Origin of the sequence: Chamaesiphon sp. OTE_75_metabat_556, assembly GCF_031378165.1 — a bacterium.
In the GTDB taxonomy this organism is placed as follows: Bacteria; Cyanobacteriota; Cyanobacteriia; order Cyanobacteriales; family Chamaesiphonaceae; genus Chamaesiphon.
The window spans coordinates 1-46,920 of sequence record NZ_JANNDR010000028.1 but is presented as its reverse complement, the minus strand read 5'-3'; the positions used below and the strand labels follow the sequence as shown (position 1 = coordinate 46,920).

Sequence of the window (46,920 nt, the reverse complement as noted above, 5' to 3'; positions counted from 1 at the left end):
CCGCAGTCTAGCAAATTCCGAATGTTTTGTCGATCGAGGCAAGATGATTGGGGCGTTGTGGGTGGGTAGCGAAGATCTACCCACCCCGCCCTGTGGGCACCCCTCCAGGGAGGGGATTTTCATGCGACATTGGTGGGATGGGATATTTGCGATATCATGATGACGGATTCGATCTCTATACAAAACAAAAATGCTGTGCATAACTTTTTTGTTGTGCTAATCTACTTGTGTAGATAGGCGAATTAACCAATGATTCCACCTTTTAACGATCTCGGCTATCTCCCAGGGGGAATTCACGAGGTAACGTGGGCTGAATTCTGGGAGCGATTTGCCGCGAATGCTTATCGCAAGCAATTATTAACCGGATTGCGACTGGCTTTGGGCGAACTCAAGCAAGCCGGTTGCTGCCGAGTCTACATCGGCGGTAGCTTTGTAACCGACAAGGAAAAACCCAACGACTACGATGGTTGTTTTGAATTATTCGGTATCGACGAAGATAAGATCGATCCGATCTTCCTGATTCCCGACTCACAAGCCCAGAAAGATCGATTCTATGGTGAATTGTTGCCTAATTCGGTAATGGTAGGTTTTTTTCAAAACGATATCGACGGACATTCTAAAGGTGTAATCGCATTAGATCCCCATACCATTCCATAAATATTCGCAGCATAATTGGAGCATTCGATCGTGATTCAAAATCAAAGTCAATACAGAAACACCAAGCTCAAACTCAAAGAATTCGAGCAATCGTTGGTAGATTCAGATAAAAATCCAGATAAACTTTCACCTCGTCTGCTAGCCGCTCAAAAGGCTGGTTTGCAAGTCTGGCTCGATCGATTGAAATCCCAAATCGCTGAATATGAGACATTGCAGCAAGGTTTATCTTCTCTAGAAGTTGTCTCCCTTCAAGAGCTACCGATCGCTTTAATTAAAGCCAGAATTTCCTTGGGCATGAGCCAAAAAGATCTCGCCGAAAAAATTGGCACTCAAGAACAACAAATCCAACGTTATGAAGCCAATCATTACGCGGCAATTAGTTTCGATCGAATGATGAAAATTGCCGAAGCACTAGGCATCGCCCTCAAACATCCCATCCAAATTGAGATCGCCGTTGGCGTAGCCTCTCGGAACGAGAATCGACTGGAGCCGCTTGTTGGCACAGTGCGGGGTCATTGAGAAAATTGTCTAGAGATGGCACTGGTCCACTAACGGGTGATGAATAGCCTGGAACTGTTATGCAACAACATTTTAGAGCGTTTTCTGCCCGAATCTCTGAAAGTCTCTTGTGATCAAGGTCTGAAGGTTCTATCACTCTCTAAGTGACCAGTGCCAAGATCTCTGCTTTTACTAGTCGTTATGTATTGGTGCAAGATGTGAGCATAGAAATACTAAGCTTAAACTCCAAGAATTAGATCGATCGTTAGTAAATTTAAATAACAACCCAGATCAACTTTTACCCCACCTGTTTAGTAGCTCAAAAAGCTGGATTGCAAATCTGGATCGATCGCTTGAATTTCCAAATCTCTGAATATGAGACATTGCAGCAAGGGTTTGTCTACACCGAATTTCGATGCTGTGCTGGAGATTGAAAGGCCAACAATCATCGGAGATTTTCGATCCAGATTTAGCCTAAAATACTCACAGTAAAAAAGAAATAACATGCGGGTATCAATATTGCCACTAGCAGCGGGACTAGTGTGTACGATCGCGTCTAGTAGTGTCGCGCTCTCTCCCAGTCAAGTCGCCGAAGTCGCCAAAGCAGTCACTGTCTCGATCCAAACCGAGCAATCGATCGGTTCTGGAGTAACGATCGCCAAAAATGCCAGCAGCTATACCGTCCTCACGGCTGCCCATGTGGTGCGCGATGCCAATGTCAAATATCAAGTCATTACCCCCGATGGGCGACGGTATGCATTGAATCGTCAAACGGTACAAATTTTGCCAGGAGCAGATTTGGCAATTTTGCAGTTTGTTAGCTCCCAAACTTATCGGATTGCCAAAATTCGGACAGCCGTAGCGATCGCGGAAGGGTCGAATGTCTATGTGGGCGGCTTTCCCCGCTCGACGGTGGCGATCGATCGGACGTTATTTAATTTTACCGAAGGTCGCGTCACGGCTAGCAGTCGTCAGCCATTGCAGGGCGGTTATGGGCTGGTATATACCAATCTGACGCTGCCAGGGATGAGCGGTGGGAGCGTCCTAAACGATCGCGGTGAATTAATTGCCATTCACGGTCGCGGTGATGTCGAAAAAGGCACGGAAGCTTCGAGTATCAACCCAGAGGTGCGCGTCAAAACTGGTTTCAATCTGGGGATTTTAGCCAATGTCTTTTTACCTGCGATCGAGCGTACGGGCTTGAAATTGGCAGCCGTAACTAGTCCAGTCGATCGCGATCGTAGCAGTAATAATCATAGCGATGCCTTGGTAAGTGTCGTCGCCAAAATTCAAAGTGGCAATTATCAAGGGGCATTAAGCGAACTGAACCAACACATCGCTACCAATCCCCGTCAAGCCAGTGCCTATTATCTACGTGCCAGCCTGAGTCAAATGATGGGTAATAGCAGCCAGATTCTCCCCGATCTCAACCGCTCGATCGAGTTAGATCCCCAGAATCCGCAAGCTTATTATTTGCGCGGGAATATCTTGTATGTCAACCAAGATCTGACTGGGGCACTGGCCGATTTTACTCAAGTCATCAAGCTCGATCCCAAATACACGATGGCTTATACTCTGCGGGCGATCGTCTTCATGAAACAAGGCGATTTACCTGGGGAATTAGACACCTACAATAAATTAATTGCCGCAAATCCCAAATCTTTTGATGGCTATACCGCACGAGCGGGGGTGCAGATTCGACTCAATAATTTCCCCGCCACGATCGCCGATTTGTCCCAGGCGATTGCCTTAAATCCGCGTAGTATCGATACTTATAGCCTGCGGGCAAACTTTCGATCGATCGATGATGTCCCTGGCGCGATCGCCGATTACACTAAAGTGATTGAATTGAGTCCCAACAATATCCGCAGCTATAGTGCCCGCGCCGAACTCTACCAGCGTCAACAGAATTTCCCCAAAGCTTTGGCTGACTATGCCGCCATTCTCAAAATCAATCCCAACGAACGAGAAGCACTTGATAAACAATTAGATATTTACGACAAACTCAAAAATTATCCAGGGGTCGTCAAAGCCTTAACGGGCTTGCTGCGGATTTATCCTCGCGAAGCCAATTACTTCGAGCGGCGTGCGAGTGCCAAGATCGAGCTGCGAGATCGAGCTGGTGCGATCCAAGATTATCGTCAGGCACTCGACATCTATCGCCAAAAAGGCGACAGTAGGGGTATGGAGAATATCACCAACCAACTCAACGAACTCAAGGCTAAAGGTAGCTAACTTGCTGGAGATTCCCGCTCGGATCGATCCTGTCGATCGCGGATTTTCGAGCGGGTTTGAGCGTGTTAAGATTCCCGATCGAACCGATCTCAGCCGGAAATTTGGTTTAATTTAAAGATATTGAAGAATATTTTTAAATCTTATTTGATGATGACTGGTGATTTATCCAATCCAAAACTAAACCACAATCCCGATCGCCAGCGCATCCTGCCCAAAGTCAAATTGCCCACGATGATCCGGCTGGGATTATTTCAGATGGGTTTGGGGATGATGTCCGTGATGGTCTTCGGTGTCCTCAACCGCGTGCTGATTAAGGAATTAGCGGTACCGAGTACGATCGCCACAGTAATTCTCGCCCTGACCCTTTTTGTCGCGCCCGCGCGGATTATCTTCGGACAGCTCTCCGATACGCGACCGTTATTTGGCTACTATCGGACGGGCTATATTTGGCTGGGAGCGGCGGGATTAGTCACCAATGCTTGGATTGCAGTGCAGGTGATGTGGCAACTGGGCGCGAGTCTCAAGACTGTCGGTTGGGCGGTACCAACTTATGGCTGGGCTGGGTTGTTGGGCTTTGTTTTTGCCCTGTATGGTTTGTCAGTGAGTATGTGCTCGACCCCATTTGCGACGTTATTGGTGGATATCACTGATGAAGACGATCGATCGCGGTTAGTTGCAGTAGATTGGTCGATGTTAATTGGTGGGACGATCGTTGGCGCAATTACGATCGGGATCTTGCTCAAATCGTTAGAGATCGACGCGACGATCGCCCAAGTGCAAACTCAGATTGATCGACTATTTATCATTATTCCAGCGATCGTGATTTTATTCACTTTTGTAGCGACTTGGGGCGTTGAAAAGCAATATTCACGGTTTGCTAGTCGGGTAGCAACGCCGCTAGCAGGCTCTCATTTATCCTTGGGGCGGGCATTCTCTATTCTCACGGCTAGTCGTCAAACTCAGGTATTTTTTACCTTCTTAGTCGTGATGACAATGGGGTTATTCATTCAAGATCCGATCCTGGAAACTTATGGTGGCGAAGTCTTCAATCTCCCCGTCGGTAAAACAGCGGCATTGAACGCTTTTTGGGGCAGCGGGACATTAGTAGGCTTGAGCCTAGCGGGGTTCTGGTTTATTCCCAAGCTGGGCAAGCAGCAGACGGCCAGATTAGGTTGTATGTTAGTCGCAGCATCGATGTTGTGGGTAATTATCTCTGGATTTACACACAATCCCCTGTTTCTCCAATTGGCACTACTATTATTTGGGATCTGCTCGGGATTGGTGACTACGGGGGCAATTACACTGATGCTCGATCTAACTGTCCCCGAAACTGCTGGGACATTTATCGGTGCATGGGGTTTGTCGCAAGCTCTAGCCAAAGGTTTTGCCACAGTTTTTGGTGGTGTAGCTTTAGATCTGGGCAAGTCGTTTGCGCCGAATCTGACGCTGGCTTACGGCTTTGTCTTTTGTCTGCAAGCACTAGCGATGATCGTAGCGGTGAAATTGCTCGACAGGGTGAATGTCCGCGAGTTCCAGACGACGGCCAAGGATGCTGTCAAGTCAGTAATTGCGGCAGATTTGGATTAGAGATTGAGAATATATTAGATAGAGATCGCGATGATACTCATTACTTCGTTCTAATTATTTTCCTATCGCTTTGAATAGCAGAATGTAGGGTAATGCTTGTATTCATGAGAATCTCAACTAATATCGAAGATCGGCTGAATTAAGGTCATATCATAAGGCGATCGACATTTCGCCCACTTTCTGTTATGTTTAAACAATTGTTTGAATTTTATCCTTAAATTCAAACAACTGGTTAAAATTATATTGGTATAGTGTCGATGCTCAATTATGACTAGCGGCTTTACAAGACAGGAAACGATTGCTCTGACAGGGATTGGCTCTGGCAGGCTCAGTTACTTCGATCGGACAAAGTTAATAGTGCCGCTGAAGTTTGGGAATCCCAAGCATCCAAAAGTCGTCTATGGCTGGCAGCAAGTAATTGAGATCAAGACCATTGAACGGCTGAGAGAGGAATTATCACTTCAGGAGATCCGCAAAGTACTTAAATTTTTGAAAGCGCGGGATTATGAACCTGCTTTCTTCGTACATAAGCTGGTCTTTGTCAACAACCAGCTCTATCTGATTGAAGATCTGCGGGATTTTGGGTTAACCGTGCTGGAGGCTTCAGGCAATGGCAAAGGACAAGTTGTGATTCATGAAGTTGGGACTATTGGTGACATTATTACCGAACTGACGCAAGAAGCAGAAAAACATCATGTGCTTGATTTCGAGAAACGGATCGGGATTACTTTAGTAGGATAGGTGGTAAGAGGGATCGAAGTGTTTAGCTCATCATTATTGGAAGCGGCTGTACAAACTGTTCAAAGTATTTGGCAAATAGAGCCAGTGCGGGGAATTCGGATGCCAGAACCCAATGCCCAGCAAACAGTCGATCTCGATCTGCTCTGGACTGACGGTGGTTTGCGTCCGAGAGCGAACAATCTAGCTTTCTTAATTCAGCAGATTAATCAAAGAGATTTAGAGCTATGGAAGCAACGATTAAAAGCATGGACGATTCGTGGCGGTTTGCTAGTTTCTTCAGATGAACTCTATCTTGTACAACCAAGATCTGATGCTTCCGGCGAGTTAGAGCAAACAATATTAGATTTAGATACTTTACGTGAAACGTTAGTATCACCCAAACCTCATCTGTTCACGCCGAAGGCACTGGCAAAACTTCGGCAAGGGCAATTATCGCTTGCAGATTTAGAAGAAGAAGTTTCTGAGCGGAGTTTTTCATTTTTAGATCGCCAACAACAACGACTTGGTGATTCATTTCAAGAAGGGATTGATGCGGCATTAAAATTAGTAGATTCTACTAGTTCTAGTTCTTCACGTTCTGAAATCAAGGGGCATACGATCCGCTTTGCAATTGCATACTTGGGAGCAAGGATTTTACAAGACAAAAATTTCTTTGGTTCTAGTAATATTATCAAAGCTGAAGATCCACTTGGTTTACTCGATCGAATGGTAGAAGTTACTAATGGCTTCTTTCGCCGTGCTAGAACTTCTGCTGACTATGTACCCGATCGAGTTCGTCAAGAATTAGCTCTATACATGGGGAATCGAGTTAGTTTTGTACTAACCGATCATCGTGATGTTGGAAGGTTATATGAAGAAGCAATCAAGAAATTGCCTAGAGAATTGGGTAGTGATGATTGGGGCGATCTCAACCGTCACTATACACCTGTAAAACTGGCAGAGCGAATGCTAGAAGCTTTGCCAATAGAGCGGTTGCGTCCAGAAGAAAGATATATTTTCGATCCAGCGGCTGGTTCGGGCAGTTTGATATTGGCTGCTACCTCCAGACTGGCTGGAATGAGAGATATTCCAACAGGTGAAGATCGCAAAGAATATTTAAGAAGTCATGTATTAGCAAATGATTTAGATCGTTACGCAAATTTAGTAGCACAGCTTCGTTACTTTCTTGCCAGCGAATCGCTCGGCATTGCCAGCGAAACATCTAAAATCGCAGATATTTTGCCTTTCCCATCTTCGTTTACAATCGAAGACTATCAAAGATTTTCAAAAGAAAACTTTGTTATACGCCCACGTATCATTGTTGCAAATTCACCATTTGCGATCGAGGGCAATATCCAAAAATCTGCTGCTTTCGTCGAACAGGCTACCAATTGGCTTCAAGATGGCGATCAATTTGCCTTTGTCTTGCCAAGTTCCTTTTTAACTGGCGGTAATAAATTTGATGTTGCGACTGTGAGAGAAAGTTTATCATCAAAATGTCAACTATTTGAGATTTGGCAATGTCCAGTTGGTACTGTCGGAGTGAATGCTAGACAGGATGTTTGTATTGTTTCTGGTGTTATAGAAAAGTCCAAACATTATAATGCTATTGCCAAAAAAGTTATTTCCGAAGCAGAAGCTCCTTCAATGCGAGAAAATGGATATTTAGGTTCTTCATGGCTGATAAAAGACAATCTTGGTAGTGATTGGTCTAGTGGTGTAGCTCCGCAAATTAGTCTATCTGTTTCTACTATCTCACTTGGTAATCTCTTTTTCATATTTAATGGTGTAAAACATCGAACAGGACATCCTCCCGTTGCACAATGCCCTGAGAACAGATTATGTAAACCAACATGGCGAATGAGTTGGGGTGGCAATAATGCTCTTTGGGCAGACCCCGCCAAAGTAGATCGCCAACAGCAATGGGTGATATATGATGATATTTCTTTAGAAAGCCCTAGATACAGTGTTGCCCATCTATTTGATAAAAATAAAATTCTTGTTGGTCGTATAGCTAATACTGCATCGACAAGACCTATTACAGCACATTTAGATACTGAGGGTTTTTACCCTAATAATAGTATCTGGTGCATACTTCCTATTGAGGAAGCTCAGAAAAATAATCCAAATTATGGTTCAAATGAACAACCAGAAAATTGGGGAAATTTCAGTTTACAAGACAAGCGGCTATGGCTTCTAGGAATACTAGCCTCAGATTTGGCAGCGGAGTTATCCATGCCGGGACGAGACAAGATTAACTTGACTAAGCCTATTCTTTTGCAATTGCCGTTGCCTGCATTTGTAGATAAACGTCTGATCGAGAAAACTGCTCAGATAATTCATCTAGAACAAAATCACGGATCTTTGCAAGATCTGGAGTTGCTACGCCAAGAACTAAATATATTGGTGGAAGAATCCTATGGAAATCCTATTTGGAAAAAGCCTCAACGAACAGGTAAATCAGCAGAACTAAAAGCTTGGAAAGTAGAACAAAATATTCAAACTAAAACTACAATCGGTCAAGTATTAGAAATTTCAGAGGATTGCAGTCAAATCTACATGTATATCAGTAGACTCATGGACGATGATGATACTGATGGCGTATGGATTCCTTTGCCTCAAGAAGTACCTGGATGGGCATTAGATGGAACTCCTTTTGAAGCAGAATTAAGCCATGATGTAAAAACATTTGAGCAACTTATCGAGCGTCCTTGGGCTTTAAGACGGTTTCGGCATACACCTCGCCCTTATCTCTCCGATAATGAGTTAGACGATTTCTTAAAACTTCCAGAATTAGAGGTTGCATCGTGACTTGCCAACTTACCTTTTTACCTGTTGGCAATGCAGATAGTATTGTGATTCAAACCGACAACTCGTTAGTGGTTGTCGATCTTGGGAATCTGAATGTTTTAGAGGAATGGCTAGAAAAGCATGAAATATCTAAGATAGACAGAATTTATATCACTCATGCTCATGGAGATCATTTCCCATCATTAATTAGGCTAGCAAATTTCATTTCTACTTGGAATAGTAAGATATCCATCGGCAAGATTCATTTACCCTACAAGGTAATAGAGATTGCGCGTAAAAAGATTTTAGCTAACACAGCTAATTCTAAAAATGGATCGCTTAATTTGGCATTGCAACGTATTAAAGAATGGAGTGATAGCCGTGCCGTAAAGCTTTCTCCAATCGTCAGAGATGGTGAAGAATATTCCGAAGGATTAATAAAGATTGAGGCTTTGCATCCCAGCCAATTCTATGTTGAGAATCACCTTGCAATCAGTGGTAGTAAACTCAATGAAATCTCTATAGTCTTACAAATTAGCTACGGTGATTTTTCTGCGTTGCTGCTCGCTGATATTGAGGGAGCAGGACTGACAGATTTACTGAGATTCCTACAAAATAGCTCAGACAGTACAATATTTAAAACCAATATTGTAAAAATACCTCATCATGGAGCCTATCCTCCAAACGGTAACGAACTGAAAGATTTACTAGCTTTGGTTGATGCTGAAATTGCCATCTTGTCTGTAGGCAGCAAAAATCCTTATGGTCATGTTGAGCCAGCACTATTCAATGCTTTAATAGAATTGCAAAATAATAATACCCAACGACTCAATAAATTTATCTGTACCGAGGTTACACGGACTTGTATCCATTCAAAACTAGAGCGATCGAGCATGGGTAAATCGGGACTCTCTACTCCCCAAAAATGTGCGGGAGAGATCGTTATTATTACTAATAATTTAGGTGAATGGCAGTTGAAAACTGAGATGACGAATCACTCAGCGAAAATCGCCAGTTTGTCTCATGCTGCTTGTGATGGACGTGTGGACATAAGCTGATTTATCTATCGATCGAACTACCAATGATAACTGTAGGTCAGCAACAAGTGAGGAAAATTTCTTGAATTATTGGTTAATGAAGTCCGAACCGGATGTCTTTGGGATTGACGATCTCGAACGAGATCGATTTACTATTTGGGATGGCGTCCGCAATTATCAGGCGCGCAATTTTCTCAAATCCATGGCAGTTGGCGATTTAGCCTTTTTTTATCACTCAAATACCAATCCGCCTGGGATTGTCGGCTTGATGCAGATCGTCGCCGCGCAAGTAGTCGATCCGAGTCAATTCGATCCCGATGGTGACTACTACGATCCCAAATCCACCAAAGCTGCTCCCCGCTGGCATACTGTCAAAGTTGAATTCGTTCGCAGTTTTGATGCGCAGATTACCCTGGCGACATTAAGAGAGCACTTTACACCCGATCGATTATTAGTTGTCAAACAGGGCAATCGGTTATCGGTGATGCCCATTCTCGATCGCGTTGCTGAGGAGATTTTAGAGCTAGCCTAGAGTAGTGATGGATGTTAGTTGAGATCGGTTGGCGGGGAACTATAGCAGATAGTATCTCATCCCCTCGTCCCGAAGCCGCAATCGCTATGACTCCACTACCTACCTCGTCCTTCGAGCCAACTGTTGAAGTTAATGCTCAGGCAATTACCACCGCACTCAATCGCAAATTCAAATCTCAAGCGATCTTTGCTACTGTCAAATTCGACTCCGAACTAGAAATCTCGCTCGCTGGCTTATCCATTCCGAACCCCCAACAGATGACGAAGATCGTCGCGCAGGTATTGGGCGAACTCCAATTGCCCGCACAGACAGTCAAAGTATTTGGCCAGCAAACCGAGGCGACAGAGCCGAATTGGGAACGCGATGTCGAGATCGAACCGATTGCTAGATTCGGGGCTAATCAAGATAGGGATGCGGAACTAGCTGTCGATGCTCCTGCGGAGCGGCTTCGCCAGCAGGAAGAACCCGCACCAGCAGTATGTCCAGACAACAACATGACGCTGGCAATTTTGGCGACCGTTTTAGGGGTATTACCGTTAGGTTTAGTGGCAATTTCCTATGCCAGTCAGGTGGGATCTAAACACAATAATGGTGATAATCTAGCAGCAACTAAATATGCTAATAATGCTAAACGATTGAGTGTTGTCAGTCTGAGTATTTCTGGGGCAATGACTGCTTTAATTGTTCTGGCTGTAATCTTACCGTTATTTATCGGTGGTGGCTATCGTAGTAAAATCAAGCAAGAAAAAGCCGCTCAAAAATACGCCCAAACAGTCATGAAAGCTAAATTGGATGAATTAGCAGTGGCGAATATGAATGATAATAAGGCTGGTGTTTCGACCGAACTGCGTACTAGTCCGCCGCCCGATAGTGGCTATACATTTACGGGTGAAACTCTCACCGATAATGTCGCCCATCGCAATCATTTCAAGATTGTCGCGACTCCCAGTAGTACTAATCTCCATAGTTTTGTGGGGTTTGTCTACACAGTCGAGCAAGGTGATAAATGGTTTGTCAAAGCTGATGCCTGTGTGAGCAAATCCACCAGTTTGTTCCCACCAGCAGTAACGATCTCTAATGGTGCCGTTGCTTGCGATGCCAACTCAAAACTAGCTTCCGAATCAGAAAATTAATCTTCACAACTAATTCTCAAGACTTATAAGGAGGGAAATAAGGGGAGTAAGCGGATGACTCGTCAGCAGGTGTTCATTCGGGTGAAGGCACGGGCAGATGAATTGGATGTCAAGCCACCGTCACACATGACGGTGTATCGGATACTGCAACCAATTATCGTTGGCGTAGCCTCTCCATCAGGAGAATCGACAAGAGAAAGCAAAAAGTATTCGTAGCCCAGGCTGGCGGGGCGATCGATTATCTGTTAAAATCCGTGATGGCAAGGATTTGACGATCAAGCACAGCAATCAAGTTTGGCAGTGCGACCACACACCAGCCGATGTGTTATTGGTCGATGCAGAAGGGAAATTATTGGGTCGTCCGTGATTAACTACGGTGATTGATAGTTATTCGCGGTGCATTGTGGGTATTAATCTGGGCTACGATGCGCCGAGTTCTCAAGTAGGATCATTAGCACTGCGTCATGCGATTCTGCCCAAGCAATATGGTGTGGAATATTGACTCTCGACGGCAATACTCTTAGAACATCACTGATTTGTGACGACTGCTACAATACCGAGCGGCACGGAGTGGTGAGATCGATTTTTAATACAACTCCTCATCAGGTAGCAGTCATGCGAAAAGACGGCAATGTATACAGTTCGTGCCTTCGGTACGCGATTGGACTCCTGACCTCACTTTCCATCTGCCAAGTTTCAACCACGTTTGCTCAGGAAACTAAAAAGCCGCCAATATTATTTGGGACGAATGTAGCGACACTATCGCTGAACAACCTCATTATCGGCGGGCGATGGCACTACACCCGTGCATATCGTTTTCGAGCCAGGAAGTCTGGCTCGCTCTCGGCGATCCGCGTATATTGGATCTACAAATTTTCAAAGGCTGGGTACCACTCGGGAACTGGAGGTGTCATCCGAGTTAGCGTTCGACCAGATGATGGCAGCGCAGCGCACTTGCCATCTAGTAAAGTACTTAGTGCCAGTGATGTCAGGATGAATCTTTGTACCCCTAAAGAGGTAGCAGCAACTGGAAAACGGATCGATGGTGCTTGTGGCAGTGAGGGTCTGTTCAACCGCGATGGGGTCAGGATGACGTTCGAGCCGATCGAATTCAAGCCTGGAACCTATCTTAAAAAGGGATCTGTATACCACGTAGTTTTTGAGAATATCGATCGCGATCCGACGACAAACTGGGTTAGTGTTGACGGATTATTCCACCCCGACGGGATCGGTAGGCTGCTAAATCATCTTTCACCGCCGGACGGACTCACGGTGCTATCTCGCGCTGGAACTGCAAAGTGGGATGAGTCGAGTAAGACGCTGCCGATCGTCTCTATCATGCTCGACGGTGGCAAGCAACATCCAGCAACCGGAGGAAGTGAGTTCGGATTAGGCTATGTCGGGGGATGGGGTTCCTGGAATTCGATTCCCGCTGTAACTAATATCGTGGCTGCACGACAGACGTTCGCCACAGATCGCCGTCGCAGCATCACCGAAGTCAACGTTTATCTCGGACATATCGCGGGTGTCGGAAATGTTTCGATCGAACTTCGAGACGCTCGGGGGCAGATCCTACGCTCCGCCAATGTTTCGAGCGATCGGTTTCCCAGTCTTGATGCCTGTCCGTGGCGTAGCTACTTCGGCTCGACACCCGATCCAGACGCATCTTGCGGGATCTGGGTGCGACGCGTCCTCAGCCCCCCGCTCATTATCGATGCCGGAACACACTACTCCCTGGTCGTTCGGGGAAATGGATCGGCTAGATTTGCAATGCACCTTGTTGAAAAAGGACTTAGTTACGGTTTTGGCAAAGCGACAGTATTTAGCAACGGATCTTCGGATATGTCCTCAGACGGCGGGGTAACATGGCAGCCGTGGGTGATTTGGGGAAATAATCGAGATGATGCCGACCTTCAATTTTATCTTCGATAAGAATAGCTTAGCTCTTAGCTTATGTGGCGGATGGCTGCAAGTACTATGTAGCGTGTTATACACAGACACCATAGTGAGCTTCAAAAAATCTGTATATAGTGCTACAGATTATGGAGGTGGTCAGAATACCCCCAGTTCGATCGAGAAACTGCTAACTTGGGTAGCTAAAAAGGATTGTTTAGTGCTCGGTTGCCACCAATTTTTGAGTGGGGATGAAGTTTCTGCGCGCTCGATGTATCATTATTGTGTAGTAAGTGCCGCGATCTAATTACAAGTGACGATCGAGATCCAGACTTGGCAACTTTTGCTAAAGCTAATCGCAATCTATCTGACGAGCAACTCGATCGCTCCGAGCAATCCTTACTGCGGTTAGTAGCTCGATCGCACTGAAATAAGCCAAGGAAGATAGTTATTGTTGATGACATCGCAATCGGTCGAGCGAGCGAGCGCAACCGCACTTAGTTTTGATAAAGTGTACTCGATCGCCGCTGAGATCTTGTCTGGGATAGAATTTAGTGCTAACGTATCCAAGCGATTGAGATTTCAGCGATTATTTAGTTTTATTACTAAAGTCACAATGCTGTCTTAGTATAGCAAATTTATTAATTTTGCATAAACAATAAGTTGCAATCTTGTTATTTTGGTGATATTGGCGGTAAAATACAAGCTTTAATTACCGTTTTAGCTAATATACTTATCGAGTATTTTTACTAATATTGATAATTGACAGAGAGCGAATTTATCTAGTACGATACAAATATTTAAATTTTGTAACTTTCGCTTCAGACAATTTAGCTCTAATGGTGAACAAATTAAATTTCTAGCTAGCGATCGGATTTAATTTCAAATCTTCAAATTGATAATCACTCAGATTTATTATTGCCTAAGTATTTAAGTTTTGTCATTAATTTAATTCATAGATATTTGCTAAATTTATTAATATCAAGATCGAGACATTGCCGATAGTCATCCGTAATATCTCAGCCGATGGATAATTATAATAATAATCAAATCCGATCGGTACTTGAAAACGATCTGATTAAATCTAGATAATTTATCTTTTTCTAAATAAATGTTTTAGTTTGAGAGATTGTAATTCAGTAAGAAACACATTTCGATTCAAAGATCGGCTCGATTGGATGGCGGAAGTAATATTCCGTGACTTATGTGATACTTGATTTGAAGACAATTAATATTGAATTCAATAATTTTTTTCAGATTTTAAAATAAAACAAGTAAATAGGTGTAAATCTTGCAGCTCTTTAATTGGCTCAAACCTGGATGATGAGCAGCTTATGTAGTGAGATATTCTAGATTAGATCGTGGTTATTTATTTATACCGTGGAATTTATAAATTGATATTTTCCCTGTACACACTCGAATTAAATCCTGATTAAAGGACGAAACAAATATCAGGCAATGTTTTTAGCGACTAAATTATTAGAATCGATAGGAGTATTTTTTGAGTATGGTACTTGCAGTTAGTAATAGCACTGAGAAAACCGTATCAAATAAAGATAAAGAAGAAATAATCTCGAAAATTGCCGATCGATCGGCGATCGTCGGGGTAGTAGGATTGGGCTATGTTGGCTTACCATTTGCCGTTGAGAAAACTAAAGTTGGATTTCAGGTGATCGGCATAGAGCTAAATCCAAAGCGCGCAGCAGCAGTAAATGCTGCCAAAAATTACATTGGTGATGTTGATGATGCGGAGTTAACGCAGGCAGTTGAAAATGGTCAATTAATTGCTGTCTCCAGTTTTGACTGTATTCCAGATTTAGATGCGATCGTGATTTGCGTACCTACGCCATTGACGAAGAATCTCACGCCCGATCTGAGTTATATCAAAAGTGTTACCGAACAAATTGCGCCATTCTTGAGACGAGGACAATTAATTACTTTAGAATCTACTACCTATCCAGGTACGACTGATGAGTTGATGCGGCCGATTCTCGAAACGGGCAGTGGGTTAACGCAGGGAATCGATTTTTTCTTGGCATACTCACCGGAACGGGTAGATCCAGGAAATCAGCGGTACACAACTAAAAATACCAATAAAGTTGTCGGCGCATCAGATCCAGATTCTTTAGAGGTAGTAACTTATTTTTATCAACAAACAATCGATCGCGTCGTCCCTGTTAGTAGTGCTAAAGCGGCAGAATTAGTCAAAGTATTTGAAAATATCTTTAGATCCGTAAATATCGCGCTAGTCAATGAACTAGCGATGCTATGCGATCGGATGGATCTCAATGTATGGGAAATATTGGATGCGGCTAATACCAAACCATTTGGGATTATGTCATTCTATCCTGGCCCTGGAGTAGGCGGACATTGCATTCCACTCGATCCCCATTATTTAGAATGGAAAGCCAAGGAATACAACTTCAACACTCGATTTATTCGGCTGGCGGGGGAAATCAATCGTTCCATGCCCGAATATGTAGTTCACAAAGCAACCAAGCTGCTCAATTATCAAGGGCTAGCGACATCCAAGGCGCAGATCTTGTTTTTGGGAGTAGCTTACAAAAAAGATATCGACGATTGGCGCGAATCGCCAGCCGTGCAAGTGATGCAATTGCTCCAGCGAGAAGGGGCAAAGATCGGCTATTACGATCCGTTTGTACCTTTTTTGACCGTGGATGAACACCCGTTAATGTCTGCTAAGGATATGGATACAGCTATTGCCCAAGCCGATCTAGTCATCATCACTACAGATCATAGTCAGGTGGATTACGGCGCGGCGATCGGTCTTGCCAAAGCAATTCTAGACACTCGGGGAATTACTCGGAAGTTAGCAGATCCCGATCGCAAAGTCGTGTTGTTGTAGTCATAGTCATCCACTGGATATGGTGGTCTCAGTCCATTTGGATGAGACCACAACAGTGAAAGTTGCAAGTGCGTTGACTCAAGGAGAAGAGAAAAATATGCGATCGATAATTGTGGTTGGTGCCGGAAATTGGGGTAAGAATCTGATCGCCAATTTCCATGCTTTAGATGCGCTGGCGGGAGTTGTGGAAGTCGATGCAACATTGCGCCAACAAGTGGAGAGTTGTTATCCGGCGGTCGTTGTCTATGCTGATTTTCAGCAAGCACTCCTGGAGACTAGTGCCATGGGAGTGGTAATTGCTACTCCCGCACCCACACATTACGATCTCGCGATGCGTGCGTTGGCTGCGGGAAAAGATGTGTTTGTCGAAAAGCCAATTGCACTCACCCAGGCAGCAGCTCGATCGCTCGCAGAGTTTGCCGACAGTAGCAATCTCGTGTTGATGGTAGGGCATTTGCTCTTATATCAACCCGCAATCGCCTGGATGCGCGATTATATTGCTGCTGGCAAATTGGGTAATGTCCGCCGAGTTGTCGCTCAACGCGCAAAATTGGGCAAGGTGAGATCGACCGAAAATGTGTGGTGGTCGTTCTCGCCCCATGATGTTTCGGTAGTCTTAGAACTATTGGACAGACCCAAGTTGAAGCGTGTCACAGCCACCGGAGAATCCCTGTGCCAACCAGGAATTGCCGATGATGTTCATGTGGAGTTAGGTTTTGAGAATGGGAGGACCGCTCATATTCATGCGTCATGGTGTTGGCCGACTAATCAACGGCAAACGATCGTCATCGGCGATCGCCAAATGTTGGTCTATGACGAAGTTGCCCAAACGGTCACCATTCACGACCAGAATATCGATGCAAACTTAAACCATCACGATCGTGGCACCCAGATCGTCCCTGTTGCCGCAACAGATCCGCTGAAGTTAGAGTGTCAGCACTTTCTTGATTGTCTCGTTTCTCGTCAACGTCCCAAAACCGATGGCTGGAATGGCGTAGCCGTGGTTGAGGTGTTGGAAAAGGCACAGCAAGCGATGGATCGCGCTAGTTTGGCTAAGCCGGACTTCGCAACCCTGCTTAACCAAGAGGATTTAGGGGGAGGTATGACAACTCAAATTGATTATTTCGCCCATCCATCAGCGGCGATCGATCCGGGTGCAGAGATTGGAACGGACACCAAAATCTGGCATTTTTGCCATGTATTTGGTACGGCTAAGATCGGCAAGAAGACGATCGTCGGTCAAAATGTGTCGATCGCCGATCGAGTGGTAGTCGGTGATTTCTGCAAGATTCAAAATAACGTGTCCCTCTACGAAGGCGTAATCCTCGAAGACTACGTATTTTGTGGGCCGAGCATGACATTTACCAATGTCAAAACACCAAGATGTGAATACCCGCGCAATACTAGTACCAATTATCATCGAACGTTGGTGAAACGGGGTGCGAGTATTGGCGCAAATGCCACGATTGTCTGTGGGGTGACATTACACGAATATGCTTTTGTTGCTGCTGGTGCGGTGGTAACTAAGGATGTTCCAGCCTATGCGATGGTGGCAGGGGTACCAGCAAAGATTATTGGTTGGATGAGTGCCTATGGCGATGTCTTGGAATTTGACGATCGTGGGATCGCGGTTGATACCCAGAGTGTTAGGTATCAACAACAATCGGCTTCAGAAGTTCGACGACTAGACTAAATATCGACAAAGTATCTGCTAGCTAAATAGAGGTAATCGAGCAGTGAACATCACATCATTAGGACATGCAGGATTCTTAGTAGAAACGCCATGTTGTTTATTTTTAATGGATCCTTGGTTAACCTCAACCGGAGCATATGATGCGGCTTGGTTTCAGTATCCTTGCAACCACCATCTCGAACAACCTCTTTTGGATCGGTTAAAAAATAGCAATAAGTCTTTGTACGTTTACCTTTCCCACGAACATCAAGATCATTACGATCTCGAATTTATCAGCAAAATATCGGATTTTAACCCAAATTTTATCTTACCGCAGTTTTATACCAAGGCTTTTGAGTCGATCGCTCAATTCTATCCAGCGGATAACATTACCTACTTAGCCGATCGCCAAACTCTAGCAAGAGCAGACTTCTCGGCAACTATTTTCATAGAGGAATCAGGACTCAATCGGGATTCCGCCATTTTATTGCAAGCTCAAGGATGCTCTTTTTTAAATCTCAATGATTGCAAGATATTCGATCGGCTTAACGATCTCAAAAATATCAAAGTTGATGTGTTCACCGCTCAATTTTCAGGAGCTACTTGGCATCCTATTTGTTATAAGTATAACGTCGATGAGTATCGGTCTATTTCTGCAAGCAAACGCTTGAGAAAATTCAAGAATGTCGCTAGGGCGATTGATGTTTTACAACCAGCGATATTTATCCCATCTGCTGGCCCCTGCTGCTTCTTAGATAACGATCTCTTCTATTTGAACTTTGACGATCGTGGCATATTTCCGACTTCAGAAGAGTTTTTAGATTGGCTAAATGAAAACACAAAGCTGTCCGATACTCACAATGTTCATCTTTTGCCTGGAGATCGGTTAACACTACCTGATGGTAACATCGAAATTACCGAACAGCCTTTTGGCTATCGCCATCGATCGAAGCAAGAGTATCTATTAGCCTACGAAAGAAAAATTATCAGTTCTAGGCAGTCTTTATTCACTCGATTCACTGCAACTAATCCAATAATTATTTTTCAGCAGCTTCGACATGAATTGCAACTAAAATGCCAAGAGATTGGCATAATCACAGTCGAGGATCGTTATCTTTATTTTGGATTAAACGAGCTACCCAATCTGTTTTGGAAAGTCAATTTACAACAGCAAACTGTTTCAGAAACTCAGGAAATTGGCGAACTAGACTTTTATTCGATTGTTGCTCCAGCTTGGCAGGTAGAAAAAGTCCTAAATCGTGAAATGCATTGGGAGGACTTTTGCTTGAGTTTTCGATCGCAGTTACAGCGAGTTCCAGATACTTATTCCATAATTTGGAACCTATTTCTCTTTCGTAACCCAGATGAACTAGCATGGGCTGTAGCATCACTTAAAACACTCGATCGCAAGAATAATACTTGTATTTCTGTGGTCTGTTCTACCACAGCTAAGGAATGGAAAATCAATCGATATTGCCCTCATCAAGGTGCCGATTTAGTAAATGCCCAGATCGAAGATAGTCGGTATCTGATCTGTCCTCGTCATGGTTGGAAATTCGATCTGGAAAATGGAGGAAGATTAACTCCCAATGGAAATTTTTCAGTCAATGTAAAACAATTACTGGCAGTGGATAGAACTCGATCGTAAACATGATTATCTAGATTAAATAATTTAATAGAAAATAAACCAATGATTGCTACTCACAAACATATTCCGATCCTAGACCTAAAATCTCAATATCATAGTATCAAAACTGAAATTCATGCAGCGATCGATCGCGTGTTAGAATCCGGTGCTTTTATTATGGGACCGGATGTGAAGTTATTCGAGCAAGAAGTTGCCGAATATCTCGGCGTTAAACACGCGATCGGGGTAAACTCTGGTACAGATGCGTTAGTAATTGGCTTGCGGGCATTGGGAATTGGGGATGGGGATGAAGTAATTACTACGCCTTTTTCCTTTTTTGCTACGGCTGAATCGATTAGTAATGTGGGTGCGAAGCCAATATTTGTCGATGTTGATGCTAATACTTTTAATATCGACGTCAGCAAAATCGAGTCCCAGATTACCCCACGTACTAAGGCGATTATGCCAGTACATCTTTATGGTCGTCCGGCAAATATGGGTGAGATTAGGGCGATCGCGACTAAATATCAGCTCAAGATCGTTGAGGATTGTGCCCAATCTTTTGGGGCAACATATCAGGGAAAACAGACAGGATCGATCGGCGATGTGGGCGCGTTTTCCTTCTTCCCTTCCAAAAATTTGGGAGCATATGGGGATGGGGGATTAATAGCGACAAATGACGATCGAGTTGCCGAATTAGCCCGGATGCTCCGCGCTCATGGTGCTCGGAAAAAATATCACAACGAAATTATTGGCTACAATTCTCGCCTCGATACTTTACAAGCAGCGATTTTGCGGGTGAAGTTGCCGCATATCGACAGGTGGAATCAGGGGCGACGACGAGTAGCCACAGCTTATCAAGAATTACTAACAAATCTACCAGGGATAATCGCGCCAGCAGTGACTGATGGTCATGTGTTCCATCAATATACAATTCGCGTAACCGATCGCCAACGCGATCGAGTGCAAGCAGATCTTGCTGCCCAAGGAATTGGCTCAATGGTTTACTACCCCATTCCCCAGGATCGATTGCCTGTCTATCACGGGTTATACGAGCGGAATCAGATGAGCGATCGTTTGTCTGGAGAGGTACTAAGTTTGCCGATTTGGGCAGAGATGGATATTAGTACAGTCGAAAAAATTTGCCTCGAACTTCGCAGATGTCTAGCATGAAAATTAATTATCGAGCAATCTATCTCTCGATCGAAAGTATATTACTTTATTTAGCTAAGAGTGGTTTTCTGAAAAATGCTGCAAAATTAGTAGGAGCTACAGCATTATCTCAGATTGTATTAATCCTAGCATCGCTAGTTTTAACTAGAATTTATACGCCTAAAGATTTTGGCGTTTTAGCGATTTTCACCTCCCTCACGATCCAAATGCTTGTATGTGCGAGTCTTCGGTATGAATGGGCAATTCCTTTACCTCAAGAGGAGGAAGTCGCCACCGATCTATTAGTTTTGTGCCTGATACTTAATTGTGCGATCGCGCCATTGGTGGCGATCTTTGTGATACTGGGCGGGCACCAAATTGCTGTTGCGGTAAATTCACCAGCTCTGGAACCTTTCCTCTGGTTGTTACCCATTGTGATATTACTTGGCGGCTGGTATCAGTCACTTAGTTATTGGACTTTGCGGAAAAAAGAGTTTGGCTTACTGGCTCGTACCAAACTTGCTCAAAGTGTTTGGACAACTGGAAGTCAAATTGCCATCGGCTTTACAACTCAAGGCCCATTAGGCTTGCTGGTGGGATCGGTACTCAACAATGTGGTTGGAACTATATCACAAGCTTTATTCTTCTGGCATCATTCCCGAACCGAACTCCAAAATTTATCAGTTAGTAGATTAGTTTTAATTAGCCGTAGATACTTTAAATTTGCGATGCTAACGCTAGTTTCATCGGTTATCCAAGCTTCCGGTTCGACTGCGCCTAGCTTATTACTTGCTTTTTTTTACGATCCTAAAGCCGCTGGGTTCTTTGCGTTAGCACAACGAGTAAATAGTATTCCGACGATGTTAGTCGGAACCTCTATTTCGCAAGTTTTCCAAGCTCATGCTGCCGAGTCAATCCGTAAAGATCCACGAGAACTCAAGCGTTTATTCACTCGTACCAGCCTATTATTATTTGTCAGCAGCTTATTTTTAAGTTTAGGACTATTATCGAGTCCCTATTTTTTCCCCATCATCTTCGGTGATGCCTGGAAAGAATCTGGCATTATGGTGCAATATATGTCACCAATGTTCGTAGGATCGATGACGATCGGACCACTGACTTTACTCGAATGGGTGGAAAAACAAGACTGGATGATTCTATGGAATACTATTCGCTTAATTTTGCTGGGACTAGGATTTTGGTTAGCTCATTTTAATAACTTGTCATCAATAATGGCGATCGCTATCTTGAGCATAATTACTACTATCATGTATGTTGTACTACTTATTATGAATATTTACGCAATCAATTTACTCATTGTTGGTCAATCTCATCAAGTATTAGCAGATGAATAATAAATTAACAAAGTTGGCTTTTTCCATTAATATAAGGAAGCACTTATGAAGTTAGAATCAAGGGATAAAAATATCATTAACTCCGATCGTTGGAAGGGTTTTTGGGAACAGCAGAGTACACCATTGCATCATTTTAACAATGAAAAATGGTATCATTTCTACGCGCAAGAAATCAATCTATTATTAGATGCTCTTGAATATACTGGTGGTTCTGTGCTAGAAACTGGTTGTGGCAATGGAGCTTTATTTGAATATTTAAATATCAATAAAAATGATTATATTGGCACCGATATTTCTGAAGCAATGCTTGATATTTTCAGAGCAAAGTATCCACAGGTAAACTTGGTTTGTGCAGACGCTGCTAGTCATATTGTCGATCGTCAATTTTCCTTAATTTATAGTAATGGTGTCATTCAATATCTGAAATCAAAACAATTAGATTCATATATTCAAAACTCCTTATCAATGCTAGAGCCAGGTGGAATCATGCTGGTAGGTAATATTTTGTGGAACAAAAGCAAGGCTGATTTCTACTCAAAGCGTTACTTGCCAGGAGAGTTATCACTACAATTTTCCCAGGGGAGTAAATTTGTATATTTAAAAAATACGATCAAACAATTTGTGGGTAAAGATTTCTTAGGCTATTGGTACAGCCCAAGTGATTTTCTGAAATATCAGAATGAAAATGTTCGAGTTTACGTGTTTGGTTCGTTGTTTCATGCTTACCGATTTTCTGTAGGGATTGAGAAGCTATCATGACAAAAAATTGTATTTTTGAGGAGTCATGGTGGTTAGATGCAGTAGCTCCCAATACTTGGGATGCTGTAGAAATAGATAAAGATGGCAAGGTGGTAGCACGCCTTCCTTATGTAGTCAAGAACAAAATGGGATTAACGTTATTGACTATGCCCAAGCTTACCCCGTTATTAGGTCCTTGGTTACAAGAGTCAACTGCTAAATATAATAAACAGTTGGCACAAGAAAAAGATCTATACGGTGCCCTGATTGAAAAACTACCTCCTTATGATTATCTAGTTCTAAATTTTCATTACTCAATGACAAGCTGGTTGCCATTTTATTGGCATGGATTCAAACAAACTACTCGTTATTCTTATGTCCTAGAAAATATCCAGGATTTAGATCTAGTGTGGGCTGGATTTCAAGAAAATATTCGGCGAGAGATCCGCAAAGCTCAAAAAAAAGTTATAGTTCGCAAGGATTTAGATGTTAATAAGTTTCTCGATATCAACTTACTTACTTTCCAAAGACAAGGAAAGAACTTACCCTACAGTCGTGAGTTAGTTCAGAATTTAGATGCTGCTTGCGATCGCCATCAAGCCCGTCAAATGTTTTTTGCAGAAGATCCTCAAGGACGGATTCATGCAGCAATTTATATTGTCTGGGATCGTAATTCAGCCTATTATCTGATGGGTGGCGGCGATCCAGAACTACGAAATAGTGGTGCAACTAGTTTGCTAATGTGGGAGGCAATTAAATTTGCTGCTACTGTTACTAAGAAATTCGATTTTGAAGGTTCGATTGTCGAACCGATCGAGAGATTTTTTAGAGCTTTTGGCGGGCGACAAATTCCTTATTTTCAAGTTAGTAAAACTAGTCAGCGGATGCAGTTACTTTTGTCCGGCAGAGAAATGGTTAGAGCTATTGTCAGAAAATAATCATGATTAGTATTCAAATCCCCCAAACTTACGAGAACGAACGTCGCTATATCATAACAGTGCTGTTGTGTGAATTTTTAGGTTTAGATATTGACATTCAAGTATCAAGTCGCGAGAATGTCTCGATTGCATATGAAGATCGAGAACTATTAATTGCTGATGGACTATTCAGAACGCCATTAGCTAACTGGTTACAGCCTGATTCTTTACCACAACAACCATTGCAAGTTTGGAATATAGCTAAGACCAAACTATCAGCAACGACTGTAAATCCTGAAATACCTGTTATTTATGGAGATCGCCCCGACGACCCTCAATTTTTCAATTTTTCAAGCGATCGAATATATCTCGGACTTGATATCTTTGGTTCGGCTTTCTTCATGCTGACTCGTTATGAAGAGATCGTCAAACTCGATCGAGATGCTCATTATGACTGGTTTCTGGGAACTTCATCCCTAGCCCACCTAGCAGGATTCTTAGATCGCCCAATTATTAATGAATACTTAGAAATTCTCTGGGCTTGTCTTCAAACTCTTCATCCCAGATTAGAACGCCAGCACCGAAATTTTCAAATTTATGTCAGCCATGATGTCGATGAGCCATTTAGATACGCCTTGAGCGGATTTGCTCGCTTACTGAGACGCTGCGGCGGGGATCTAGTCAATCGTCATAGTCCCGCCGCAGTAGTGCAGAGTATTTCACAATGGATCCAGGTAAAAACAGGAAATATATCTGCCGATCCTTGCAACACTTTCGATCGGCTCATGGATATCAGTGAGCGGCATCATCTCAAAAGTGCTTTCTACTTTATTACCGACCATACTGGAGGTGCTATTGATGGTAATTACAGGATCGATTCGCCGCTGATTCGCGATCTATTGCGTAAAATTCACCACCGAGGTCATGAAATTGGTTTGCATCCGAGCTATCACACTTACAAGGATGCCGCTCAAACCAAAAAAGAATTTGAAATCTTAAAGAAAGTTTGTGCCCAAGCAGGGATCGAACAAGACTCTTGGGGCGGACGCCAGCACTACTTGCGCTGGGAAAATCCCACAACCTTCCAAAATTGGGAAGATGCAGGTCTGGATTATGATTCGACTTTAGCCTTTTCCGATCTAGTTGGGTTTAGATGTGGCATTTGTTATGAGTTTCCAGTTTACAACCTGAAGACTCGTCAAGTTTTAAAACTTAGAGAGCGGCCCCTGATCGTCATGGAATGTACTGTCATTGAGAAAATGTTTATGAATCTTGGGTTAGGTGAGTCCGCTATGCAAGTTATGGCTCAATCCAAGCAACGCTGTCAGCTTTTTCAGGGCAATTGGACACTACTGTGGCACAACAATCGGTCGATCGATCGACATGAAGTAGCTGTTTACGAACAATTAATATCGTGCTGAAGAATTTGAGTAATTGAGTAGTTTGATCCAGTAAATGAGAGCTAAAAATTATGTGTGGTCTAGCAGGTATTTTTCACTTCGATCGATCCAATATCAATCCGCAACTATTGAAAAAGTTCAGCGAGGTTTTAGCTAATCGGGGTCCAGACGATCGGGGATTTCTTGGATGGTCGGGAACATCCTCAGTTCAGCTTTCCCGTCACCCTGATGAATTATCAAACTGTTGGCTGGGAATGGTTCACCGTCGGCTGTCGATTTTAGATCTCAGCCCCAGTGGTTGGCAGCCAATGGCTACACTGGATGGGCGTTATGCGATTGTGTTTAATGGGGAAATCTACAATTACCTAGAATTGCAAGCAGAACTCAAGGCACTAGGTTACATCTTTTCTTCCCACTCTGATACAGAAGTCTTACTTCATGCTTACGCGCAGTGGGGGATTCAATCTCTAAATCGCCTAGTAGGGATGTTTGCTGTTGCCATTCTAGATACGCACAAGCGTTCTATCTTCCTAACTAGAGATTGTTTTGGGATCAAGCCTCTCTACTATACTCATTGGCATAACGGATTTGCCTTTGCTTCTGAAATCAAAGCCCTGCTAAAAATCCCCAATCTTAATCGTCAGGTAAATTCCCAAAGACTTTATGATTACCTGCGCTTTAGCATCACAGATTATGGTGAAGATACCTTATTTGCCAATATTCACCAAGTTCCTGCCGCTCACTATCTGGAAGTTTCTTTAGACTACCCAACTGAATTTCAGCCAGTTCGCTATTGGCAAATAGATCGAGATCGTCGCTTAGAGGTTTCCTTTGAAGCAGCAGCACAACAGTTGCAGGAACTCTTCCTCAATAATATCCGCCTCCACCTCCGGAGCGATGTACCCGTCGGAGCCGCCCTTTCGGGAGGGATTGATTCATCCAGTATTGTGATGGCAATGCGCTACTTAGAGCCAGACTTGCAACTGCATACTTTCAGCTATATCGCCAAAAGTCCCAAGATCAACGAAGAGGGATGGGTAGATATTGTATCTCAAAAAGCTAACTCAATCTCACACAAAATCCAAGCCACGCCAGAGCAGTTAGTCGCAGACTTAGATCGCCTGATTTATCTTCAGGATCAGCCCTTTGGTAGCACATCTATTTATGCACAACATCAAGTATTTAAATTGGCTCGTGAAGCAGGAATTAAAGTCATGCTAGACGGACAAGGTGCTGATGAAATCTTAGGTGGGTACCGTCATCATTTAGGTCCAAGGCTAGCTTCCTCGATCCGCCAACGTAAGTGGGCAGAAGCAACTAAATTTTTATATAATGCATCCAAACTCCCCGATTTCGGTGCGCTACAACTAATGTTAGTAGGCGGTGGGTTACTACTACCTGAAGATATCGCCGATACAGCTAGGAATTTAGTTGGTAAGAGCTTTGCACCATCTTGGCTAAATGATACTTGGTTTATCGAACGCGGGGCAAAACTGCGTTTTTCCTTACCAATACATAGTCAAGAGATGTTGAAAGAGAAACTTCATCAAAGTCTAGAAACGGGGCTGCTTTCACTGTTACGTTATGAAGATCGCAATTCGATGGTTGCTTCCATTGAAAGTCGGGTTCCCTTCTTAACCCCTAATTTAGTTGAGTTTTTATTTTCATTACCAGAAGAGTATATTATCGCCGCTGATGGCACTAGTAAAGCTATTTTTCGACAGGCAATGCGGGGTATCGTACCAGACTTAATTTTAGACCGCCAAGATAAAATTGGTTTCGCTACCCCGGAACTTAACTGGTTGACCAGCTTACGTCCTTGGGTCGAAGAAGTGCTAAATAGCGAAATTGCCGCCCATATTCCTGCATTAAAAATAGATATCGTAAATAAAGAATGGCAGGACATACTTGCAGGACATAAACAATTTGATGCTCGGGTGTGGCGATGGATCAACTTAATTAAGTGGAGCGACCAATATGCAGTTGAGTTTGAATAGAGTGTGTGTACTTTTATTTACAGCAGTAATATTTACATTTCTAGGACTGATTCTACCTGCATATCTTTATTTCGGAACAAAAAGTTTATCGATAATTAGAAGTATTGCCTATGCAGTTTGCTGTGTTTGTACTCTCTGGGTCTTGTTAAACTCTATTTTATCAAGAAGAAGTAAATTAAGTTTGTTTTGCTATTTATTTTTATTTTTTATATTGTGGGTTTTAGTTTCATTAATAATTGCTAAAATTTATAACATAGAGGGGGTTGATAGTGATATTACTAGTACAAGTTACTGGTTGTTTGCATTAGCTCTGGGTATAAACCTAAATGAAATATCTAAATACAAATTTTTCCGATTTTTAACGTACTTATTTTGGTATTTAATTAGCTTCTTTGTAATTTCTAGTTTAGATCCTGTCACTTTACAAGCAGTTTATGGAATAGAAGATCCTCTATTTACTGGTGCTTATCAGAGAATAGGTGATACATTTGCAGTTGTGTCAATCTTATTAATAGTTCAGCAATTAAAATCGATCGTTCTTTTATCTCAAAAATTAAATACAACATTAGCTCGGGCAAAAAAAATAGCCGTAAAAGATATTCAACAACAGTTGGTCATAAAAAATGTTCAGCAACAGCGTAATGGGCACTTATCTATAGGTGCAATTTGTTGGATGCTAATGACATGGCTAGCTAGCAATATTATTCTGTTTTTAAATTCTTCGCGAGCGTCATTCTATAGTTTTCTAGCTTTAACACTCTATCTAATCTATGTATTCTATATCTCTTATATATCAAATAAATATGTCAAACGAAATATCTTAAAATTATTAATACTTGTATTGGGTACAGGATTGATAACTTATATGTATTTATTGTCATTTCATGGTGAATTAATATCCACCTTAACTTGGGACAGTTTGCTAACAAACAGGAATTTTGAGCTATTAACGAATGATAATTCAAGTTCTTTAGAAGGCAGGGATGAATTCTTCGTAGAAGGATTCCAAGACATAGCAAATAATCCTGTTTTCGGTAGTTATATCCGGAGAGTTGTCGATCGAGGCCCCGGTACTTACATGCACAATTTCATGGAAATACTTCAAGATTTTGGGATCCCAGCTTTTGCGAGTCTTCTGGGTCTAATATTATACTGCATTGGTTATTTGTTAAGATCGTATAGACAGCACCAACAAGATTATGAAACAACAATATTTAACGGCTTATTAATTTATTCTATTGTCCAATTACTATTTTTCAGAGACCCTTTAGGATTTTATGCAATCTACATTAATTTTGGAATAGTTGTCCGGAGACAGCTATATCCAGAAATATTGGATAATCGCGCTCATCATCGTTACAGCCCGGATAGAATCAGTGGATTTTTATGAAATATTAATAATGGATCGTCATCTGGAAAATTTAGTATAAATCGATGATGATTGACACACGATTAGAGCCAAATATGGATTTTCATCTATTAACTCCATACATGAAATTTTAAAAACTCTACTTAGATTAACAATCAGACAAACAAATTTAGACTTATGTTAAGTTATAAGATTTGCCATCTAACTTCAGCTCATCGATATGACGATCACCGCATTTATTTCAAAGAATGTTTTTCTTTGGCTCAGGCAAACTATGAAACACACTTAGTTGCCCAGAATGCACCAAATGAAATAAGAAGGGGAATTCATCTCCATAGTGTTCCTCATATTAGTAATAATCGCTTATTACGCATGACAAAAACTGTTTGGAATGTTTATCAAAATGCTGTCGAAGTTGATGCCGAGCTTTATCATTTTCACGATCCAGAACTGATCCCAATTGGATTACTGTTAAAAATGAGGGGCAAAAAAGTTATTTATGATGTTCATGAAGATCTACCGAGAACCATAGTTAATAAGAATCACATTCCTCAAAATCTGAGAAATATAATATCAGTAGCAAGTAAGTTATTAGAAGATTTTGCAAGTAAATATTTTGATGCCATAGTGACAGCTACTCCAATGATTGCATCACGTTTTACTAGATTAGGTTGTCTGGCAATCGATATTAAAAATTACCCGAATCTGACAGATTTAGAATTTCCCGATCTCAATTGGGGACAAAAAGAGCAGGCTGTCTGTTATTTAGGAAGTATTGGGGAGCAGCGTGGTATTTTTGAAACGATCGCGGCGATCGAACAAACAGATGCTAATTTATTACTGGCTGGTAACTTTGCATATCCAGACGATCGGGATAAAGCGATGACAATGCCGGGATGGGACAAAGTACGATACTTAGGATATTTAAATAGACAAGAGGTGGCTCAAGTGTTAGCTAAATCGATGGCAGGATTGGTAGTTTTACATCCACTCATAAATTATTTAGATGCGCTCCCAGTTAAAATGTTCGAGTATATGTTCGCTGGTATTCCGATCGTTGCCTCTGATTTTCCATTGTGGAAACAAATCATTGAAGAGCATCAATGCGGTATTTGTGTTAATCCTCTAGACCCCAACGCTATTGCCGCAGCAATTCAATGGATTATTGATAATCCCGAACTAGCAAGACAAATGGGAGAAAATGGTCGCCGGGCTATTGAAGAAAAATACAATTGGAATTATGAAAATACAAAATTACTGGAGTTATATAGTAAGTTGCTACACTAGCAATCGATCGGATAATTTTCAACCAATTATTTACAACAAATAAAAATAGATGAATATACTATTAATCAATCATTACGCTCATCCTCTAGGAAACGGTACTGTATATCGACCATTTTACTTTGCCAAAGAATGGATTAGATTGGGACATTCCGTGACTATTGTGTGTGCTTCTTTTTCTCATCTCTGTTATAATCAATCTCAAATTAGTCAAGATTTTAAAGAAGAGAACTTAGAAGGAATTAGACACATTTGCTTAAAGACTCCTGAGTATCAAGGAAATGGAGCTGGGCGAGCAATTAATATTTTTACCTTTGTTGCTAAATTATTTCGTTATAGTCACAAATTAATCAAAGATTTCAAACCAGATGTTGTCATTAACTCTTCTGTCTATCCTTTAGATACTTATCCAGCTCAGTACATTGCCAAGAGAGCAAAAGCAAAGCTTATTTTTGAAGTTCACGATTTATGGCCGCTTAGCCCGATTGAACTGAGTGGGATGTCACCATCTCATCCTTTTATTGTGCTGATGCAGTTAGCAGAAAACTCTGCTTATCGTCACGCCGATCGAGTTGTATCCTTATTACCCAAAGCCAAAGATCACATGCAGGAACATGGGATGGAGTCAGATAAATTCGAGTGGATTCCCAATGGTATTAATACCGACGAATGGAGCAAAAATCAAACGTCTTTACCTGAATCCCATCAATCTGTTCTAGATAAACTCAAACAATCTGGTGATTTGCTTGTGGGCTATGCTGGCGAACACGGTCTTGCCAATTCTCTAGTTACTGTCTTAGAAACTGCTATCTTATTAAGAGATAAACCAGTTACTTTTGTATTAGTAGGAAAAGGCAATCAAAAATCTACATTGCAAGAGCGCACTAATAAATTAGGTTTAAAAAACATTATTTTTCTAGATCGAATTCCTAAAAGTAGTATCCCGTCACTATTGAGTCAAATGGATGCGTTATTAATCGTTTGGCGGAAACTACCGATTTATCGGTTTGGTATCTGTCCTAATAAGCTGATGGATTACATGATGGCAGGTAAACCAATTCTTCATGGGATCTCTGCGGGTAACGATCTGGTAGCAGAAAATGGATGTGGGATATCTATCCCTGCCGAAGATCCCCCAGCTTTAGCTAAAGCAATTGAAACACTCATGGCACTATCTGCATCACAGCGGGAGGATATGGGGAGAAAAGCTCAAGAATATGTGATGAATCACCATAATTATCAAGTCTTAGCCCAAAAATTTTTAGAGGTAATGGGTTAAGTATTTGGCTATACCCCTAGTTCGACAAGTGCGCACGATAGCAATCCTATTTGATTTTCGCATTTTTGAGTTAATCAAATAGGATTGCTATAGTATTGTAGGTCGCTACAAATAGGGGTCTAAAGTTAACCAATTTCTCTAACTCGTACATAAACGTTCACCCAACAAAAGAGGTTTGTTGCGAAAGTCTAACCCCTTGCCACTGCTGCTTTTTGCTCGTCTTGAGTCTGTGGCTGACTGTAACGGTGCTCGAAGGCATAGCGGACTAACTGCGATCGATTTTTTAATTTAAGCTTGGCGAAGATATTCGTTAAGTGAGTTTGTACCGTGTGGAAACTGATAAACAACCGCTTGCTGATTTGCCTGTTGGTTAAGCCTTGAATTACTTCCCAGAAGACTCGCGCTTCGGCTGGAGTCAATGGTAGTTCTGCTTGCGGTTCGGCATCTTTAGCTTGGATTGTAACTTCCGCAGCATTTTCCTGATATTTGCCACCCGATTCGCTATCTTCGGGAACTTGTTGCATCAGCCGCACTATCTCCGAATGAATGCGCCGCGAGCGTTCGAGCAGAGTCTCGATCTTGGCCAGTAGTTCTAATGACTCGAAGGGTTTCGTGATGTAGTCATCCGCACCGGCATAATAACATTGAATCCGATCTTCGAGATCGTTTCTGGCGGTCAAAAAGATGAATGGCACTAATTGTCCGAGTCTGGTGGTACGGAGCCGACGGCAAAATTCTAACCCATCCATTCCTGGCATCATAACATTTGATATGACCAGATCTGGTGGATCTTGAGCGAACAGCTTCAACCCTTGGACTCCAGAAGTTACCACCTGTAACGAATAATTGTGCTTTTTGAGATAACGCGTCAGTAATATCTGGAGAGTTTTATCACCACCTAATAATAAGATTTTTTTCATGATTGAATCCTTGAGGTAACAATGACTTGTCCGAGCTAGAGAGTAATAACAAACGAGAAATGATATGATATAATTTGGAAATAAAGAATTTATTCATACTTTTCCAAACATCTAGAACTTGGTAGAAACCCCCAAATTGTTATACATAGTTAATCGGCGATCGATCTCAACTTATGGGGATAGCTACAGGATAAATCTAAAAATCTGCAAAATGGCATTCTACTCGTTACTCTGAGCTAGTTTCTAAAGAATGAGAAATTCGCTATTTTAAAACTAAAATTCAAGGCTCTGAACATAAAACCATAGCCTTTTGCTAAAAATTTCAAATAAGCTGACAGCTATTTAAGCCCAATAACATAACTGTTGTAAATTGCGTGGACTAGGATGGGACGATCCAATTGCTACTTAGTTCGTATCGATCGCGCTCTGCTAATCGAACTCGATCGCTCCGGTGAATTTGCTGATGATATAGCGCGATCGCCTCTGCATAGCCCAGTGCGTACTCCGCATAGGCTCCCGAAAGCTGCATATCGGCAATACTATCCACAGCCTGTCCTGGGTGTAGCGTCGTCACCCCACTACCCACTGCTGCCACCACGCCAGTAATATCCTGACCGATAATTACGAGCAACGGAAGATCGAACATTTGCGGGAAGTAGCCCTCGCGAATCTTCCAGTCGATCGGGTTGACTCTTGTTTCTTGGAATTTCCATGAGCGGCTTCAGCATCCATGCGATCGCAAATTGCCATTAGGGTTGCTGCTGGTGAGGTTGTCGATTACAGTACTCATGGTGTTTTAGCTAATTTACTAATTTTACAAAATCTGTCGTTATCGTCATCATCCGAGAAAAAATTATGCTATTAAGTTGCCATCCGATCTCGGAGTATTTGACTGTAAAAACTTCGATGCCAGATGGCAACTAAAATAACTATTTGATAAATTTGTAATACAAACTTATGAACTTTCATCCTAAGCTAAAGTTGTGAGGATCTCGTGAAGAAAGTATTTTAGATCGACTAATATTGAAAATATTTATCTATCTATCGATCGGGTGATGGGCAACAATCCGGCTGGAGCCAAACCAACTAGATACTAGTACAAACAAACGATATTCACTCAGGATCTGGAAATAGAAAACAATCTATCATGAATTGCTAAACAGTTAGGATTTACCAACGATTTCCAACCTCGTCCATTTGAAAGTCATGTTGTCGAGCGGCTGTTCGGTAGTCTCAACACACAACTATTTTCTGCCCTGCCAGGATGTACACAGGGAAGTTCGCGATCGCGGAATACCGCAGAAGCTAGCCTGACATTGCCAGAATTAGAAAAATTAGTGGTTCGATATTTTGTCGATTGGCACAACTATCAATTAGAGTCAAGGGTGGGCGATCGAACTAGGTTTATCGATCGGATCCCAGCCAGCCACCAAAAGCGAACTCAATGGCAGCTACAAGGCAAACTATCGTGGTTGCGAATGCTACGTACCGATCAGGAATCGATCGCCGACTGCGGACAAGATTTAGAACAAATTAAAACTAAATCACAAGCATTATTACTGCAATATCAATCTTCAGAAGACTCCACCGAATCCAGGCAAAATCTCCGCAGAAGTTTATACCAAGCTAATGCTCCTATCGATAATGCTGAAGCCTCAAGATGGCAGTCCCAATTATTGGAAAGACCAGATTTAGTCCCATTTCCCATCATTTTGGAAAGCAATATGGATTTAATGTGGTTTAGTACCGAAGTTAGTCACAATGCGGGGAAAACCCGATATTACTGGATCGATCTAATCACTCAAAAGATCCTCGCCTATCGCAATACCAAACAATTATTCGGTGATAACTATCGGCTAATCAACCGCCAACGGAATCTTCAACACTAGATTAGCTAACGCTTCTGATTAATATCGATCGACCGATCGGTTTAATTTAGATCTAGCACGAGCGGTCTGAGTGACTAGGTTCGCGATCGACATGCCTCAAATCCTTTTGGAGCAAACTCAATCTACAACCTCGGGCGCAATCATTCCTCCTCGTGATGAGTGGTTGAAAGATATCGCTGAGGTCGTAGAGGATGTCATCGGATGTCGCAACTATTCTTCGTGATGAGTGCAACGCATTAGAGCAACCGAGTTTTCATTTGAAGCAAATAGGCATAAATACTCCAAATCAGCTTAAATCTAAGAATTAGTTGAAAGAAGTCCTTTTATCTGCAATCAAAATTTTAGACACAAAATAGCCATAAGAGAAAAGATTGCTTCTCTTATGGCTAAATTTGCAAAAATGTCGATAATGCGATCCCAGTGACACTAAGTTAGTCAATTTGACACTAACGTGTGAACAGTGACAAATAATTAGTTAATGTACATCATTGATCGAGATCGAAAAATATTTAGAATGCGGATAAAAGGACTTGAACCTTCACTTCTTGCGAAACCAGAACCTAAATCTGGCGCGTCTACCAATTCCGCCATATCCGCAGGCAACGTTTCTAACCATAGCATGGATAACACCTAAAATCAAATATCTGCGCTCTGGCTTCGCGATCGTCAGCAGCACGCACCCATCGATGCATGAAAAGTTGCCAAATCGTTATATATTAAGTAACCTACCTTCAGGTAATTCAGATCCGAATCGATCGGTACCAGTCTTCAATCCAGATCCGCTGGAATAGCGGTTGTATTGAGGATCGGATCGCCTCGCTCCCCCGACGGATCGGATATCAAAATTATAATGACGATCGCTTACATCTATGAATAGGTGGCCACATCTCGGTTTAGTCTCCATCGCGTTGCTATTGGTAACGGGTTGCTCTGGGAGTAATAATTTGCCAAATTCGATCGCCAGTAGCGACGAGGGCAGAATCACCGTCGGGACGACGCAAAAACCGCGTACCCTCGATCCGGCGGATGCTTATGAATTGAGATCGATCGCCTTGATTCGGAATTTGAGCGATCGCTTGTACACTTACGATCCGGGCAGCACCGAACTCAAACCCCAGTTAGCCACCGCTTTACCGACAGTTAGTGCGGATGGTTTGACATATACGATGCCGATCCGGCAGGGGGTGGTTTTTCACGATGGCACCCCGTTTAATGCTGCGGCGATGGCTTTCTCGCTCCAGCGATTCATTCAGAATAAAGGTAAACCCTCATCATTATTATCCGATCGGATCGCTACAGTGACCGCTACTGGGACTTACGAACTGACAATTAAGCTCAAAAAACCGTTCAGTGCCCTGGCTTCTGTCCTAGCCTTTCCAGGTACCTGTGCCGTATCGCCCAAAGCTTATAAAATCGGCAAAAATGTTTTTGAAGCTAATACCTTCGTCGGCACAGGGCCTTACAAACTCACAGAATATGGTACAGATCGTGTCAAGCTAACGGCATTCGATCGCTATTGGGGTGCCAAACCACTCAATCGGGGCGTTAACCTCCAAATTTTTAACAACAACTCCGCCAACCTCTACAACTCCTTCCGCACAGGTGCTGTCGATGTCGCCTTCCAAGCCCTCGAACCAGATCAAGTCAAGAGCCTGGATGAAGGAGCCAAAGCGGGTAAATGGCAATCGATCGAGATCGATGGTAGCGTCACTAGTTACCTAATCCTGAATGTCCTCCAAAAGCCCCTCGATAATCCCCTCGTCCGCCAAGCACTGGCCGCCCTAGTCGATCGACCCACCATCAACGAGAGGGTCTTATACGGCCAGGGCAACCCCTTATACAGCATCCTCCCTAGCACCTTTAGTGTCTCCCAACCTGGTTTTAAAGCTGCCTATGGAGACGGCAATATCCCCAAAGTCCAACAACTGCTCACCCAAGCCGGATTTTCGCCCCAGCACCCCGCCAAAATCCAAATCTGGTATCCCTCCGGCTCGACCCCCCGCCGCCTGACTGCGGGCTTCCTGCGTGCCTATGCGAAGCAAAAATTGGGCGGGATGCTAGAGATCGAACCCAACACGATCGAGTCAGCTTCCTTCTTTAAATACGCCAGTAAAAATATCTATCCAGCCACCCTCCAAGATTGGTATCCCGACTTCCTCGATCCCGACAACTTCGTCCAACCCTTCCTCGAATGCCCCAAAGGTTCGGCAGCTAGAGGCTGTGAAGAGGGCAGCAGTCAATCCCAAGGCTCCTTCTACTATAGTGATCGGATGAATCAACTGATCGCCGCCCAAGGCAAAGAAGCCGACCCCGCCAAACGCAAACAAATCTACGCCGACATCCAAACCCAAATCCAACAAGATGTCCCCTTAATTCCCCTCTGGCAAACCAAAGATTTTGTCTTCGCCAAAAAAGGTATGAGCGGCATCAAGATCGATCCGTTGCAGAATTTGTTGTATTCGCAGATGAAGAAGTAGTGAATAGTGGATAGTGGATAGTGGATAGTGGATAGTGGATAGTGAATAGTGAATAGTGAATAGTGAATAGTGAATAGTGAATAGTGAATAGTGAATAGTGAATAGTGAATAGTGAATAGTGAATAGTGGATAGTGGATAGTGGATAGTGGATAGTGAATAGTGGATAGTGGATAGTGGATAGATAAAAGCAATGTTTTTAGTTAGTTACTCGCGCGGATAAATTCTATTTAGATGTCAAAAAAATCTTAACTATCGACTAATTATAATTATTAATGAACTGTCTTTATTAGTTATTACTCACTATCCACTATCCACTATTCACTATTCACTAAATCATGTCTAGATCCAAAACCCTCCAATACTACCTAGCCGCGCGATTGCTCCTAGCTCCCTTGATGTTATGGACGATCGTAACGCTCGTGTTTTTCTTGCTCAAAGCGACACCTGGCGATCCAGCGGATGCGTTCTTGGGCAATCGGGCATCTGAAGAAGTTAAGGCCGAGTTGCGCCAACAGTTAGGACTCGATCGACCAGTTTATGTCCAGTATTTTAGTTACTTATTCAATCTGTTGCGTGGAGATTTTGGTAAATCGATTACGAGTTCTGGTAAAGAAGTTTTGGATGTAATTAGAGAAAACTTTCCCGCTACTCTAGAACTGGCGATCGGGAGTATGTTAATCGCTTTTATCGTTGGCGTAACTGTCGGGACGATCTCGGCATCGCGTCCAGGGACAGTGTCCGAAGCTAGTGGCAGATTATTTGGCATCATTAGTTATTCCCTGCCGATTTTTTGGGTCGGGATGTTATTGCAATTAGTATTTGCCGTGCAATTACATATTTTCCCCCTCGGTGGCAGATTTCCAGCCAATTTAACGCCGCCAGCTAAGATTACCGGACTATACTCGATCGATAGTTTATTGCACTTCGATCTGGGCAGCTTTTTTGTCTCACTCCATCATCTGGCTTTACCCTGCTTGACGCTAGGTATATTACTCAGCGGGATTTTTGAACGGATCGTGCGGGTCAATCTCAAGCAAAGTATGAAAGCTGAATATGTCGAAGCTGCTAGAGCTAGAGGTATTTCTGAAAATAAGATTTTGATCTCTCATTCGCTCAAAAATGCGATGATTCCAGTGATTACCGTTTTGGGTTTGACTACCGCTTCTTTGCTCGGTGGTGCGGTGCTGACGGAAGTTACATTTTCATGGCCGGGATTGGCAAGTCAATTGTATGAAGCTATTTCCAATCGGGATTATCCTACTGTTCAGGGAATTATGGTGTTTTTTGCCGCGATCGTTGTGATTGCTAGTATCCTCATCGATTTGATTAATGCCTGGATCGATCCGCGCATTAAATACTAACTTCTTAAATGCAACGCAAACAAAAGAATTTGCGAATGCGCGCTCTTCCCGAATCCCTACGGATAACCGCAAAAAGCAGGGTCTAACATCAAAATATCGATTAAACGAACTAACCGATTGGGCAGTTCTCTTCAGAGAACTTGAGCTATTAGCCCGAACTTCTAGTTCAGGGCGGTGTTGAGCGGAGCAAACCAATTTTCCACGTTAATTGACGATCGATCGAGTCCTCCAACAACTGTAATCAGGTGGCAATCTCTCGATCGATAATAGGATAAATAGTCTCGATCGATAAATTAATTCAGCCAAGACACCGAGATTTGGATCGTGAGAATGCCATCGGCAGATTCGATCGTCAATTTCAGGTTAGTCCCCCAATCTGCTCGACTGAGATTGCCGATGTTCCTGAAGTAGATCGGTATGAGCCTGGATCAGATTATGTTGTATAACTTCCCAATTATAGGGATCATTTTCGCGGGTGAGTACTTCTAGAGCTAAATAATAACAGCGGATCGCCTCTTCCAAATTAGCCGCTTTCTCGCCTCTAATTCTATTTTGATAAGTAACGCCCTGATTAATTTGTGCAATTGCCCAATATACGGGATCAGCCTCACGGGTGAGTACTTCTAGAGCTAAATAATAACAGCGGATAGCCTCCTCCAAATTAGCCGCTTTCTCACCTCTAATTCGCTCACTATAAGCAACACCCAAATTAATTTGTGCCCTTGCCCACTCTGCGGGATCGGCCTCACGAGTAAATACTTTCAGAGCCAAATGATCGCAGCGGATCGCTTTCTCCAAATTAGCCGCTTTTTCACCTCTAATTCGCTTACTATAAGCAATACCCAAATTAAGAGGAGATCACCCAGCTTTATATTACAGAGTAATTTAATGGTTTATTGGCTAAATGTACAAATTTGGCGCGTTGGGCACTTTTAGCCATGATGGCAAAGTTGCGGATGTATTTGCACTCGCGCCCGACTGGACGATCGAAATCCTCTCCCCCGAACAAAGCCAAACTAAAGTCGTTCGCAACATCCTGCACTGTCTGAGGAATGGTACCCAGATGGGATGGTTAATCGACCCAGCCGAAGAACTGATCTTTGTCTATTTAGCCGACCGGACGATCTCTATCTATGAAGAGAAACCCGATTTGTTACCCGTGCCTGAATTCGCTAGCTCGTTGCAATTGACTGTCGATCGACTATTTAGTTGGTTAGAAGATTAGGACTAGATCGCCGAGTTTTAAATGTTCATAGCACTAATAATACTCACGAGTTTCGCTAAATATCTGCAAAATATTTCAATTATTAAACCGGATTTAGTTTAGGTAAATCCGGTTTAATCCTAATCCTAAGTTGCTAAAGCTGGCAACTGAATGACCATCACCGAACAAGGTGCATGGTGGACAACATAGTTACTAGTACTACCGAGAAAGATTTCACTCAACATCGATTTCTGATTTCGTCCCATGACAATCGTCTCCGCCGACCAATTTTTCGCGAGTTCGCAAATCATCTTGCCGGAGTCGCCAAAGTTTTGGGAGACTTCAACTTTGACCCCGCGTTCTTTAGCTTGCGCTGCATAAGTTTGGAGCCGTTCGATGCCTTGCGTTTCATACTCCTTCCACTCTTTGGCGTATTGTTCGAGTGCGATATCATTGACGATCGGAAACATCCCACCAACTAAGGGGCTAAATCCATTTGGGGTCGAGGGATTGATGACATGTAACAGTAGCATCTGGGCACCGAATTTTTCAGCCAATATCAATCCAGCATCTACAACTGCTTGTGTTTCAGTGGAGTCACCAATTGCGAGTAAGATTTTTTGCAACATCGAGATCGTGCTCCATTAGTAACTAATACTAATTCTATCTCGATCGTCTCGAATAACTGTAGCGATTTTAATACTAGTAAATAACTTGTTGCAATTATTAACTGCTCACAACTTACTCACACGATCGATCTAAAATCAGACCATAATTAGCAGATTCGTTGACATCCTGCGATCGTCAAATATCTCCAGATTTCACCCAGTTAATTACAGTGTTGCAATCTACCCCAGTCTGACGTTCGATTTCTCGAAAGCCGATTCCTTGGGCGTGGAGAGCGAGACACTTTTGTCTAATTTCTAGAGGATAGCCTCTGTGGGCGTATCGATCGAGAAATTGCCGCCCACATCCTCTGCAAATATAGCGTTGCTTACCTTGTTGGCGACCGTTTTTCGCCACTCGATCGCTCTGACAGTCGGGACATGTCATCAATTGATTAGACATCTGAAGTAAATGGTCGCCGATGTACGGATTGAGATAGCCATAGAGGACATCTTTGATTTCGGCGTAGATCTCCTGCCGATATTTTTCATCGGTTTTGAGCACATTTGGAGCCAAACCCTGCACGATCTTGTGGGCAACTTCTGAGAGTAATTCACTTTTGGCTATGCTCAAATTTGGATTGCGTTGTCGATAAAAATTGGCATGTCGCTTGAATGAGATCGACTGGAGATTGGGAAGATCCGCCATCATGCTATCTAGACTCCCGATCGGCTCTAAATAATACTGCACAACGATACAGCGAGGAATCGGCTGCTCGAAATAGATGGCATGGGCATCGATATAGTCACTAATACCTCGATCGAGTGGGAAGTTAAGATCCTGAGCAAAAAAATTCGCTTCGATGGTTTCTGTCAGCCGCAGATGCTCGGCAAATAAAGCATTGAAAATAGCTAATTTATCTGGGAAAAATTGGTAAATCGAACCGACGGCAGTACTGGCTCGATCGGCGATTTGTTGGATTGTCGCTGCTGCAAATCCCGCCTCGGCAAAAACTTCCGCAGCGGCGATGAGAATCTTCTCTACGCGCTGCTTCCCACGTTGTTGCTGCGGTTGACGGCGGAGAGTTTTCTCGCTTGACAAAGATGAGGACTTACTCATAAACTAATTATGTCACAATTTGGAATAAATTGTTGTTATGACCGATAAACTCAAGTCCGCTGACATGATGCCTGGTAGCTTTGGATTGCCACTAATCGGGCAGACAATTGGCATCCTCGCTCAACAAGAGCTATTTTATTGGCAACAGTACCAACAGTACGGCAAAATTTTCAAAATATCACTACCAGAGGCGATCGGTTTTGGCAAATGTGCTTGTCTGATTGGGCCAGAGGCGAATCAATTTGTGTTAAAAGATGGAGCCGATAAGTTATCATCGCGATTGGGCAATCGATCGCTAGAACCGATCCTTAGTAAAGATATGATGTTGTTGCAAGATGGCGCGGAGCATCGCGCCAGTCGCAAGCTGATCTTGCCGATATTTCACCATCAGGCGATTGCTGCTTACTTTGACACGATGCAAGCAGTTGTGACTGAAACAGTTGCAGATTGGGGTAAACAGGGTACGATTAACCTAGAAAAAGAAATGCGAAAACTGACACTCTCGATCGCTGTCAGGACTTTTCTAGGCAGTACCAAGACGGCAGAAATCGATCGAGTATCGCAATGGTATGTCACTCTAGTAAATAGTCTCAATGGGATGATTAAGTGGGATTATCCCCTCACTTTTTATGGACGCGGACAAGCAGCGCGGCGAAAAATTGCTGAGTATATTCGGCAGATTATCAAAGATAGAATCGATCTTGGCGATTTAGAGCGTTCCAAAGATGTCATCGGCTTTTTGATGAGTATCGTCGATGAAGATGGTAATAAGTTTACCGAAACCCAAATTATCAATCAAGCAATTGGCTTCCTCTTCGCCGCCCATGAAACCACCTCTAGCCTGATGAGTTGGTTGATGTTTGAACTGGGCAATCGTCCCGAATGGCGGCAGAAATTACGCGAAGAACAGCAACAAGTAGCGGGTGACGAACCGTTAAAACTGCAACATCTCCGCCAACTCCCTCAACTGAGTAATGTCCTCAAAGAAGGCGAACGCCTCTATCCACCAGTTCACGCAATCAGTCGTGCTGTTCTCGAAGATATTGAATATGCGGGATATAATATTCCGGCTGGTTGGTATATTGTGATTTTTCCGAGCATGACTCATCGAATGCCAGAAATCTATAAAGAACCAGATGCATTCGATCCTGACAGATTTGCGCCCCCGCGTGAGGAAGACAAGAAATATCCTTATTCCTTGATTGGTTTTGGTGGTGGTGCTCATAGCTGCATCGGTGTAGAATTTGCCAATATGGAGATGAAGATTATTCTCTCGACTTTGTTGCAAAATTATGACTGGACGGTGACTCCTACCACGGCTGAGATTGCCCCAGTCCGCAAACCCTTTAGTATGCAGAAACAGCTAAAAGCAATATTCATGCCGCTAAATCCCCTCCTCGGAGGGGTGCCCGTAGGGCTGCTGGTCGGGTGACCCGCCCAGTGGGGTGGGTAGATCTGCGATACACACAAATCACCCATCAACTTGGATCGATCGACTAATTCTGATTAATAGTAGTAAGCTGGATCGATCGAAATTAGTACTAGCGGAGATGGTGAACCCACCCCGCCCTACGGGCACCCCTCCTGGGAGGGGATTTTTGGAGAGAGGGCTTAGATCTAGGCTGTTGACTCTGTACCCTTTAGCCCATCAGGGTTCATGCAGAAAATGTGTTGGTCGCTTTGGTTGGAAAACGGCTGTAACAGCCGTTTTCCAACTAGGCTAAAATAGCCCAACGCGCCAAAAAGGTCAAAGTACATTTCAAACTATTGCTATGTCAGGCTTTCAGCGATTTAACTGAATGACTACCGATCGTGCAAAATCTTATCCCATATCTTTAGTTTATGCACTCCCAGAAAATCTAGAGAAACCAAACTTCATCGAGGAGATCACCCAGCTTTATATTACAGAGTAATTTAATGGTTTATTGGCTAAATGTACAAATTTGGCGCGTTGGGCACTTTTAGCCAGTAAGCGATCCTCAAGCCTCCCCGTGAACTAAACGTCGTGTTGCCTATTTGATTTTGAAGCGGGTGGAAAATCGAGATGATAAAGACAGGCAACTCCTCGCTCAGATCGGATTGAAACACTCAAACCTGGCGTTAACAGTCGAGCTGGCCGATGAGTTTTTACAACTCTTGAGAGAGCAGCAAGCAGATGCTTTCGATCGTTGGTTGATGAAGGCTCTTAAAAGTTCGCTCAAACCCTTTGTACAGTTTGCCGAGGGCCTGTTTGAGGACTACGCTGCGGTTAGAGCAAGTATGTTGACAACCGTGAGCAATGGCCTGGTTGAAGGTTTGAATAATCGCTTAAAAATGTTGAAGCGACAGATGTATGGACGTGCCGGAATAGAGTTACTCACCAAACGTTTTATTCTGAGTCTGTAGCTGGTCTTGTTCTATCGATCGATCGCCCACTTTCACCAAAAGCTCGGCAGAACCCAAAACACTTGACATTTAACAGTCCCTGATTAGTCTAAATTCCAGTCTCCAACTTCTCGTGTTTTTTGCCGTCGATAATCTGCGATAGTCACCAGTTGCCAACTGGAATCTGGGGCAAGTTCCAGCACCCATTGATGATAATTAAATAAACTTTCCCGATGTCCAACACTGATAAATGTTGTGTGGGTATCTTGTAACTGTTGATATAAATGACCTTCGTTTGTTAAATCTAAAGCACTGGTTGCTTCATCTAAGATCGTGAACCGAGGATGAGTAAGTAATAACCGTGCAAATGCTAGGCGTTGTTGTTCTCCCAGCGATAAGATGTTCTCCCACGGAACTTCCGTATCAAAGCCCTCGACTCGATCGAGTAAATTTCCCAGGTTGACTTGATGCAGAATTTCTGTGAGTTCTGCGTCGCTTATTTGACGATTTGTACTAGGATAAAGTAACTGTTGGCGCAAAGTTCCTAAGATAATATAAGGACGTTGTGGCAAAAATAAAACTTCTTCTAAAGGCGGTCGGACTAAACGACCAGTCCCCGCATTCCACAAACCCGCGATCGATCTGAGCAGAGAACTTTTACCGCGACCACTCGGTCCGACAATTAGTAAACCTTCCCCAGGTTGTACCGTAAGTGATAAGTTTTCAACGATTGTCTGCTCATAATTAGGTGTTTGCAAGGTGACATCTTCAAACGCTAACCGATTTTCTTCGATCGTTTTAATGGTACTACCATTTTCGGGCTTGTTAGTAACTGCTGCTAACGCGTCCGAAAACTCAATTAAACGTTCGGCATAACTAGAAAATCGTCCAGAAGTTCCAAGTTCATTGATTAATTCAGCCAGAGCATTGGCAAATAGATTGCAAGCTAAACTGGCTTGACCAACTTGGCCAAAATCAATCTCATCGTTAATCTGCAAAGGTCCGAGTACTATAAATGGAAATATTTGGATGATAGCCTGATAGCCTCTACTAAAGATATCCTTATTTCGCTCCCAATCAATTTTACGGTTTGCACTTTTGAGGAGGTTGCTAAATCTGCGTTGAATGATATTTAATTCTTGGTTTTCTCCCCGAAAAAAAGCGATTGATTCGGCATGATTGCGAACATGCGTCAGTCCGTAACTATAGTCAGCTTTACATTCAAGTTCCTCTTGAGTAATATTATTCAGCTCTTGAGTCAAGTAAACAGCAATTACATTACCAATGATCGTATAAACAATCAAACAAGTTGCAACAAATTGGGAAATTGACCAAACAATTATTAAAAAAATTATCATTTCCAGCCCTTTTTCTAAGAAAGTGGCCGAAAAACTGAGCGCACTTCTGGGAATGGGTTCGATTTCTTGGGCGAGACGTTGATCTGGGTTCTCAATATCAGATTTGAAGTTGATTTGATAATAAGCTCGATCGCTAAAATATTGAGCTAAAATCCGATTGTTTAGCCATTCATACCAATCAAGCGCAATTTTTTTTCTGACAAATTTAGAAAGTCCGACTAAGATGGTGACACAGACAAGGGCAGCACCATAAATCAATAAGTTATCAAAGAATTTATCAAAATCTTTCTCTTCAACGATCGCATCAACTAAGTAGCGACTAATGAAGCTATTAAAAGCCGTTACACCCACAAGCGCGACGATCAGCAAGATTAGGAGCAGCAGCATTCCCCATGTCTGAATCACGTCTGAGAATGCTCTGATCCCTGGCTGAGTTGGATACCAATAAGGTCCGGCGATCTCTTTAACATCTTCCCAAAATTGAGTAAAAGCTGATTCAGCAGAATTATATTTCAATGGTCGATCGTGGGGCGTTGGGGATTGCATATTATAAAAATAACGATTGTAATTGTGTTGCTAATAGTTTGACATTGGGTTCATACAGCATTTGACCGTGGTTTCCAGATACAGGAATTACTTTGACAGGCTTTTGAGTATAGGTTTGCCATCCCCAATCGGGTAGATCGTAGTCAGAAATAGCTTGGAGTTCTTGCAAAACAATTTGATGAACTGATTGAGCGCGAAATAAAACAATCGGGGCAGAAATTGCCTGAGTAGGCTGATAATTTGCGTAATTAAGCGTCAGCACTTTCATAACTTGCATATTAGTTTTAAGTAAGGAAATAGTTGAATGTTCCGGTAGGACATTAAATCGATATAGATAGTCTGCGACTAAATCCCACCTGGCTTGGTCATTGTTTTGAGCAACTAAATTATCGTATTCCAAACCTAAAGAGATCTCCTTTAAAGCTTCAATTCGTTGAATCAATTGCCAAATCCAATCCAGCTCTGCTCTTTGAGTAAAATACTCAGGGCGAGTAACCAATCCTGCATCCAAGATTGCCAATAAAATCACCGTTTTACCAAGCTGTTCTAGTTGGTGAGCCATTTCAAAAGCAACAGCACAACCGGAAGAATATCCGGCGAGAATATAGGAACCTTTTGGTTGTTGCTGGCATAATAGATCGATCGATCGACTGGCATGGACGGCTACTGATTCAGGAAGTGACATAGAGCCATCTCTACCTGGAGTTTCCAATCCATATACTGGATGTTTATTGCCTAAATTGAGTGCCAAATCTCGAAAATAGAAGCTGTGTCCATTTGCACCAGGCAGCAAAAATATCGGGGTGCTTGTGCCTTGAGATTGGAGTGAAAGTAGATCGGGATGGGACTGTCGAACCTCGATATTTTCAAGTTGTTCTGCCAGTTGGGCAATGGTAGGATGCTGAAATAAACTGCTCAAAGCAAGTTTTTGCTCAAAAACCTGTTGCAGACGATCGAGTAATTTTATCGCTAATAAAGAATGTCCACCCAAGTCGAAAAAGTTATCGTGAATTCCAATTTGTTGGCGTTCGAGGACATCAGACCAAACTTGTGCTAATTTTTGTTCTAATTCCTTACGTGGAGGTGTATACAAGTCATCAATCGCACTAGTTGGAGCAGGTAAAGCTTTGCGATCGATTTTGCTATTGGCAGTTAAAGGCAGCCGATCCAATCTGACGATCTGAGCGGGAATCATATAATCGGGTAGACGAGATTTAAGATGATTTTTTAATTGGGTAGATAAACCATCAGGAATTCCGGTTACATAGGCAATTAAACTTTGGTTACGCTCAGTTTTAGATAAAATCACCACAGCTTCCTTAACCAATGGATGTTGTAATAAGAGTGATTCAATTTCACCAAGTTCAATTCTAAAACCCCGTAATTTAACTTGCTCGTCAATGCGACCCAAATACTCAAGATTGCCATCAGAGTTCCATTTTGCCAGGTCGCCAGTCCGATAAATTCGCTCAGGTTTACTAAATAACTCAACTTCAATAAATTTTGCGGCGGTTAAATCGGGACGATGGAGATAACCTCTGGCTAAACCCACACCAGCGATACATAATTCCCCTGGGATTCCTGGCGGTAATGGTCGATCGTGAGCATCTAAAATATAGATGCGAATATTTGGAAAAGGTTTACCGATTGATGTTTTTTTGCCATCGGGTTGGCAAATGCTACTGGTTACACAAATTGTCGATTCTGTTGGCCCATAACCATTAAAGAAGCGTCGGCCAGGTGCCCATTGTGCCACTAATTCGGCTGGGCAAGCTTCACCACCAACGATGATGGTTTGCAGATCGGGTAAGGTCGCTGGTGGTAATACAGACAAGACTGACGGGGGGATAATAATGTGCGAAATCTGGTGTTCAGTTAAGAAATCAACTAACACTTGACTCGGTAACAAAGTTTCTGATTTAGCAAGATATAAACAAGCTCCCGCCGCTAGAGTCTGGGCAATTTCACCCATAGACATATCAAAACTAAAAGAAGCAAGTTGCAGGAAACGGCTATGGGGTTGAGCTTGAAAAGTTTGCGCTGAGGCTAAAGCATAATTGGTCAATCCGCGATGTTCGATCGTCACCCCTTTGGGTTGTCCCGTCGAACCAGAGGTATAAATCACATAAGCTAAACGATCGGGCGTACTTTGGGGACTGGGATTAGTTGTTAATTCGTTAGCAAAATCTGTGCGATCGAAACAAATTACCTGACAGGAATTTTCTAGTTGAGTTAGAGCTAATTTTTCAGTCAAACAACTTTGGGTTAATAACACCGAAGTGCCACTATCTTGTAAAATCCATTGAATCCGATCTTGAGGATAATTGGGATCGATCG

34 protein-coding genes, 1 tRNA gene and 3 pseudogenes are annotated in these 46,920 nt (G+C 42.8%); 30 read left to right on the top strand and 8 right to left on the bottom strand.

The window, feature by feature from the left end:
• Positions 1-249 precede the first annotated feature (249 nt).
• The 24 genes and pseudogenes from RMO27_RS01445 to RMO27_RS01330 all read left to right on the top strand — a co-directional run bounded on the left by RMO27_RS01445 (position 250) and on the right by RMO27_RS01330 (position 30,738).
• Complete coding sequence (locus tag RMO27_RS01445) at positions 250-657, top strand: DUF6932 family protein (protein WP_309728399.1); 408 nt, start codon at positions 250-252, stop codon at positions 655-657.
• Positions 658-687: 30 nt separating this feature from the next.
• Positions 688-1,176 (top strand): helix-turn-helix transcriptional regulator, encoded by a 489-nt coding sequence (locus tag RMO27_RS01440; RefSeq protein WP_309728397.1) that lies wholly within the window; start codon positions 688-690, stop codon positions 1,174-1,176.
• Positions 1,177-1,659: 483 nt separating this feature from the next.
• Positions 1,660-3,390 carry a tetratricopeptide repeat protein gene (locus RMO27_RS01435; protein ID WP_309728395.1) on the top strand — a complete coding sequence of 577 codons (1,731 nt, stop codon included), beginning with the start codon at positions 1,660-1,662 and terminating at the stop codon, positions 3,388-3,390.
• Between the two features lie 147 nt (positions 3,391-3,537).
• Positions 3,538-4,977, top strand: a complete 1,440-nt coding sequence (locus RMO27_RS01430; protein ID WP_396133593.1) for a BCD family MFS transporter — start codon at positions 3,538-3,540, stop codon at positions 4,975-4,977.
• A 267-nt stretch (positions 4,978-5,244) separates the two neighbouring features.
• Positions 5,245-5,718 (top strand): hypothetical protein, encoded by a 474-nt coding sequence (locus tag RMO27_RS01425; protein WP_309728391.1) that lies wholly within the window; start codon positions 5,245-5,247, stop codon positions 5,716-5,718.
• Positions 5,719-5,754: 36 nt separating this feature from the next.
• Positions 5,755-8,508: an N-6 DNA methylase gene (locus RMO27_RS01420; protein WP_309728389.1), complete on the top strand. Its 2,754-nt coding sequence runs from the start codon at positions 5,755-5,757 to the stop codon at positions 8,506-8,508.
• A complete protein-coding gene (locus tag RMO27_RS01415; protein WP_309728387.1) occupies positions 8,505-9,545 on the top strand; it encodes an MBL fold metallo-hydrolase in 1,041 nt (346 codons plus the stop codon). The genes RMO27_RS01420 and RMO27_RS01415 overlap by 4 nt, the downstream gene beginning before the upstream one ends.
• A 61-nt stretch (positions 9,546-9,606) precedes the next feature.
• Positions 9,607-10,056: an EVE domain-containing protein gene (locus tag RMO27_RS01410; protein WP_309728385.1), complete on the top strand. Its 450-nt coding sequence runs from the start codon at positions 9,607-9,609 to the stop codon at positions 10,054-10,056.
• A gap of 86 nt (positions 10,057-10,142) precedes the next feature.
• Complete coding sequence (locus tag RMO27_RS01405) at positions 10,143-11,189, top strand: CD225/dispanin family protein (protein WP_309728383.1); 1,047 nt, start codon at positions 10,143-10,145, stop codon at positions 11,187-11,189.
• A gap of 6 nt (positions 11,190-11,195) precedes the next feature.
• Positions 11,196-11,688, top strand: a pseudogene (locus RMO27_RS23695) (transposase); the annotation flags it as partial.
• A 494-nt stretch (positions 11,689-12,182) separates the two neighbouring features.
• Positions 12,183-13,121, top strand: coding sequence for a hypothetical protein (locus RMO27_RS01395; protein ID WP_309728379.1), 939 nt, complete (start codon positions 12,183-12,185; stop codon positions 13,119-13,121).
• Between the two features lie 243 nt (positions 13,122-13,364).
• Positions 13,365-13,511: a hypothetical protein gene (locus tag RMO27_RS01390; RefSeq protein WP_309728377.1), complete on the top strand. Its 147-nt coding sequence runs from the start codon at positions 13,365-13,367 to the stop codon at positions 13,509-13,511.
• Between the two features lie 1,078 nt (positions 13,512-14,589).
• A complete protein-coding gene (locus tag RMO27_RS01385; RefSeq protein ID WP_309728375.1) occupies positions 14,590-15,948 on the top strand; it encodes a nucleotide sugar dehydrogenase in 1,359 nt (452 codons plus the stop codon).
• A gap of 55 nt (positions 15,949-16,003) precedes the next feature.
• Positions 16,004-17,641: a Gfo/Idh/MocA family oxidoreductase gene (locus RMO27_RS01380; protein ID WP_309728373.1), complete on the top strand. Its 1,638-nt coding sequence runs from the start codon at positions 16,004-16,006 to the stop codon at positions 17,639-17,641.
• Positions 17,642-17,747: 106 nt separating this feature from the next.
• Positions 17,748-19,268: a Rieske (2Fe-2S) protein gene (locus tag RMO27_RS01375; protein WP_309728371.1), complete on the top strand. Its 1,521-nt coding sequence runs from the start codon at positions 17,748-17,750 to the stop codon at positions 19,266-19,268.
• 42 nt (positions 19,269-19,310) lie between these two features.
• Positions 19,311-20,420: a DegT/DnrJ/EryC1/StrS family aminotransferase gene (locus RMO27_RS01370; protein WP_309728369.1), complete on the top strand. Its 1,110-nt coding sequence runs from the start codon at positions 19,311-19,313 to the stop codon at positions 20,418-20,420.
• Complete coding sequence (locus tag RMO27_RS01365; RefSeq protein ID WP_309728367.1) at positions 20,417-21,754, top strand: oligosaccharide flippase family protein; 1,338 nt, start codon at positions 20,417-20,419, stop codon at positions 21,752-21,754. Before RMO27_RS01370 ends, RMO27_RS01365 begins: the two co-directional genes overlap by 4 nt.
• Positions 21,755-21,799: 45 nt before the next feature.
• Positions 21,800-22,513: a class I SAM-dependent methyltransferase gene (locus tag RMO27_RS01360; protein WP_309728365.1), complete on the top strand. Its 714-nt coding sequence runs from the start codon at positions 21,800-21,802 to the stop codon at positions 22,511-22,513.
• On the top strand, positions 22,510-23,430 hold the full coding sequence (locus RMO27_RS01355; protein WP_309728361.1) for a GNAT family N-acetyltransferase: 921 nt from the start codon (positions 22,510-22,512) through the stop codon (positions 23,428-23,430). Before RMO27_RS01360 ends, RMO27_RS01355 begins: the two co-directional genes overlap by 4 nt.
• Before the next feature lie 2 nt (positions 23,431-23,432).
• Positions 23,433-24,830 (top strand): polysaccharide deacetylase family protein, encoded by a 1,398-nt coding sequence (locus RMO27_RS01350; protein ID WP_309728359.1) that lies wholly within the window; start codon positions 23,433-23,435, stop codon positions 24,828-24,830.
• Positions 24,831-24,880: 50 nt separating this feature from the next.
• The gene (gene asnB / locus RMO27_RS01345; protein ID WP_309728357.1) at positions 24,881-26,806 is read left to right on the top strand and encodes an asparagine synthase (glutamine-hydrolyzing); all 1,926 of its coding nucleotides are present in this window, start codon (positions 24,881-24,883) and stop codon (positions 26,804-26,806) included.
• A complete protein-coding gene (locus tag RMO27_RS01340; protein ID WP_309728355.1) occupies positions 26,787-28,196 on the top strand; it encodes a hypothetical protein in 1,410 nt (469 codons plus the stop codon). The genes asnB and RMO27_RS01340 overlap by 20 nt, the downstream gene beginning before the upstream one ends.
• Positions 28,197-28,352: 156 nt before the next feature.
• Complete coding sequence (locus tag RMO27_RS01335) at positions 28,353-29,462, top strand: glycosyltransferase family 4 protein (RefSeq protein WP_309728353.1); 1,110 nt, start codon at positions 28,353-28,355, stop codon at positions 29,460-29,462.
• Between the two features lie 49 nt (positions 29,463-29,511).
• Positions 29,512-30,738, top strand: coding sequence for a glycosyltransferase family 4 protein (locus tag RMO27_RS01330; RefSeq protein WP_309728351.1), 1,227 nt, complete (start codon positions 29,512-29,514; stop codon positions 30,736-30,738).
• Between the two features lie 188 nt (positions 30,739-30,926).
• On the opposite strand, the gene RMO27_RS01325 is transcribed toward RMO27_RS01330, so the two are convergent.
• Together RMO27_RS01325 and RMO27_RS01320 are read right to left on the bottom strand one after the other, a co-directional pair.
• Positions 30,927-31,658 carry a response regulator transcription factor gene (locus RMO27_RS01325; RefSeq protein ID WP_309728349.1) on the bottom strand — a complete coding sequence of 244 codons (732 nt, stop codon included), beginning with the start codon at positions 31,656-31,658 and terminating at the stop codon, positions 30,927-30,929.
• Between the two features lie 379 nt (positions 31,659-32,037).
• Positions 32,038-32,349 (bottom strand): annotated as a pseudogene (locus RMO27_RS01320) (alcohol dehydrogenase catalytic domain-containing protein); the annotation flags it as partial.
• 787 nt (positions 32,350-33,136) lie between these two features.
• Between RMO27_RS01320 and RMO27_RS01315 the strand changes: the two are divergent.
• Positions 33,137-33,547 carry a hypothetical protein gene (locus RMO27_RS01315; RefSeq protein WP_309728344.1) on the top strand — a complete coding sequence of 137 codons (411 nt, stop codon included), beginning with the start codon at positions 33,137-33,139 and terminating at the stop codon, positions 33,545-33,547.
• Between the two features lie 515 nt (positions 33,548-34,062).
• On the opposite strand, the gene RMO27_RS01310 is transcribed toward RMO27_RS01315, so the two are convergent.
• Positions 34,063-34,144, bottom strand: a tRNA-Leu gene (locus RMO27_RS01310).
• A 272-nt stretch (positions 34,145-34,416) separates the two neighbouring features.
• On the opposite strand from RMO27_RS01310, the gene RMO27_RS01305 reads away from it, so the two are divergent.
• Both RMO27_RS01305 and RMO27_RS01300 read left to right on the top strand, forming a co-directional pair.
• Complete coding sequence (locus tag RMO27_RS01305) at positions 34,417-36,024, top strand: ABC transporter substrate-binding protein (protein ID WP_309728342.1); 1,608 nt, start codon at positions 34,417-34,419, stop codon at positions 36,022-36,024.
• A 336-nt stretch (positions 36,025-36,360) separates the two neighbouring features.
• Entirely contained in the window at positions 36,361-37,386 is a 1,026-nt protein-coding gene (locus RMO27_RS01300) for an ABC transporter permease (RefSeq protein ID WP_309728340.1), read from the top strand.
• A gap of 363 nt (positions 37,387-37,749) precedes the next feature.
• Here RMO27_RS01300 and RMO27_RS01295 read toward each other — a convergent pair whose 3' ends face one another.
• A complete protein-coding gene (locus RMO27_RS01295; protein WP_309728338.1) occupies positions 37,750-38,232 on the bottom strand; it encodes a tetratricopeptide repeat protein in 483 nt (160 codons plus the stop codon).
• Between the two features lie 94 nt (positions 38,233-38,326).
• Between RMO27_RS01295 and RMO27_RS01290 the strand changes: the two are divergent.
• A pseudogene (locus RMO27_RS01290) lies at positions 38,327-38,611 on the top strand (Uma2 family endonuclease); the annotation flags it as partial.
• Positions 38,612-38,736: 125 nt separating this feature from the next.
• On the opposite strand, the gene RMO27_RS01285 reads toward RMO27_RS01290, so the two are convergent.
• Together RMO27_RS01285 and RMO27_RS01280 are read right to left on the bottom strand one after the other, a co-directional pair.
• Positions 38,737-39,219, bottom strand: coding sequence for a universal stress protein (locus RMO27_RS01285; protein WP_309728333.1), 483 nt, complete (start codon positions 39,217-39,219; stop codon positions 38,737-38,739).
• 175 nt (positions 39,220-39,394) lie between these two features.
• A complete protein-coding gene (locus RMO27_RS01280; RefSeq protein ID WP_309728329.1) occupies positions 39,395-40,315 on the bottom strand; it encodes a TetR family transcriptional regulator in 921 nt (306 codons plus the stop codon).
• A gap of 37 nt (positions 40,316-40,352) precedes the next feature.
• Here RMO27_RS01280 and RMO27_RS01275 point away from each other — a divergent pair, with 37 nt between their 5' ends.
• Positions 40,353-41,747, top strand: a complete 1,395-nt coding sequence (locus RMO27_RS01275; protein ID WP_309728327.1) for a cytochrome P450 — start codon at positions 40,353-40,355, stop codon at positions 41,745-41,747.
• Between the two features lie 584 nt (positions 41,748-42,331).
• Entirely contained in the window at positions 42,332-42,700 is a 369-nt protein-coding gene (locus RMO27_RS01270; RefSeq protein ID WP_309728324.1) for a transposase, read from the top strand.
• Positions 42,701-42,783: 83 nt separating this feature from the next.
• Here RMO27_RS01270 and RMO27_RS01265 read toward each other — a convergent pair whose 3' ends face one another.
• Together RMO27_RS01265 and RMO27_RS01260 are read right to left on the bottom strand one after the other, a co-directional pair.
• Entirely contained in the window at positions 42,784-44,583 is a 1,800-nt protein-coding gene (locus RMO27_RS01265; RefSeq protein ID WP_309728321.1) for an ATP-binding cassette domain-containing protein, read from the bottom strand.
• Position 44,584: 1 nt separating this feature from the next.
• Positions 44,585-46,920: amino acid adenylation domain-containing protein (locus RMO27_RS01260; RefSeq protein WP_309728318.1), on the bottom strand; the 2,336-nt coding region annotated here is incomplete at its 5' end.

Bases quoted from the DNA above. Each gene is read 5' to 3' on its own strand.
- RMO27_RS01285 (WP_309728333.1), bottom strand. From the start codon at position 39,219: ATGTTGCAAAAAATCTTACTCGCAATTGGTGACTCCACTGAAACACAA.
- RMO27_RS01405 (WP_309728383.1), top strand. From the start codon at position 10,143: ATGACTCCACTACCTACCTCGTCCTTCGAGCCAACTGTTGAAGTTAAT.
- RMO27_RS01350 (WP_309728359.1), top strand. From the start codon at position 23,433: ATGATTAGTATTCAAATCCCCCAAACTTACGAGAACGAACGTCGCTAT.
- RMO27_RS01375 (WP_309728371.1), top strand. From the start codon at position 17,748: ATGGATCCTTGGTTAACCTCAACCGGAGCATATGATGCGGCTTGGTTT.
- RMO27_RS01430 (WP_396133593.1), top strand. From the start codon at position 3,538: ATGATGACTGGTGATTTATCCAATCCAAAACTAAACCACAATCCCGAT.
- RMO27_RS01385 (WP_309728375.1), top strand. From the start codon at position 14,590: ATGGTACTTGCAGTTAGTAATAGCACTGAGAAAACCGTATCAAATAAA.
- RMO27_RS01305 (WP_309728342.1), top strand. From the start codon at position 34,417: ATGAATAGGTGGCCACATCTCGGTTTAGTCTCCATCGCGTTGCTATTG.
- RMO27_RS01335 (WP_309728353.1), top strand. From the start codon at position 28,353: ATGTTAAGTTATAAGATTTGCCATCTAACTTCAGCTCATCGATATGAC.
- RMO27_RS01300 (WP_309728340.1), top strand. From the start codon at position 36,361: ATGTCTAGATCCAAAACCCTCCAATACTACCTAGCCGCGCGATTGCTC.
- RMO27_RS01275 (WP_309728327.1), top strand. From the start codon at position 40,353: ATGACCGATAAACTCAAGTCCGCTGACATGATGCCTGGTAGCTTTGGA.
- RMO27_RS01360 (WP_309728365.1), top strand. From the start codon at position 21,800: ATGAAGTTAGAATCAAGGGATAAAAATATCATTAACTCCGATCGTTGG.
- RMO27_RS01445 (WP_309728399.1), top strand. From the start codon at position 250: ATGATTCCACCTTTTAACGATCTCGGCTATCTCCCAGGGGGAATTCAC.
- RMO27_RS01325 (WP_309728349.1), bottom strand. From the start codon at position 31,658: ATGAAAAAAATCTTATTATTAGGTGGTGATAAAACTCTCCAGATATTA.
- asnB (WP_309728357.1), top strand. From the start codon at position 24,881: ATGTGTGGTCTAGCAGGTATTTTTCACTTCGATCGATCCAATATCAAT.
- RMO27_RS01435 (WP_309728395.1), top strand. From the start codon at position 1,660: ATGCGGGTATCAATATTGCCACTAGCAGCGGGACTAGTGTGTACGATC.
- RMO27_RS01280 (WP_309728329.1), bottom strand. From the start codon at position 40,315: ATGAGTAAGTCCTCATCTTTGTCAAGCGAGAAAACTCTCCGCCGTCAA.
- RMO27_RS01265 (WP_309728321.1), bottom strand. From the start codon at position 44,583: ATGCAATCCCCAACGCCCCACGATCGACCATTGAAATATAATTCTGCT.
- RMO27_RS01330 (WP_309728351.1), top strand. From the start codon at position 29,512: ATGAATATACTATTAATCAATCATTACGCTCATCCTCTAGGAAACGGT.
- RMO27_RS01395 (WP_309728379.1), top strand. From the start codon at position 12,183: ATGAATCTTTGTACCCCTAAAGAGGTAGCAGCAACTGGAAAACGGATC.
- RMO27_RS01425 (WP_309728391.1), top strand. From the start codon at position 5,245: ATGACTAGCGGCTTTACAAGACAGGAAACGATTGCTCTGACAGGGATT.
- RMO27_RS01355 (WP_309728361.1), top strand. From the start codon at position 22,510: ATGACAAAAAATTGTATTTTTGAGGAGTCATGGTGGTTAGATGCAGTA.
- RMO27_RS01315 (WP_309728344.1), top strand. From the start codon at position 33,137: ATGCTACGTACCGATCAGGAATCGATCGCCGACTGCGGACAAGATTTA.
- RMO27_RS01365 (WP_309728367.1), top strand. From the start codon at position 20,417: ATGAAAATTAATTATCGAGCAATCTATCTCTCGATCGAAAGTATATTA.
- RMO27_RS01340 (WP_309728355.1), top strand. From the start codon at position 26,787: ATGCAGTTGAGTTTGAATAGAGTGTGTGTACTTTTATTTACAGCAGTA.
- RMO27_RS01370 (WP_309728369.1), top strand. From the start codon at position 19,311: ATGATTGCTACTCACAAACATATTCCGATCCTAGACCTAAAATCTCAA.